This is a genomic window from Pandoraea anapnoica (assembly GCF_902459765.1).
In the GTDB taxonomy this organism is placed as follows: domain Bacteria; phylum Pseudomonadota; class Gammaproteobacteria; order Burkholderiales; family Burkholderiaceae; genus Pandoraea; species Pandoraea anapnoica.
In genome coordinates this window covers 345326-402392 of record NZ_CABPSP010000003.1, presented here as the reverse complement: position 1 = coordinate 402392, position 57067 = coordinate 345326, and the positions used below count along the sequence as shown (strand labels likewise).

General features: G+C 62.8%; 55 protein-coding genes, 4 tRNA genes and 1 pseudogene (1 of these 60 only partly in view). 20 read left to right on the top strand and 40 right to left on the bottom strand.

Annotated elements, in window-relative coordinates; genetic code table 11:
- Both PAN31117_RS07495 and PAN31117_RS07490 read right to left on the bottom strand, forming a co-directional pair.
- Positions 1-683, bottom strand: partial view of a phosphatase PAP2 family protein gene (locus PAN31117_RS07495; protein ID WP_174990861.1) — the 5' portion only. 4 nt of this gene lie to the left of the window's left edge; the window shows 683 of its 687 coding nt (coding positions 1-683); it begins with the start codon at positions 681-683; its stop codon lies beyond the left edge, outside the window.
- Between the two features lie 622 nt (positions 684-1305).
- Positions 1306-1390 (bottom strand) — tRNA-Leu (locus tag PAN31117_RS07490).
- 92 nt (positions 1391-1482) lie between these two features.
- Between PAN31117_RS07490 and PAN31117_RS07485 the strand changes: the two genes are divergently transcribed.
- The 6 genes from PAN31117_RS07485 (at position 1483) to PAN31117_RS07460 (ending at position 6604) form a co-directional block, all read left to right on the top strand.
- Positions 1483-1707 carry a hypothetical protein gene (locus PAN31117_RS07485; protein ID WP_150737615.1) on the top strand — a complete coding sequence of 75 codons (225 nt, stop codon included), beginning with the start codon at positions 1483-1485 and terminating at the stop codon, positions 1705-1707.
- Positions 1704-2360, top strand: coding sequence for a chromate transporter (locus tag PAN31117_RS07480; protein ID WP_246188952.1), 657 nt, complete (start codon positions 1704-1706; stop codon positions 2358-2360). The genes PAN31117_RS07485 and PAN31117_RS07480 overlap by 4 nt, the downstream gene beginning before the upstream one ends.
- A 5-nt stretch (positions 2361-2365) precedes the next feature.
- Complete coding sequence (locus PAN31117_RS07475) at positions 2366-2890, top strand: chromate transporter (RefSeq protein WP_246188951.1); 525 nt, start codon at positions 2366-2368, stop codon at positions 2888-2890.
- 181 nt (positions 2891-3071) lie between these two features.
- The gene (gene egtB / locus PAN31117_RS07470) at positions 3072-4436 is read left to right on the top strand and encodes an ergothioneine biosynthesis protein EgtB (protein ID WP_150737613.1); all 1365 of its coding nucleotides are present in this window, start codon (positions 3072-3074) and stop codon (positions 4434-4436) included.
- Positions 4436-5428 (top strand): L-histidine N(alpha)-methyltransferase, encoded by a 993-nt coding sequence (gene egtD, locus PAN31117_RS07465; RefSeq protein ID WP_150737612.1) that lies wholly within the window; start codon positions 4436-4438, stop codon positions 5426-5428. The genes egtB and egtD overlap by 1 nt, the downstream gene beginning before the upstream one ends.
- A gap of 348 nt (positions 5429-5776) precedes the next feature.
- The gene (locus PAN31117_RS07460; RefSeq protein WP_150737611.1) at positions 5777-6604 is read left to right on the top strand and encodes a DUF4088 family protein; all 828 of its coding nucleotides are present in this window, start codon (positions 5777-5779) and stop codon (positions 6602-6604) included.
- A gap of 35 nt (positions 6605-6639) precedes the next feature.
- Here PAN31117_RS07460 and PAN31117_RS07455 read toward each other — a convergent pair whose 3' ends face one another.
- Both PAN31117_RS07455 and PAN31117_RS07450 read right to left on the bottom strand, forming a co-directional pair.
- Positions 6640-7533, bottom strand: coding sequence for a DMT family transporter (locus tag PAN31117_RS07455; RefSeq protein WP_150737610.1), 894 nt, complete (start codon positions 7531-7533; stop codon positions 6640-6642).
- A 126-nt stretch (positions 7534-7659) separates the two neighbouring features.
- Complete coding sequence (locus PAN31117_RS07450; RefSeq protein ID WP_150737609.1) at positions 7660-8628, bottom strand: hypothetical protein; 969 nt, start codon at positions 8626-8628, stop codon at positions 7660-7662.
- Positions 8629-9365: 737 nt separating this feature from the next.
- Here PAN31117_RS07450 and PAN31117_RS07445 point away from each other — a divergent pair.
- Positions 9366-9842: a nitrate reductase associated protein gene (locus tag PAN31117_RS07445; protein ID WP_150576160.1), complete on the top strand. Its 477-nt coding sequence runs from the start codon at positions 9366-9368 to the stop codon at positions 9840-9842.
- Positions 9843-9872: 30 nt separating this feature from the next.
- Here the strand turns inward: PAN31117_RS07445 and garD are convergent, their stop codons facing one another.
- Positions 9873-11459 carry a galactarate dehydratase gene (garD, locus tag PAN31117_RS07440; protein WP_150737608.1) on the bottom strand — a complete coding sequence of 529 codons (1587 nt, stop codon included), beginning with the start codon at positions 11457-11459 and terminating at the stop codon, positions 9873-9875.
- A 379-nt stretch (positions 11460-11838) separates the two neighbouring features.
- Between garD and kdgD the strand changes: the two genes are divergently transcribed.
- Both kdgD and PAN31117_RS07430 read left to right on the top strand, forming a co-directional pair.
- Positions 11839-12750 carry a 5-dehydro-4-deoxyglucarate dehydratase gene (kdgD, locus tag PAN31117_RS07435; protein ID WP_150737607.1) on the top strand — a complete coding sequence of 304 codons (912 nt, stop codon included), beginning with the start codon at positions 11839-11841 and terminating at the stop codon, positions 12748-12750.
- Between the two features lie 10 nt (positions 12751-12760).
- Positions 12761-14335: an aldehyde dehydrogenase (NADP(+)) gene (locus tag PAN31117_RS07430; RefSeq protein ID WP_150737606.1), complete on the top strand. Its 1575-nt coding sequence runs from the start codon at positions 12761-12763 to the stop codon at positions 14333-14335.
- A gap of 86 nt (positions 14336-14421) precedes the next feature.
- Here the strand turns inward: PAN31117_RS07430 and PAN31117_RS07425 are convergent, their stop codons facing one another.
- The 3 genes from PAN31117_RS07425 to PAN31117_RS07415 form a co-directional block, all read right to left on the bottom strand.
- The gene (locus PAN31117_RS07425) at positions 14422-15432 is read right to left on the bottom strand and encodes an anti-sigma factor family protein (protein WP_150737605.1); all 1011 of its coding nucleotides are present in this window, start codon (positions 15430-15432) and stop codon (positions 14422-14424) included.
- The gene (locus PAN31117_RS07420) at positions 15432-16004 is read right to left on the bottom strand and encodes an RNA polymerase sigma factor (RefSeq protein ID WP_150737604.1); all 573 of its coding nucleotides are present in this window, start codon (positions 16002-16004) and stop codon (positions 15432-15434) included. The genes PAN31117_RS07425 and PAN31117_RS07420 overlap by 1 nt, the downstream gene beginning before the upstream one ends.
- A gap of 186 nt (positions 16005-16190) precedes the next feature.
- The gene (locus PAN31117_RS07415; RefSeq protein WP_084103996.1) at positions 16191-16583 is read right to left on the bottom strand and encodes a COG4315 family predicted lipoprotein; all 393 of its coding nucleotides are present in this window, start codon (positions 16581-16583) and stop codon (positions 16191-16193) included.
- A 241-nt stretch (positions 16584-16824) separates the two neighbouring features.
- Between PAN31117_RS07415 and PAN31117_RS07410 the strand changes: the two genes are divergently transcribed.
- Positions 16825-17067 carry a hypothetical protein gene (locus PAN31117_RS07410; protein WP_150737603.1) on the top strand — a complete coding sequence of 81 codons (243 nt, stop codon included), beginning with the start codon at positions 16825-16827 and terminating at the stop codon, positions 17065-17067.
- On the opposite strand, the gene PAN31117_RS07405 is transcribed toward PAN31117_RS07410, so the two are convergent.
- From PAN31117_RS07405 to PAN31117_RS07390, 4 genes are read right to left on the bottom strand one after another with little or no spacing between them, the layout of a single operon-like run.
- Positions 17042-17941, bottom strand: coding sequence for an ABC transporter permease (locus PAN31117_RS07405; RefSeq protein ID WP_150737749.1), 900 nt, complete (start codon positions 17939-17941; stop codon positions 17042-17044). The two genes, PAN31117_RS07410 and PAN31117_RS07405, sit on opposite strands and share 26 nt — an antisense overlap.
- Before the next feature lie 53 nt (positions 17942-17994).
- Positions 17995-18879, bottom strand: coding sequence for an ABC transporter permease (locus PAN31117_RS07400; RefSeq protein ID WP_150576152.1), 885 nt, complete (start codon positions 18877-18879; stop codon positions 17995-17997).
- A complete protein-coding gene (locus PAN31117_RS07395) occupies positions 18876-19970 on the bottom strand; it encodes an ABC transporter ATP-binding protein (RefSeq protein ID WP_150737602.1) in 1095 nt (364 codons plus the stop codon). Before PAN31117_RS07395 ends, PAN31117_RS07400 begins: the two co-directional genes overlap by 4 nt.
- A gap of 10 nt (positions 19971-19980) precedes the next feature.
- The gene (locus PAN31117_RS07390; protein WP_150737601.1) at positions 19981-21156 is read right to left on the bottom strand and encodes an extracellular solute-binding protein; all 1176 of its coding nucleotides are present in this window, start codon (positions 21154-21156) and stop codon (positions 19981-19983) included.
- A 307-nt stretch (positions 21157-21463) separates the two neighbouring features.
- Between PAN31117_RS07390 and PAN31117_RS07385 the strand changes: the two genes are divergently transcribed.
- The 3 genes from PAN31117_RS07385 to PAN31117_RS07375 all read left to right on the top strand — a co-directional run bounded on the left by PAN31117_RS07385 (position 21464) and on the right by PAN31117_RS07375 (position 25049).
- Positions 21464-22738, top strand: a complete 1275-nt coding sequence (locus tag PAN31117_RS07385; RefSeq protein WP_150737600.1) for a glucarate dehydratase family protein — start codon at positions 21464-21466, stop codon at positions 22736-22738.
- 137 nt (positions 22739-22875) lie between these two features.
- Positions 22876-24048: a porin gene (locus PAN31117_RS07380; RefSeq protein ID WP_281349149.1), complete on the top strand. Its 1173-nt coding sequence runs from the start codon at positions 22876-22878 to the stop codon at positions 24046-24048.
- A 254-nt stretch (positions 24049-24302) separates the two neighbouring features.
- The gene (locus tag PAN31117_RS07375; RefSeq protein WP_039404139.1) at positions 24303-25049 is read left to right on the top strand and encodes a FadR/GntR family transcriptional regulator; all 747 of its coding nucleotides are present in this window, start codon (positions 24303-24305) and stop codon (positions 25047-25049) included.
- Positions 25050-25080: 31 nt separating this feature from the next.
- Here PAN31117_RS07375 and PAN31117_RS07370 read toward each other — a convergent pair whose 3' ends face one another.
- Positions 25081-25773 (bottom strand): pyridoxamine 5'-phosphate oxidase family protein, encoded by a 693-nt coding sequence (locus tag PAN31117_RS07370; protein ID WP_150737599.1) that lies wholly within the window; start codon positions 25771-25773, stop codon positions 25081-25083.
- Positions 25774-25865: 92 nt separating this feature from the next.
- Here PAN31117_RS07370 and PAN31117_RS07365 point away from each other — a divergent pair, with 92 nt between their 5' ends.
- Positions 25866-26714: an AraC family transcriptional regulator gene (locus tag PAN31117_RS07365; protein ID WP_306440183.1), complete on the top strand. Its 849-nt coding sequence runs from the start codon at positions 25866-25868 to the stop codon at positions 26712-26714.
- A 119-nt stretch (positions 26715-26833) separates the two neighbouring features.
- The gene (locus tag PAN31117_RS07360) at positions 26834-27802 is read left to right on the top strand and encodes an alpha/beta hydrolase family protein (protein ID WP_150737598.1); all 969 of its coding nucleotides are present in this window, start codon (positions 26834-26836) and stop codon (positions 27800-27802) included.
- 3 nt (positions 27803-27805) lie between these two features.
- On the opposite strand, the gene PAN31117_RS27455 is transcribed toward PAN31117_RS07360, so the two are convergent.
- Positions 27806-28480, bottom strand: a complete 675-nt coding sequence (locus PAN31117_RS27455; RefSeq protein WP_246188950.1) for a hypothetical protein — start codon at positions 28478-28480, stop codon at positions 27806-27808.
- 49 nt (positions 28481-28529) lie between these two features.
- On the bottom strand, positions 28530-29405 hold the full coding sequence (locus tag PAN31117_RS07345) for a LysR substrate-binding domain-containing protein (RefSeq protein WP_150737596.1): 876 nt from the start codon (positions 29403-29405) through the stop codon (positions 28530-28532).
- A gap of 166 nt (positions 29406-29571) precedes the next feature.
- Between PAN31117_RS07345 and PAN31117_RS07340 the strand changes: the two genes are divergently transcribed.
- On the top strand, positions 29572-30090 hold the full coding sequence (locus tag PAN31117_RS07340) for a lipocalin-like domain-containing protein (RefSeq protein ID WP_150737595.1): 519 nt from the start codon (positions 29572-29574) through the stop codon (positions 30088-30090).
- Positions 30091-30155: 65 nt separating this feature from the next.
- Here the strand turns inward: PAN31117_RS07340 and PAN31117_RS07335 are convergent, their stop codons facing one another.
- The 3 genes from PAN31117_RS07335 to PAN31117_RS07325 form a co-directional block, all read right to left on the bottom strand.
- Positions 30156-30743, bottom strand: a complete 588-nt coding sequence (locus PAN31117_RS07335; protein WP_150737594.1) for a hypothetical protein — start codon at positions 30741-30743, stop codon at positions 30156-30158.
- A gap of 340 nt (positions 30744-31083) precedes the next feature.
- Complete coding sequence (locus PAN31117_RS07330; RefSeq protein ID WP_150737593.1) at positions 31084-31737, bottom strand: glutathione S-transferase family protein; 654 nt, start codon at positions 31735-31737, stop codon at positions 31084-31086.
- A gap of 111 nt (positions 31738-31848) precedes the next feature.
- Positions 31849-32307, bottom strand: a complete 459-nt coding sequence (locus PAN31117_RS07325; RefSeq protein ID WP_217429636.1) for a hypothetical protein — start codon at positions 32305-32307, stop codon at positions 31849-31851.
- Positions 32308-32477: 170 nt separating this feature from the next.
- Between PAN31117_RS07325 and PAN31117_RS07320 the strand changes: the two genes are divergently transcribed.
- Positions 32478-33263, top strand: a complete 786-nt coding sequence (locus tag PAN31117_RS07320; protein WP_150737592.1) for a helix-turn-helix domain-containing protein — start codon at positions 32478-32480, stop codon at positions 33261-33263.
- Positions 33264-33370: 107 nt separating this feature from the next.
- Here PAN31117_RS07320 and PAN31117_RS07315 read toward each other — a convergent pair.
- The 4 genes from PAN31117_RS07315 to pgsA all read right to left on the bottom strand — a co-directional run bounded on the left by PAN31117_RS07315 (position 33371) and on the right by pgsA (position 34542).
- Positions 33371-33444, bottom strand: a tRNA-Cys gene (locus tag PAN31117_RS07315).
- A 116-nt stretch (positions 33445-33560) separates the two neighbouring features.
- Positions 33561-33636 (bottom strand) — tRNA-Gly (locus PAN31117_RS07310).
- Between the two features lie 48 nt (positions 33637-33684).
- Positions 33685-33760: transfer RNA gene (locus tag PAN31117_RS07305), tRNA-Gly, on the bottom strand.
- Positions 33761-33948: 188 nt separating this feature from the next.
- Entirely contained in the window at positions 33949-34542 is a 594-nt protein-coding gene (pgsA, locus tag PAN31117_RS07300) for a CDP-diacylglycerol--glycerol-3-phosphate 3-phosphatidyltransferase (protein ID WP_046289661.1), read from the bottom strand.
- Positions 34543-34792: 250 nt separating this feature from the next.
- Here pgsA and kch point away from each other — a divergent pair, with 250 nt between their 5' ends.
- A complete protein-coding gene (kch, locus tag PAN31117_RS07295) occupies positions 34793-35965 on the top strand; it encodes a voltage-gated potassium channel protein (RefSeq protein WP_246188949.1) in 1173 nt (390 codons plus the stop codon).
- Positions 35966-36029: 64 nt separating this feature from the next.
- On the opposite strand, the gene uvrC is transcribed toward kch, so the two are convergent.
- The gene (gene uvrC, locus PAN31117_RS07290; RefSeq protein WP_150737744.1) at positions 36030-38183 is read right to left on the bottom strand and encodes an excinuclease ABC subunit UvrC; all 2154 of its coding nucleotides are present in this window, start codon (positions 38181-38183) and stop codon (positions 36030-36032) included.
- Between the two features lie 371 nt (positions 38184-38554).
- Here uvrC and earP point away from each other — a divergent pair, with 371 nt between their 5' ends.
- A complete protein-coding gene (gene earP / locus PAN31117_RS07285) occupies positions 38555-39808 on the top strand; it encodes an elongation factor P maturation arginine rhamnosyltransferase EarP (protein WP_150737591.1) in 1254 nt (417 codons plus the stop codon).
- Between the two features lie 138 nt (positions 39809-39946).
- Positions 39947-40504, top strand: a complete 558-nt coding sequence (gene efp, locus PAN31117_RS07280; protein WP_150737590.1) for an elongation factor P — start codon at positions 39947-39949, stop codon at positions 40502-40504.
- A gap of 125 nt (positions 40505-40629) precedes the next feature.
- On the opposite strand, the gene nagZ is transcribed toward efp, so the two are convergent.
- The 17 genes and pseudogenes from nagZ to fabD all read right to left on the bottom strand — a co-directional run bounded on the left by nagZ (position 40630) and on the right by fabD (position 57047).
- Positions 40630-41664 (bottom strand): beta-N-acetylhexosaminidase, encoded by a 1035-nt coding sequence (nagZ, locus tag PAN31117_RS07275; protein ID WP_150737589.1) that lies wholly within the window; start codon positions 41662-41664, stop codon positions 40630-40632.
- The gene (acpS, locus tag PAN31117_RS07270; protein ID WP_150737588.1) at positions 41661-42176 is read right to left on the bottom strand and encodes a holo-ACP synthase; all 516 of its coding nucleotides are present in this window, start codon (positions 42174-42176) and stop codon (positions 41661-41663) included. The genes nagZ and acpS overlap by 4 nt, the downstream gene beginning before the upstream one ends.
- Positions 42177-42230: 54 nt before the next feature.
- Positions 42231-42992, bottom strand: a complete 762-nt coding sequence (gene pdxJ, locus PAN31117_RS07265) for a pyridoxine 5'-phosphate synthase (protein WP_150737587.1) — start codon at positions 42990-42992, stop codon at positions 42231-42233.
- The gene (gene recO / locus PAN31117_RS07260) at positions 42989-43990 is read right to left on the bottom strand and encodes a DNA repair protein RecO (RefSeq protein ID WP_246188948.1); all 1002 of its coding nucleotides are present in this window, start codon (positions 43988-43990) and stop codon (positions 42989-42991) included. The genes pdxJ and recO overlap by 4 nt, the downstream gene beginning before the upstream one ends.
- Positions 43977-44870, bottom strand: coding sequence for a GTPase Era (gene era, locus PAN31117_RS07255; protein WP_039401209.1), 894 nt, complete (start codon positions 44868-44870; stop codon positions 43977-43979). Before era ends, recO begins: the two co-directional genes overlap by 14 nt.
- A 72-nt stretch (positions 44871-44942) precedes the next feature.
- Positions 44943-45920: pseudogene (rnc, locus tag PAN31117_RS07250) on the bottom strand (ribonuclease III); the annotation flags it as partial.
- Positions 45921-46196: 276 nt separating this feature from the next.
- Positions 46197-47111, bottom strand: coding sequence for a signal peptidase I (gene lepB / locus PAN31117_RS07245; protein ID WP_150737585.1), 915 nt, complete (start codon positions 47109-47111; stop codon positions 46197-46199).
- An 18-nt stretch (positions 47112-47129) separates the two neighbouring features.
- On the bottom strand, positions 47130-48935 hold the full coding sequence (gene lepA / locus PAN31117_RS07240; protein ID WP_150737584.1) for a translation elongation factor 4: 1806 nt from the start codon (positions 48933-48935) through the stop codon (positions 47130-47132).
- Between the two features lie 208 nt (positions 48936-49143).
- The gene (locus PAN31117_RS07235; RefSeq protein ID WP_150664488.1) at positions 49144-49389 is read right to left on the bottom strand and encodes a glutaredoxin family protein; all 246 of its coding nucleotides are present in this window, start codon (positions 49387-49389) and stop codon (positions 49144-49146) included.
- 8 nt (positions 49390-49397) lie between these two features.
- Positions 49398-50909: a DegQ family serine endoprotease gene (locus PAN31117_RS07230; protein ID WP_150737583.1), complete on the bottom strand. Its 1512-nt coding sequence runs from the start codon at positions 50907-50909 to the stop codon at positions 49398-49400.
- A gap of 128 nt (positions 50910-51037) precedes the next feature.
- Complete coding sequence (locus PAN31117_RS07225; protein WP_150737582.1) at positions 51038-52093, bottom strand: MucB/RseB C-terminal domain-containing protein; 1056 nt, start codon at positions 52091-52093, stop codon at positions 51038-51040.
- Positions 52094-52783, bottom strand: coding sequence for a sigma-E factor negative regulatory protein (locus tag PAN31117_RS07220; protein WP_150737581.1), 690 nt, complete (start codon positions 52781-52783; stop codon positions 52094-52096).
- A gap of 38 nt (positions 52784-52821) precedes the next feature.
- A complete protein-coding gene (gene rpoE, locus PAN31117_RS07215) occupies positions 52822-53421 on the bottom strand; it encodes an RNA polymerase sigma factor RpoE (protein WP_010805230.1) in 600 nt (199 codons plus the stop codon).
- Between the two features lie 166 nt (positions 53422-53587).
- Positions 53588-54826: a beta-ketoacyl-ACP synthase II gene (gene fabF, locus PAN31117_RS07210; protein ID WP_150737580.1), complete on the bottom strand. Its 1239-nt coding sequence runs from the start codon at positions 54824-54826 to the stop codon at positions 53588-53590.
- A 142-nt stretch (positions 54827-54968) separates the two neighbouring features.
- Positions 54969-55208, bottom strand: coding sequence for an acyl carrier protein (acpP, locus tag PAN31117_RS07205; protein WP_039401228.1), 240 nt, complete (start codon positions 55206-55208; stop codon positions 54969-54971).
- Between the two features lie 135 nt (positions 55209-55343).
- Entirely contained in the window at positions 55344-56093 is a 750-nt protein-coding gene (fabG, locus tag PAN31117_RS07200) for a 3-oxoacyl-ACP reductase FabG (protein ID WP_039401231.1), read from the bottom strand.
- A 24-nt stretch (positions 56094-56117) separates the two neighbouring features.
- Positions 56118-57047, bottom strand: coding sequence for an ACP S-malonyltransferase (fabD, locus tag PAN31117_RS07195; RefSeq protein WP_150737579.1), 930 nt, complete (start codon positions 57045-57047; stop codon positions 56118-56120).
- Positions 57048-57067: the final 20 nt, after the last annotated feature.

Here is a 57067-nt window from a genome sequence, read left to right as displayed (position 1 = left end):
GCCTCACGCGCGACCTGAGACCGCCCGTCAGTGGCAACCACAGCCCCAGGTTCGCTCCATGATCGATCGCCCAACAGCCGCGATGCTATCCAAATTGAAACGACGGCCACTGCAAGGCCACCAGCGACGTCGGTCAAGTAGTGGCCGCCACGCACTGGTGTAGAGGCCAGCATTAAAACGTTCAAGGGGAGAAACAAGAGAAAAAGATGCTTAACTCGTCGCATCGCATACGGAATAAGAACGGCTAAGACCGCATGGAATGAGGGAAACGAGACGAGACCTTGCATCGTGCCAAATGACAGTTCTCGCATCTTCCCCGAACGGAAATCGCTGAAATCGGAGACAGATGCGGTGGCGCTCACATCCGGGACATGGAAATGAGTAAAGGCGCTCTCGGCAGGAAACGGTGTTGCAATGACCACAACGATCAACGCGGCCGTCATGAACTGAACGACGAACTCTGCGTAATGTTCGACTTTCCCCGCGATGATTAGCGCAAACGGCATCAAAGCCATCTGCAAGAACAGCGAATCGTAAGCCGCTCCTAGCACGATATCCAGCCACTCTCTTGCATGGACAGCGGCGTAAATGCGAGGCCAGTGAATTCCGAATGTTTCGTCGACGGATACTAGTACGTCCGCAACATCCGAAGCGCCCCAGGAAACCGACAAATACTGCAGCACTGTCGCGCCGCACGTGAATACAGCCAGACTAGTGATCCAGAGAATCCCTAATGCTGCGTCACGATAAAATCGACCGCGTGCCGTCCCGCTTATTTTTAAATTCCCTGACGCGAAGAGTAGCCCCGACGCAATTAGCAGGCCGAGGCAGCCTCGAGAGACAACCCAACATACTTCAGTTAATCCGACAACCAAACCTATATGTCGCCCCCAAACAAAGTCCGCCACAACCAAAGCCCAATTTATGATCCACGTAGCCTTGAATGCTGCCCAATCTCCCCTCGGCATCGGCGCTCCATTTTTTTGGAATACGTAGGAATCTACCAGACACGAACCCGCTGAGGAATATTAGTCGAGATTTGATCCCGGGGGATAGCTTTTGAAAAGCCCCGACAAGTGCAGACTTAATATTTCGATAGAAAAATCAGGACAATGCAGACGTAAACCTCTTAGCGGGCCGGTGCCATTCGTTCATGGCGCGAATAGGTTGCAAAACCGGCACCGTGAGTCATGCAAATGGCGGCTTCCGACTACGTTTGGCAGAACGTTGGAAAGCAGGGACATCACGCAAACCCATACAAGAACAGGGTCTGCGTCAATAGTTTGAGTGGGCTCAAGGCCCTGTTGGTACCGGGGACCGGACTTGAACCGGCAAGCCCGAAGGCGGCGGATTTTAAGTCCGCTATGTTTACCAATTTCATCACCCCGGCAAGGGCACGCATTCTAACATCCCCCACCGAGATACGTCAGTTGGGTATCATGGGGGTATGCACGCAATGTGCGCGTCAACGGAGATCGCCCCATGCTGGAGAATCTCGACCGCATCGCCTTGTCGCTCGACGCCATCGAAACCGCCGCCCGCGACGTCGCCATGCATTCCCCCCAGAACGCGCAAGCCCTCTACACCGCGCTCATGGAAATCCGTAACGCCATCGCACTCGTCGCTCAGGAAGTCGTGCGCCTCGAACACGAATTCCACAGCCCGCTTCAAGGCCACAACCATCCCCCCGGCAACGGACAATCGTGACATCCCACGCCTCCCCGCCGTCCGACGCCTCACACCCGGCGCCGCCAGCCCCCGACTCCATCACCCCCAACCCCGCCGAACGCCCCACCTGCTGGGATCTTGCACTCGCCTTCGGCACCGTCGGCGCGACCGGCTTCGGCGGTGTCCTGCCGTGGGCACGTCGCATGCTCGTCGACCAGCGCCGCTGGCTCACCGACCGCGAATTCGCTGAATTGCTCCCGCTCGCGCAACTCCTGCCCGGCCCCAACGTCGCGAATATCGCCACCGTCCTCGGCCGTCGCTTTCAAGGCCCCCGAGGCGCGGCCGCTGCCGTCTCAGGTCTGTACTTCTGTCCGACCATCGTCATCATCCTGATCGGCTTCGCCTACGCCAAATGGGGACAAACGCCCCTCGTCCAGCATCTGCTCTCCGGCCTGATGCCTGCGGCGACAGGTCTGGTGATTGCGACGTCGGTGCGTCTGCTCGCCGGGTTGAAGCGCCACTGGACGACACTCGCGTTCGCCGCCGCGACCTTTCTAGGCAGTTTCGTTTTCGGACTGCCGCTGTTACTGGTCCTCGGCGTGCTCGGCCCATGCGCGATCCTGAGTGCCTATCGACTTGAGCGGCTCGACAAGCTCGACCGGCAACGTCATCAAGGCGACGCTACGCCCTGACCATCATGACCACGCTCATCGATCTGTTCCTGCATGGCTCGCTCTGGTCGCTGCTCGCCGTCGGTGGCACCAATGTCACGCTCGCCGACATCCATCGCTACGCCGTCGACACCCGGCACTGGATTACCGACGCCCAGTTCGTCACCTTCTTCTCGCTCGCGCAGGCCGCGCCCGGCCCCAACGGCATGGCCGTCACCCTGATCGGCCTGCAAGCCGCCGGGCTGCCCGGCGCATTCACCGCCACGCTCGCCAAATGTGCCCCGAGTTCGCTCCTCGCGTATCTGGTCGGCGGATGGGTGGACCGTCACGAGCACTCGCCCTGGGTCCGCGCCGTACGCGCTGGCCTCGCGCCGATCACCGTCGGTCTGCTCGCCGCCAGCAGCGCGCTGCTCGCCCGGGAAGTCGACATCAACGTGGCGCGCGCACTCGTGACACTCGTCGCGGTCGTCATCACCCTGCGTACCCGCTGGAATCCGCTGTGGCTCATCGCCGCAGGCAGCCTGCTCGGCCTCACCGGCTGGTTGATGTAGGCATCGTCTGACGCACCACCGAGGCTTATGGCACAAGGCGATGGAGGAAGTCGGCCGCCAGCGTCAACCGTCGTTACGAACCGTCACATACTGGCCCCAAACTGGGGGTACATGACGCCCCGGCAACGGGTCTACAATAGGCAGCACGTTTCACAACACGGTGTGTCCCCGGGTATTTCCTATGACCGTCCCCTGTTGTACGTCGCAAGCCGAGGCGCCCTCAGGCACCTCCCCCAACGTCGCCCCCTCGCGGACCGCACGCGATGGGCCGTCCGCCAATGCGCAGACGGCCTCGCCGAACACGTCGCCCGTCACGTCCCTGCACGCTCGCTTCGATGCCGTGCGAGCCGCGTCCGTCGCTTTCGCCCAAGGCCTCTCGGACGCCGACGCCACCGTGCAGTCGATGCCGGACGCGAGCCCCATCAAGTGGCATCTGGCCCACACCACCTGGTTTTTCGAGACGTTTCTGCTGAGCGAGGCGAGCGCCCCGTCCGGGCGACCCGGACCCCGTTACCGTCCTTACGATCCCCGCTTCGCCTACCTCTTCAACTCGTATTACGAAGCCGCAGGCCCGCGTCATCCGCGTCCGCAGCGCGGGCTGCTCACCCGCCCCACGCTCGACGAAGTGCTCGCCTATCGCCGCCATGTCGACGTTGCCATGCACACGCTATTGCAACAGCCCGATCTCGCGCCCGACACCGTCGCACTCATCACGCTCGGCCTGCATCACGAGGAGCAGCATCAGGAGTTGATGCACACCGACCTGCTGCATCTCTTCGCGCAGAATCCGTTGCGTCCCGCCCATCGTCCGCCATCGGCAGCACTTCACGCGAGTGCACCGCTGCAATGGATCGAGCACCGCGGCGGACAGCACAGCATCGGGCATCCGGGTGACGACAGCCGTTCGGGAGGCCACTTTGCTTTCGATTGCGAGACGCCCGCGCACGACGTGCTGGTGCGACCGTTCGCGATTGCGTCGCGCGTCGTGACGAACGGCGAATGGCGCGACTTCATCGAAGACGGCGGCTACCGCATGGCCGGACTCTGGCTCTCGGATGGCTGGGCGACGGTGCAGCGCGAAGGCTGGGCACATCCGCTTTACTGGGAGTTGCACGACGGCGAATGGCAGTCGATGACGCTCGCAGGCATGCAGCCCGTCGACGACGACGCGCCCGTGCAACACGTGAGCTATTTCGAAGCGGACGCCTTCGCGCGCTGGGCAGGCAAGCGTCTGCCGACAGAACAAGAATGGGAGGTGGCGGCGAGCGGCACTGGCAACATTGCGTCACCGATGCAACCCACGATGGAGCAACGCTTTGGCCCGGTATGGCAATGGACGGCCAGTCCATACGTCGCGTACCCGGGATTCCGGACGGCATCGGGAGCCGTCGGCGAGTACAACGGCAAGTTCATGTGCGGACAGTTCGTGCTGCGCGGCGGGTCGCTCGCCACGCCGCCGGGACACGCACGCGCCACGTACCGTAACTTCTTCTACCCGCATCAGCGCTGGCAGTTCTGCGGCCTGAGGCTCGCGGAGGACCGCTGATGTTGCAAGCTACGCAATCCCAACAAGCCACGGCGTTCGTTTGCCCGTCATTGCCGGAAAACGCCTTTGCCACCGACGTGCTCGCCGGTCTCGGCCACACGCCGAAAACGTTGCCCAGCGTCTGGCTGTACGACCAGCGCGGCAGCGAACTCTTCGAAGAGATCACAGGCCTCGACGAGTATTACCAGACGCGCACCGAAACCGCCCTGCTCGGCGAGTGCTCCGCCGCCATTGCCGATGTCGTCGGACCGAACGCCGTCGTCGTGGAGTTCGGCAGCGGGTCGAGCCGCAAGACACCGCTGCTGCTCGATGCCCTCGTGACCCCACGCGCGTACGTGCCCGTCGACATTGCCGACGACTTTCTGGACGACGCCGTCGCCACACTCGCGCGCCGCTGTCCCGGCATTCCGATGCTGCCGGTGCGCGCCGACTTCACCCGCCCGTTCCACCTACCGCCACAGCTGCACAACACGCAAGGGCCGCGCCTCGGCTTCTTCCCCGGCTCGACGATCGGCAACTTCGCGCCCGGACAAGCGGCCGCCTTCCTTGCCCATGTCGGCAAGATGCTCGGACCGCACCGGCGCATGGTCGTCGGCGTGGACGCGTGCAAGGATCCCGCCGTGCTGTTGCCCGCGTACGACGACGCGCGCGGGGTGACGGCGCAGTTCGATCTGAACGTGCTCGTGCGCATCAACCGCGAACTCGACGGCGATCTGCCACTGGATGCCTTCCGTCACGAAGCCCGCTTCAATGCGAAGGCCAGCCGTATCGAGATGCATCTGGTCGCACAGCGCGCATTCTCGGCCAACGTCCTCGGCCATCGCTTCGATTTCTTGGCAGGCGAGTCCATCCATACTGAGAACTCCTACAAATATGGACAGACGGAGTTCCGCGCACTGGCGAACTCCGCTGGCTGGGATATCGAGCGCGTCTGGCTCGACGCCCGCTCGCGCTTCGCCGTCTATCTGCTGCGTCCTGCCAACGGCGAGTGATCCGGGGACCGTCTCCACAAGGCGTTGAAAGAAAATGCGTCCGGAGGCTAAAGTTTTTGCGCCGTTGTGCCGTTGATGCATGCAGACTCATGCTGCCCGCCACGGACGTGACAAACGCCCGGCGGGACAGCCCATCTCACAGCGCACGGCCATGACCGCAGCGCACCGTTGATACGAATCGCTGCACATGACTTCACGCGCAATGGGGATGCACGTGGCACGGGCTCCGGCGGCACCGCCTGTGACTCGCCTCACTCACACGGGCACTCGCACCGACGCTCGGCCGGCCGACGCGACTTCGCTCGCGTGGGACGGACACGCTATCGCCTCGACCGGGAGCCGGTCACGATGAGCCGCATCGCCCTTACGCTCTCCGACAGCGCGCTGGCCGATCTGCAAAAGGATTTCGACGCCTTCGTGCGCATCTCCGCTGCCGTCGACCGTCATTTCACGCCGCCGCCCTTCGACGACTTCCTGCGCGCCCGCCTGCTCGACAGCACCGTGCCGCTCACCGAAGCCGCCGTCGCCCAACTGCTCGCGGGCGGCCACTACGCGTGGGCCAAGCGCACGTTCGACAAGCAGTTTCCGGACGTCGTCTCGATCATCCTGAATCAGGCGCGCCAGCACGGGTTCTATTTCGTCTCGCGCCCGGAATGGTCGCGCGAAGACATGGCGCGTCAGGCCAGTCGCTGGGCCGAAGGCATCGTGAGGGAAGCGAAGGGCGAGGAGCGCATCGTGGAATCGCTCGCCGGTCAGATCGTGACGTCGGCGCAGGACCTGCGAACGCTGGAGGCCACGTTGCAGACGCCCGCATGGCGCACCGCCTCGGTGCTGCGCGAACGTGTGTTCGAAGCAAAGCGCGCCGTCGAAACCGCCCGCTCGCTACAAGCCCGCGAAAAGCTCGGCGAACTGCGCGCGCTACTCGATCTCGCCGTCATTTACGGCTCGGTCGGTGCTCAGGAAGCGGATCAGATTCTGGAGTATCTGGGCGTGCTGCGTCCCGAATTGTTCAACGACGATCCGGGTGTCTTCGAGCGCATCGCCGCCTGGTTGCGACGCCTGCTCACGCCGAGCGTACCGCGCCCCGCGCCCTCTCAGGACGTTCAGGTACCGACGCTCGGCACCGAATCGTCGCATCAGAGCGCCGACGCACTACAAACGCCCGTCACACGCTAAGCCGTTTCAGGCGCTTCGGGCGCGCGCCATCAACCTCAGCGGTTAAATATCAGCGCCACCCCGGCGCTGGCGATCAGCGCGCCCCACCAGGCGCCCGCTGCCGGACGCTGCCGCGTGCGAATCCACAGCAGCGGCAACACCATCACCGGCGTGGTCGCCGAGAGCGTCGCGATGACGCCCGTGTTGCCATGCCCCATGCCATACAGCAGCAACGTCATGCCGACGGCCACGCCGACGAAGCCGGACGCCGCCGTGAGCGCCAGTGTGCCCGGCGTAAAGTCCGAGAAGATGCCTCTTCCGCGTCGTGCCGCGAGGATCGTCAGCCCGAGTGCCGACACGCCAACACGCACCGCCGACGCCCCCACGGGGTCCACGCCAGCCGCCATCACGGGCTTGGCGATAAGCGTCCCGATCGAGTGACACAGCGCCGCTGTCAACCCAATGGCGACACCCACGCGCACATCGCCTCGTACCGACTCCCAGTGATTCGCGTCTTCCCGACGGCCGCCGAAGGCGATGGCGAGTGCTACCCCGGCCGTTACCAGCGCAACGCCCACGACCGCCCGCCAGCCCAGCGCTTCGCCTAGCCAGAAGTAACCGAGCACGGCCGTCATCGGTGCATTGGTTGCGAAGACGATGGAGTTGCGTCGCGGCCCAAGACGTCCGAGCGACGTGTAGAGAATCGTGTCGCCCACGAGAATGCCGATCAGCCCCGACGCTGTGAGCCGCAACCACTGCTCAAGCGACAGCGACGGCCAGCCACGCAGCACCGCGAGTGCGAATAGCAGCATCGCGAAGACCAGCAGCATGCGAGCGTAGTTGAAGGGGAACGAACCGGCCTGACGGACAGGCGTGATGGCGATCATGCCGCTGCAAGCCCAGCAGAGGGCGGCACCGAGCGCGGCGAGGTAGGCGAGTTGGGTTGTCATGGTCAGGGGGCGGACGGCATGGAGCCGCAACCGCCCCCGCCGTTGGGACGCCATTATACGAGTGACATGCCCCAATCGGGGGCATGCGTTGCTCGCCGACCTCAGGACCGCGCAGTACTTCTCTCGTCAGAGTTCTTCGTCGAGCCGATGCAACGCATCGAACATCACCCGGTACGCCGACGCAACCCCATACGCGCCACGCAACATCCGCAGCCGCGACGGCACGTCCGGCTCACCCGCGTCTTCCACCCATTGCGCGAGCAGCGCCGTGCCGCCGCACACGCTCGCGTCATGCCGTGCATGCGCGCAGACAGCCGCAAAGCCGTCGGCCGCCGACGGATAGCGCTGCGCGAGCGCCTCGAACTGCGCTTCGATCTCGCTGGCCGCGCGCACCGTTGCGGGCGCCTGACACAGCGCACAACATCCGACGTAAGCGGGCATATCGCCCGCCGCGCCGATGATGAAGTCGATCAGTGCGTGCGTCGCGTCGAAGGCACCGCTGTCCAGAAAGGTGCGCGCCGCCGGGCCGCATCGCAACAGCCCTGCGGCCAGCATCGTCGACTGCCCGCGCTGCTCGCGGTACTGACGCAGCAGCAGCGGTCGCAGTGCCGCGTCGGTGCAGCGCTCCACCGCAATGCGATTGTGGACGTCAGCCCCTGCCGCGCGATGGTAGAGCTGCGCGAGAAACGCCAGCACCTGAATGTCGCTCGACTCGCCCGCGAGAAAACGTGTCCAGAACGGTGCCGCGAAAATGCCCCGCACCCATGCGTCGCAGATCTTCCCGAACGCGGGCACGATGTCACGACTGCCGTGAGGTGTTGCTGGCAACACGTGCACCAACGCTTCGTCGACAAGCGTTGCCAGCCACGTCCCGCGCACCGGCGCTTGCGCCAGCAACACGCCATGCTTCATGCGTTCGAGCCACAACGCCGTGTCGACGGGCGCCCCGTGCAGCGTGCACGACACTTCATAGGACGACACGGTCACGGCGTCCGGCGCACACGTCCATTGCGCGTGCGGCGAGGCGATCACCCATACCGCGCCACCCGCCGACACCGACGTCTCTCCGGCCGCATCGCCTTGCACGTGTGACACGGGGTGAGTCGCAACGGCGCTCATCGGACGATGGCTCCGAGCAATGTCAGACATTCGGGCGCGATGCCGCGCACCACCTCCACCCTCAGCGAGCAGCCTCCATCGCAGTCCATGCCCGGCGGCTGTGCGGCCTCGACCACCGCCGGGCGACGGCTTGTTCGCGGCTTGCTGCGTACCGCACTGGCACGACTCGCAGGCTCCGACACCTCGGGCGACGCCGCTGAGCCGTGCGACGTTGACGCCTTAGGCGACTCCAGGATTACGGGAAGAAACGGGAAAGGCATGGGCGACGCATTAGACGTACGGGACGGCATGTCGGCTCCTGTCGGCGGTGAATTGGGAATGGATCGGCATAACGCCTACCTTAGGAAATCCGGACGGCCTTGGGAAAGAACCGAATCTCTAGGACGCTTCACATTGCAGGGGATGTGAACTGTCCGAAATCGCCGGGCGGCCGCTCAAAGTCAGCCTTTCCGTGCTACGCGACGTCTCGCAAAACGATGGAATTTTTCAGCGTTCGCCCGAGTGATTTTGAGAGTTTTCCCAAGAACAATCGGCAATTTTGGAAAGACAACGCCCGTGAGAGGGACGCCGAAAGCGGTGCCGAACTGGCCAGATCCTCCGCGTCGGTGCGTCGCCATGCCGCATCGTCACGCGCGCAACCCGTACGCAATCGCCCTCGGGGCGCGAGTACAATCGCCCGCATGCGATACGTCGCCACACGAGGAGTGACAGCCATGCACCTTTACCAGCGTCTGCCGATGTTTGTTTTCGAAATTGAGGCCTGCGAAAACCTCAAATACATCACGATGGCGATTCGCTTCAATCTGGATCGTAACGGCCAGCATCTGTCGCTAGCGGACTGGCAGCGTCTGCCGCAAGAAGCCCGCGAGACGCTCGCGTCGTGCGTGCCGGGCGACGAGGATTTTGCTGCGCGTCTCGATGAGATCGCGCGCGATCATCTCGGGCAGGCGGTCGAGCGCAGTGTCGACGCCGCACCCACGGCCTGGCAGGACATGAATGCCCTGCCGCCCGGATTGCTCAAGCAGTGTGAGATGGCCGACCTGCTTGCGCCGGACGTCGGCGACTGGGGCACGCTCACGCCGTTTCGTCGCTATGTCCTCACGAAGCTGTCGCGGCGCGACACGCTCAATCACTGCTTCGTACCGGCCATGCTCGAATTCGGACTTGCGCAAACGCAAGCCGAACTCTGAGCCTCTCACTCGCAAATCGACGCGTCGGGCTCAGGTCACCGGCGCGGGGTTGAACAACGTCAGCGCGTTATGCAGGCCCCATCGCTCGGCCCACGTTTTTTCACCGCTGGCGACGGCCAGCATCAGGTGGAACAACTGCCAGCCCACGTCTTCGATGGTGGCCTCACCCGTGGCGATGCGTCCGGCGTCCACATCCATCAGGTCATGCCAGCGACGCGCCAGATCCGAGCGCGTCGCCACCTTGATGACGGGCACCTCGGCGAGTCCGTAAGGCGTCCCACGCCCGGTCGTGAACACATGCAAGTTGATGCCCGCCGCCAGTTGCAGCGTGCCGCAGATGAAATCGCTCGCAGGCGTCGCGGCGTAGATCAGCCCGCGCTGGCGTTCGCGATCAAGTTTCGCGCCCGGGGAAATCACGCCGTGAATTGGCCCGCTGCCCGACTTCACAATCGACCCCATCGCCTTCTCGACGATGTTGGACAACCCACCGCGCTTGTTGCCCGGCGTGGTGTTGGCACTGCGGTCGACGCGTCCGCGCTCCAGATACGCGTCGTACCACGCCATCTCGCGAATCATCGCCTCGGCCACTTCCGGCGTGGCCGCACGTGAGGTCAGTTGGTCGATGCCGTCGCGCACTTCGGTGACTTCGGAGAACATGACCGTCGCGCCCGCGCGCACAAGCAGATCGGTGGCGAAGCCCACGGCCGGGTTGGCCGTCACCCCCGAGAATGCGTCGCTGCCACCGCACTGCACGCCGACGATCAGTTCAGACGCAGGCACCGTCTCACGCTGACGCGCATTGAGCCGCTCAAGATGCGTGCGCGCCATCGTCAGGATCGAATCGATCATCGACAGAAAGCCGACATGTGCATCGTCCTGAAGACAGACGGTGTCGGGTTTCCCGTCTGCGTCGGTGCTCCCGATCGGAATGCTGCCTGCCGGGAGCAGACGCTCCGGCTGCAACTTCTCGCAGCCGAGACTCACGACCATCACTTCGCCGCCAAAGTTGGGATTGGTGGAGATGTTGCGCAGCGTGCGGATCGGGACGATGGCATCCGGTGCGTCGATGGCCACGCCGCAGCCATACGTGTGCTCCAGCGCGACGACGTCGTCGACATTCGGATACTGCGGCAGCAACGTCTCCTTAATGCGCTTGACGGCGAACTCCACCACGCCCGCAACGCACTGCACAGTGGTCGTAATGGCGAGGATGTTGCGCGTGCCGACCGAGCCGTCGGCATTGCGATAGCCCCGGAACGTGAAGCCGTCGAGCGGCGGTAATTCCGCAGGCACACGCGTGCTGATCGGCAGACGGTCAAGCGACGGCGCTTCGGGCATCGCAAGGTTTCGCTCGTTGACCCAACTGCCCGCGCTCAGATCGCGCGCCGCGTAGCCGATGACCACACCGTAGCGAACCACCGCAGCCCCTGCGGCCAGATCGATCAGCGCCACCTTGTGGCCCTGCGGCACGGCATCGATCAGCGCGAGTCCGTCCGCGAACCGGCTACCGGCGGGCAGACCGCCGTCGTTCACCACGATGGCGACGTTGTCCTCCGCCTGCATCCGAATGTAGCGCGGCGAGTCTTTCCCGCCGGCCGTCTCCTGCGTTGCTGCCATGTCCCTCCCCCCTCCCATCTCATCCCGCCAGCCCCGCGTTCCACAGCGTCCGCCATTCTCGATACCTGCGATCTGTCGTATCACACGGGCCATGACACAAATATCACGGGCGGTCGTTGATGTTCGCTCAACCACCCGTCACTTATGTGTCATCATACATCTAGATTCCCAGCAATGCGTGGCTTTACGGGCCTCTGCGCGAATCGGGAAAAACCCTTCCCACGCCTTTTGCGGGTTTATCCCACTGCCATTCGACAGGTCAGCCTCTTGTCCGACCTCATCACATGTTATACGATGACATATAACTCAGCGCCGAGCGCTGGTTGAGCGCCTTCTTTATTCATCGAATCCGGCCCATCAGCCGACAGGAACTCTTGAAATGACTGCACCTCAAGAACTCAAGCAAATCGTCTCGGACGGCTTGTTGTCTTTCCCCGTGACCGACTTCGACGCGAACGGCGACTTCAACGCGCGCGGCTACGCCGAGCGTCTGGAGTGGCTCGCGCCGTTCGGTGCGACGGCACTCTTCGCCGCCGGCGGCACGGGCGAATTCTTCTCGCTCACGCCGCAGGATTACAGTGCCGTGATCAAGACGGCCGTCGACACGTGTGCGGGCAAGGTGCCGATTCTCGCGGGCGCGGGCGGGCCGACCCGTCTGGCCATCGAGTACGCAAAGGAAGCCGAGCGCCTGGGCGCGAAGGGCGTGCTGCTCATGCCGCACTATCTGACGGAAGCGAGCCTCGACGGCATCGCAGCGCACGTCGAACAGGTCTGCAAGGCCGTGAGCATCGGCGTGATCGTCTACAACCGCGCGAACTCGAAGCTCGGTGCGGACCAGCTCGAGCGTCTGGCCGAGAACTGCCCGAACCTGATCGGCTTCAAGGACGGCGTGGGCGACATCGAGCGCATGGTGCAGATCCGCCGCCGCATGGGCGATCGCTTCTCGTATCTGGGTGGCCTGCCGACAGCTGAAGTCTATGCCGCGGCCTACCGCGCGTTGGGCGTGCCGGTGTATTCGTCGGCCGTGTTCAATTTCATTCCGAAGACGGCGATGAAGTTCTATCGCGCCGTGTGCAACAACGATCAGGAGACCATCGGCCACCTGCTCGACGTGTTCTTCCTGCCGTACCTGGAGATTCGCAACCGTCGCCCGGGGTATGCCGTGAGCATCGTCAAGGCCGGTGCCAAACTGGTCGGCCGTGACGCCGGTCCGGTGCGCGCCCCCCTGACCGACCTGCTGCCGGACGAACTCGCCGCGCTCGACGCGCTGATCAAAAAGGTCGAAGGCTAAGGGGCCCCGCATGCAGATCACCGGTGAAATGTTAATCGGCCGCGCCGACGTACGCGGCAGTGCGGGAACGCTCGAAGCGTTCGACCCGTCACGCGGCGAGCGCCTGACGCCGTCGTTCGGCGCGGGCACCGTGCAGGACGTCGAGCGTGCGTGCGAACTGGCGCGCGCGGCCTTCGATCCGTTCCGCGCGTTGCCGCTAGAGAAGCGCGCCGGGTTTCTGGAAGCCGTTGCGCAGGCCATTCTCGATCTGGGTGACGCCCTCATCGAACGCGGCCACGCCGAGACCGGCCTGCCCGTCGCCCGACTGCAAGGTGAGCGCGGACGCACCGTCGGTCAGTTGCGGATGTTCGCCCGCGTGGTGCGCGACGGACATTTCCTCGACGCCACCATCGACCCCGCGCAACCGGCACGCGAACCGTTGCCGCGCAGCGACCTGCGTCTGACGAAGATCGGACTCGGCCCCGTGGCGGTGTTCGGCGCAAGCAATTTCCCGTTGGCATTCTCCGTGGCGGGGGGCGATACGGCGTCAGCATTCGCGGCGGGTTGCCCGGTGATCGTGAAGGCGCACTCCGCGCATTTGGGGACGTCGGAACTCGTGGCACGCGCCGTACGCTCGGCTGTGCAGAAGCTCGATCTGCCGGAAGGTGTTTTCTCGCTGCTCGTCGGCGAGCGTGCCGTGGGCGAGGCGCTGGTGGCGCATCCCGCGATCGCAGCCGTCGGCTTCACCGGCTCGCGTAATGGCGGTCTCGCACTGCAACGTATCGCTCAGTCGCGCGCAGTGCCGATTCCGGTGTATGCCGAGATGAGCAGCATCAACCCGGTATACCTGTTGCCCGAAGCGCTGGCCGCACGCGGCGACGCCATCGCAAAGGGCTTCGTCGATTCGCTGACGATGGGCGTCGGTCAGTTCTGCACGAACCCCGGGCTGGTGCTGGGCCTCGCGGGCGACGCGCTCGAACGTTTCTGCCAGACGGCCTCCGATGCGCTGACGACCAAGGCGGCGGGCACCATGCTCACGCCGGGCATTCATCAGGCGTACGACAAGGGTGTCGCGCGTCTGGCCGACGAGCCGAACGTGACGCTCGTCGCGCGCGGTCAGGCGGGTGGCGCATATCAGGGTCAGGCGGCCCTCTTCCGCACGACGGCCGCCGAGTTTCTCGCCACCCCGGCGCTGCACGACGAAATGTTCGGACCTGCGTCGGTCGTGATCGCTTGCAACACCGTCGACGAGATGATCGCCATCACGGAACGCCTGGAAGGTCAGTTGACGGCCACGCTGCAACTCGACGCTGGCGACGCGGCTAACGCACGCCGTCTGCTGCCGAGTCTGGAGCGTCGCGCCGGACGCATTCTCGCCAATGGTTTCCCGACCGGCGTCGAGGTGTGTCACGCGATGGTGCACGGCGGCCCGTTCCCCGCAACGTCGAACGCGATGTTCACGTCGGTTGGCGCATCGGCGATCGATCGTTTCCTGCGTCCCGTCTGCTATCAGGATCTGCCGGATGCGTTGCTGCCCGAAGCCTTGCAGGAGAGCAACCCGCTCGGCCTGTGGCGACTTCGCGATGGCGCGCTCGCGCAAGCGTAATCGCAATCGCTGTCCCGCAATGACAAACGCCCTCGGATTCGAGGGCGTTTGCTTTGGTGCGACGTGCGAATAACGGACGACGGTCGTTATGAAGCCTTATGCGGCGACTGCGGCGAGGACAGGTCCGGCAGCATCAACATGCCGTAAAGCGGCGCGACCGGACCGTCGGCAAGTGCTTTCGCCACGGCCTTGAGATCGGTCGACCCCGGGGCGCCGATGAGCGCGTAGCCGATCTGTCCCTTGCGCCACGTCACCACGCCCATCTTGTCGATCTGCTGTTCCGCCACGCTCTGGTCGGGACGCGTATCACGCACCACACACAGCGCCACGGGATCGCCCGTCGCCGGGAGATACACCATCTGCACCAGCGCACGGTCCTGCCAGCGCAAACGCTGCACGCGCTTGAACGTCAGGCCCTGCGAGCGCAGATCGGGCACGCTGATGTCGAGCTTGTCGTTCTGATGGATCTCGCTGACGGTGCGCTCGGTGTCGCTGTCGTCGACGCGAATCGATGCCACCGTGTCACGCGCATACAACTGCTGATACTCGGCCGCTGCGCGCACCCACGTCCTGCCCTGTGCGGGCGCTGGCGCGACCGACGCGGTCATGAAGCCCCCCGCCCCTGAGCGATTCAGCACGCCCGACATCAACGGCAACGTAATCGCCGTCGCCGCGACACCAGCCGCGAAAGCCGCCGCGAGCCACCACGGGCGCACGCGTCGTCCGGCAGGCGCATCGTTGGCGGCGGGCACGTTGTGCGTCGTGTCGACACGCACGGGCTGCAACGGTAGCGGTGCCGTCGATTGAACGGCGTCGGGCGCGTGAGTGTCCGGTTGAACATCCTGAGTTGGCGGCGAGGCCTGGCGTTGCGCGTGCGTGCGCAGGAGTGCGTCGAGACCGGCGCTCAGGCTCTGCGGCACCGGCGGAATCACTTGTGCCGCGAACGTCTCACGATACGGCAGACGCGAGGCCCGCAACGACGCAACCGCGTCGGCCAGTTCGGGCGACGCGGCAATGGCCGCTTCCACTTCCGCACGCTCCACCGCAGGCAGCGCGTCGTCCACGTAAGCGAGCAGGCGGATATCGTCTTCGTTCATCACGCGTCCTCCTCACGTGCGCCAGCGGCCGCGCCACCACGAAGGGTGCGCTCTACCGTGCGGGGTTGCCCCTCGGGGTTACGAAACTGGTCGCCGATAGTGCGGCGCGCGCGCGACAGACGGCTCATCACCGTGCCGATGGGCACGTCGAGCACTTCTGCCGCTTCCTGATAACTCATACCCTCCACCGCCACGAGCAACAGCACGAGACGCTGCGCTTCGGGCAGACGATCGACCGCGCCGAAGACCTGATGACAACTGGCCAGTTCTTCGGGCGTGGACGCCTGAAAATCGGGAATCGCATCGACGTCGGCTTCGTCCCACGCCAGACTGCCGCGCGAACGAACGCGCCGCGCGCGGATCTCGTTGATCCACGTCGTATGCACGATGCTGAACATCCAGCTCAACGCCGAGGATCCCGGCTGCCACTGGTGCATGCGCTCCAGCGCGTGCACGCAAGCGCGTTGCACAAGATCCTCGGCATCGTGGCGATCGCCCGTAATGCGCAAGGCGAACGCCCAGAGGCGTGGCAGCAAGCCCGGAAGCAAGCTGGGTAAATCCTGACCGGTCATCGGCGAATTTCCTGGCGGAGGGTGCCTGACGGCCACCCAGTCCGAAGCATCGCCAGCGAGTACCGCTGGCACCTGCCGCGAAATTATACTGAGCCGCCGCGACTTTGCATGCGCGTTCCCAGCCCGCCGATATGCCAACACGCTCGCTCCCCGTCGGAATGCCGCCAGAATGCCGTCAGCGCCCGCTCAGGGCTTGACAACGTGCCACACGTCCTTGAAGCCGTCGCCCTTCTTGTCGCCTGCGGCCGCATCCTTCGCGAACAGGTACAGCGGCTTGCCCTTGTAGGCCCACTGCTTCATACCGTCGTCACGCGTGACGATGGAATAGTTACCTTCGGCCTTCGCACCGCCATCGGCCATGACCGGCGGCCAGGCCGTCGCACATCCGCCGTTGCAAGCGCTCTTGCCGCTGCCTGCCACATCGTTGTCAAACGTATAGACGGTGCGGTTCTGTGCGTCGACGAGCATGCCGTCGGCGGTCTTGAGCGGGACTTCCGCGTGGGCCGCGGCAGCAGCGAACAGACCGGCGGCAGCCACGAGGCTGGTGAGAACAGCGGACATCGATTGACGTTGGTTCATGACTTTGGCTCCTGAGTGAAATGTCGTTGTCGACACTCTCTGAACGCTTCGCGCCGACCCCTTATTCCACACCTTTCTTAAGATATTTTTTGCTGCGACGCAGCACACCGTATGGCGCACGCCGTGCCTGACGCCGTACGGGGTCCGCCCAGCGCAACGCAACGCAACGCATGCTCAAGCGCGTCGCCTCAACGGACCGTTGACCTCTATCGATGCGGATCAGACGGAATAATCGCCGTCCGTGCGATGGACGAAATCAGAACTCGAAGAAGTAAATCGCGCGATTGCGCTGATGGATCAGGTGACGTCGCACAACGCGGCGCTGGTGGAGGATGCGGGCAAGGCCGCGAAGATGTTGGAGCAACAGGCGCAGTTGCTCGCGCTGTCGGTCGGCCGCTTCCAGCTGGAAGCGGCCTATGCTAACGGTAGCGACAGTGAGAACGACGCCTACCCCGCACTCACTCGCCCTTCGGCGCTTCCTTGACGCGGCTGACCAACTGCGTCGGACTCACGAATTGCAGCGCGATGAGCACCCACAACAGCGTGATGGCCATGTAGATCATCGCCATCGCGTCGATAGACTGTGGGGCTCTCACACCGGTAGAGAACACCGCGTAGTAGAGCGCAACGACCAATGTCTGCGTGTCCGGACCGGCGGTGAAGAACGTCAGCTCGAACATGCCGATGGTGCGCACGAGCACGAGCAGACCCGCCGCCAGAATGCCCGGCACCAGCAGCGGCAGCAACACGTAACGGAAGTACTTCAGCGTGTTCGCACCGAAGATGCGCGCCGCAGCTTCGAGGTTCGGATCGATCTGCTCGATGAACGGCGTCATCACCAGAATCACGAACGGCAGCGACGGCACGAGATTCGCGAGAATCACGCCCGTGAGCGTGCCGCCCAGTCCGACCTTGTAGAGCACGGTCGCCATCGGAATGCCGTACGTCACCGGCGGCACCATCAGCGGCAACAGAAACACCAGCATCGCGAGCTTCTTGCCGGGGAACTGCGCCCGGGCCAACGCATACGCCGCAGGCACGCCCAGCGCAATCGACAACAGCACGACCGCGCCCACGACCTCCACCGTCACCCACAGCACATCGGCGAGTTGAAAGTCGCGCCAGGCCTGCGCGTACCAATGCAACGTAAAACCTTCGGGCAACGGTGTGCCGAACCAGCGCGTGGCGAACGAATTCATCGTGACGGTGGCGATCATCAGCGCCACATTCACGAGGAAGAAGATCATCGTGCCCCAGACCAGCACGCGCCACAGACGCGAGCCCGGCCCTTCACGGCGCATCTTGCGCCGGGCAATGGGTGCGGCTGCCGACTGGCTGACGGGCGCCTGCGTTGTCATGAAATCTCCGTTCTGCGCGGCCAGCGTACCGGCCGGATTCTTGTCTGCAACACTCATCCCTTGCCTCCCGTGGTCGGACCGCTATAGAACGCCCGGCGCGCGCCGAGCATGCCCGCCACGATCAGCAACTGCACGAACCCCATCACAATCGCCACGCACGAGGCGAGCGAGTAGTCATAGCTCTCGAACGCGGCTTCGTATGCGGCAATCGACACCACGCGCGTCGCCCCTGCGGGCACGCCGAGCAGCACCGCCGACGGGAACACAGAGAACGCCTGCACGAACGACAGACACGCCGCCATCGTCAGGCCCGGCACCAGCAGCGGCAGATAGATCAGACGGAATTGCTGCCACGGCCCGGCACCCAGCGTACCTGCCGCGCGAGCGAGTGTCGGGTCGATGCCGGTGACGTACGACAGAATCAGCAGGAACGCGAACGGGAAGCCCGAGATCACCAGCGAGATCAGCACACCCCAGTAGTTGTGTGTGAGACGCACTTCGTCGTGATACAGCCCCAACGCATGCAGCGCCTGCGGGAACCAGCCGTTCGGCCCGTAGTAGGTCAGCATGCCGTCGGCGATCAGTACGGTGCCGAGCGTCACGGGGACGACCAGTAGCATCGTCACGAACTTCGACGCCCGCGTGCTTTTGCGCAACGCGAACGCCGCCGGGATCGACGCCCCCACGTTGATCAGCGTGGCGGGCACGGCGAGCTTGAGCGTGATAAGCACCGTCGGCCACAGTGTCGGCTCGGTGAAGAACTTCAGATAGTTCGCGAAAACGCCGCCGCCCTCCATCGGCTGAAACGACAGGAAAAGACCGTACGCGAACGGATAGACGAACATCGCGATCAGGCACACGAGCGCGGGCGCGACGAGCCAGCCGCGCCCGTCGGCACGCGCTGCCGGTGTCATCGACACGGAAGCGGCGGCACTCATGCGCGATCCCCTGCGTAGACGAGCGTGCGGTCGGCCGGTACCCGCAGCGGCACGCGCTCGCCGACGGCGTAATCGCCCGGCAAACGCGCGTACAACTGACCGAACGGCGACGCCACGCGCAGCAGCGAATCGCGACCGCCGTACTCCACCGTTTCGACCACCACTTCGAAGGCGTTGTCGTTGGCGGCCGGTGCGCGTTCGAAATCGTCGGGACGAATCGCCACGGAAACTTTGCCCTCGACCTTGCCACCGCTGGCCGGCGGCTCCATGAGCACGCCGTCGAACGACGCGCCGCCACACGACACGCGGGCATGCTCGCCCTGTGCCGACGTGATCGACACGTCGAGCACATTGCGATAGCCCATGAAGCGCGCCACGTGCAGATTGCGCGGACGGCCATACACGTCGCGCGGTGCACCGATCTGCTGCACCACGCCCTCTTTCATCACGACGATGCGGTCGGCCATCGAGAGCGCTTCGTCCTGATCGTGCGTGACGTAAATCGTCGCGCGATCGAGCTTGCCGTGAATGCGACGGATTTCGGCGCGCATCTCGATGCGCAGCTTCGCGTCGAGGTTCGACAGCGGTTCGTCCATGAGCACAACCGGCGGCTCGATCACGATGGCACGAGCAATCGCGACACGTTGCTGCTGACCGCCCGACAACTGCCCCGGCAACTTGCGCTCGTGCCCGACGAGTTGCACGAGCTGCAAGGCTTCGCGGGCGCGCTTCTCGATCTCGGCGCGCGGCACGCCGCGCATCCGAAGACCGAAGCCCACGTTATCGAGCACGCTCATGTGCGGGAACAGCGCGTAGTTCTGGAACACCATGCCGAAGCCTCGCTTCTCGCTGGGCAGCACGTCGATGCGCTCGTCGTCGAGCCAGATCGCGCCGCCCGTGAGCGGCGTGAGTCCGGCAATGCAGTTGAGCGCCGTCGACTTGCCGCAGCCCGAAGGCCCCAGCAGCGCGATGAACTCCCCACGCTCGATGGTCAGATCGAGGCCGTTCAACGCGGCCACCGACTGCCCCTCTGCGTTGGTGAAGCTGCGCGCCACGTGGTCGAGGCGCAGTTGCTGAAAGTTGTGCTTCATGACGCAACCCTTATTTCGATTTCAGCGAACCGATTTCGGCATCCCACTTCTGGAATGCAGCCACCATCGCCGTCGCATCGAGCGGCACGGCGTGCGGGAAATCGGCGATGAGCTTCGCGTATTCCGGACGGCCGTACTTCGCGATCGTTTCCTGGCTCTTCGCCGGGGCGGCGGACAGCGGTACGTCCTTCACCGCCGGGCCCGGATAGAAGTAGCCGTCGTCATACGTGAGCGCCTGCTGGGCAGGTTCGAGCATGAAGTTGATCAGCTTGAAGATCACCTCCATCTTCTCTTTCGCCACACCCTTGGGCACGACCATGTAATGCGCGTCGTTGACCCACGTGAACTTGTCGAACGACTGAATCTTGAACGTCGCGGGCACGATACCCAACGCACGCGGATTGATGTCCCAGCCGGTGACGGTGAGCGTCATGTCGCGGCTGCCTTCGCCCAGTTCCTTCATCACCGCCGACGTGCCACCCGGGTAGTACGGAATGCACGAATCGAGTTCCTTGAGGAACGCCCACGTCTTGTCCCACCCCTTGATCGGGTCGTGCGGATCTTTGTCGCCGAGCAGATACGGCAAGCCCATCAGGAACGTGCGGCCCGGGCCGGAATTGGCCGGACGCGCGTAAATCAACTTGCCCGGATTCGCCTTGCACCAAGAGAGCAGTTCGGCGGGCGTCTTGGGCGGGTTCGTCACCTTGGCCGGGTTGTATTCGACGAGCGGGCCCGCTGGCATAAACGTGACCGCCAGGCCGTAGCCCTTCGACAACTCCTGCATCGCGCGCACGTTGGGTGCGTACTTGTCGAGCACGCCCGGCAGCTTCGCGCTGTAGTCGGGCAGCAGACGTTGCCAGAGGTTTTGCTGGATACCGGCAGCCAGCGCGTCGGTGCCCGTCAGCACGATATCGATATCCGAGCGGCCGGCGGCCTGCATGGCCTTGATCTTGCCCGGCAGTTGCGGCGCGGGCGCATTGGTGAAGGTGATCTTGGAGACGAGATCAGGGTACTTGTCGCGGAAAGCCTCGAAGCCCTTTTGCGTGAGCGCGAGATTGCCGGCCACGTCGACGATGTTCAGCGCAACCGGTGCAGCGGTTGCCGTGCTTGCGAAGCTTCCCAGTACTGCGGCACATGCCACGGCACCGAGCGTACGTTGCCAGAATCCCCTACGGCTGAAGCTCATGCTGTCTCCTTTGGTTAAATTTCTCGTAAGTCATCATATGACTGAGATTTCCAATTTGCAATTGGGAGACATGCCAAAACACCCCAGAGGTTTCCCTTATAAATCGAGAAAACCTTGTTTATACAGGCTTTAACCCCCGATTTCATCGGGATGCCGAGCATTTTGTCAGGGATTTCACCGATAGAGACACGGCCAGTACGTCACCTAAATTACGGCCAGTCATACGATGACGTAAAAGTTACACAAACCGCGAAATAGACGTCGCCACCGACACCCCGTTCCTGGTGGAGACCAAGGAAAAGTTGCCGTGAAAATTCAGCGCATCACGATCACCCCGATTGCCTTTCGCGACCCGCCGCTACTCAATGCTGCGGGAATTCACGAACCGTATGCCCTGCGCTCGATCATCCAAATCGAGACGGATAACGGGCATGTCGGACTGGGCGAAACCTATGGCGATGCGCCGGTACTCGCCCTTCTCGAAAACGCACGTCCGCTGCTGATCGGCATGGATCCGTTCGACACGAACGGGCTGCGTGAGCGGGTCGCCTCTGTCGTGCGTCAGGGCGTTCGTGGCGAGCGCGTGGAGTACGAACTCGCGCCGGGCACCGACCCGCGCAAGGACGCCGAAAAGCTTTACTCCGCGTTCGAAGTCCCGTTTCTGGATTTGCAGGCGCGGCATCTGGGGATACCGCTCGTCGAACTGCTCGGCGGTGCGGTGCGCCAGGAAGTGCAGTACAGCGCGTATCTGTTCTTCAAGTACGCGCAGCACATCGATTCGCCGTACGCGCCGGATAGCTGGGGCGAGACGTTGAACGCCGAGCAGCTCATAGCTCAAGCGCGCTTCATGATCGACACGTACGGCTTCGGCAGCATCAAGCTCAAGGCCGGGGTACTGGAACCGGCCGAAGAAGTGAAATGCCTGAAGGCCCTCAAGCGCGCATTCCCCGACAAGCCGCTGCGCATCGATCCGAACGGCAACTGGTCGCTCCCGACGGCAATCGCGATGGGACGCGAACTGGCCGGCGACCTTGAATATTACGAAGACCCCACGCCCACGCTCGAAGGCATGGCGGAGCTGCATCGTGCGACGGGCATGCCGCTCGCCACGAACATGGTCGTCACCGATCTGCGGCAGTTCCGCGAGAACGTGCGCCTGAACGGCGCGCAGATCATCCTCTCCGATCACCACTACTGGGGCGGACTGCGCGACACGCAGTTGCTCGCGCGCATGTGCGAGACGTTCGACATCGGTTTGTCGATGCACTCGAACTCGCACCTCGGCATCAGCCTGATGGCGATGACGCATCTGGCGGCGAGCGTGCCACGTCTGTCCTACGCCTGCGACACGCACTACCCCTGGCAGGAAGCCGACGAGGAAGTCGTGCACGGCGGCAAGATCGCGATTCGCAACGGCGCGGTCGCCGTCACCAAAGCCCCCGGACTCGGACTCGAAATCGATCAGGACCAACTGGCCAAGCTCCACGAACAATACCTGCGCTGCGGCCTGCGCACGCGCAACGACGCGGTGCAGATGCGCAAATACCGGCCCGACTGGAGCGGCAAGGCACCGCGTTTTTGAGCGCACTTTTGAGCGTTCGATCAGGCCCGCCCCCCCCCTCAGACAGAACACCACGGCAGCACCACAAAAGCAGCACCCGCTTCACACAAAAACGAAGTACGCGAAGTCCAAGAAAACACATCACAAGAGGAGAAGTCGTGAGACATTCGAAACTGTTTGCCGGGCTCGTATTGGCCGGTCTCGCCGCCGGTGCAATGCCGACGTATGCACAGTCGAACGTGACGCTGTACGGGATCGTCGACGATGCGCTGACCTACAGCAGCAACCAGAACGGCAAGTCGAACACCTATCTGCGCAACGGCAACCTCGCGGGCAGCCGCTGGGGCCTGCGCGGCACGGAAGATCTGGGCGGGGGCACCAGCGCACTCTTCCAGTTGGAAAACGGCTTTGACGTGAATAGCGGCGCATTCAGTTCGTCGGGCGTGATGTTCAACCGTCAGGCGTTCGTCGGCGTGAAGAACGCACAGGCGGGCACGGTCACCATCGGCCGTCAGTACTCGCCGTACTACCTGATGGTCGGCACGATCGGTCCCGTCGCGTATGTCACGGGCGCGACCGGCGCGCACCCCGGCGATATCGACGGCCTGGACACGACTATCCGCATCAACAACTCGGTGACGTACACGTCACCGGTGCTGTGGGGCGTGACGGCCAGCGTTCAGTACGGCTTCGGCGGTCAGGCCGGTGCGATGGGTAAGGGCAACACGTTCTCCGGTGCGTTGCGTTACGACGGCGGTCCGTTGTCGTTGGCGGCGGGCTACTTGCGTCTGAACAACATCGGCGGTGGCACGACCTGGAACGGCTCGTCTACCGGGGTGCCGGGGACGTCGGCCGTCAATCAGGGCTATGTCACCGCCGACTCGCTGCAACACATTGCGGTGGCCGGTATCTACACGCTCGGCAGCGTGACGCTGGGTGCGAGCTACAGCAACGTGCAGTACAAGCCGGGCGCAGCGTCGCTCTTCCACGACAGCGCGATCTTCAACACGGCGGGTGTGCACGCGTCGTGGATCGTGTCGCCGCAGTGGCGTCTGGCGGCGGCGTACAGCTACACGGCCGCGTCGAAGGCCAACGGCATCACCGACGCCGCGACTTATCATCAAGTGTCGCTCGCGCAGGTGTACTCGCTCTCGAAGCGCACATCGCTGTATGCGCTCGAAGCGTGGCAACACGCCAACGGCAAGTCGATCTCGGCGAACGGCGTGAGCATCATCAACGCCGGTCCGGTGGTCGGCGACTCGCAGAACAGCACGCCGTCGGCGACGAGTTCGCAGTTCGTCGGCATGCTCGGGATTCGCGTCGATTTCTGATGCCCGTCCCTAAGGGGTAACGCCGTCCGGACCGACGCTGTGCGCGTGCCGGTCTGGATGGCAGCAGGTGCGGAGAGTGGTCGCGAGAAGTCGCACAAAGCAGTCTTTTCGGCCGCCAGTGCCCGGTAGCGTCTGGGCTGTGGCGTTGGCGGTCGATTCTTATCGGTTGTCGTATGTATGCGACGGTCGATAAGGTAAACTGGGGGCGTTTTTGCCATTTATCGTCACCCACAATTTCAACCGACGCCATGTCCATGACCAGCCCGTTGCCCGCACGTCCTCGCCGCAAGTCTCGCAGCCTCACGGAGGAGGTGGTGAGCGCCTTGTCCGAGCAGATTCGTGCAGGCACGTTCCGTCCGGGCGACAAGCTGCCGACCGAGTCGGCCATCATGGAAAGTCTGGGCGTGAGCCGCACGGTGGTACGCGAAGCGATTTCGCGGTTGCAGGCGGCACAACTGGTGGAAACGCGTCACGGCATCGGCACCTTCGTGCTCGAAGCGCCGCGTGAAAACGCGTTGCAAGTCGACACGAACAGCATTCTGACGATGCTCGACGTGATGGCGATTCTGGAGCTGCGCATCTCGCTCGAAACGGAAGCGGCAGGTCTGGCGGCGAACCGTCGCACGGACGCGCAACTCAAGGCGATGCGTCAGGCGCTGGACGACTTCGAGATGCACGTGCGTCAGCGCACCGGCAACGCCGTGACAGCCGATGTCGCCTTCCACCTGCAAGTAGCGAGCGCGACCGGCAACCGCTATTTCCACGACATCCTCGAACAACTCGGCAACACGATCATTCCGCGTACGCGCGTGAACTCGGCAGCGCTGGCCGACGACGATCAGGTGTCGTATCTCAATCGCGTGAATCGCGAACACGAAGACATCTACAACGCGATTTCACGTCGCGACCCGGAGGCCGCACGCGCCGCCATGCGCACGCACCTCACGAATAGCCGCGAGCGTCTGCGCCGCGCGCAAGAGTCGGCCGGTACGCAAAACTGAGCGCTCCCGCGCAGGACCGGCTCGCCGGTCGTCAATAAAGGTCGCCGCGCACCGCGCGGTAGTACCCCGCATCGATCTCGCTGGCGCGGGCAGGGTCCATCCCTGTGAGCGCCGCCTTCATATCTCCCATCGACGGTACGGCCTTGCGGTCGAGTTGCGACTCGGCACGCCAGAGCTTCGCGCGATTGATCGCCTTGCCGCAGTGAAACAGCACTTCGTCGATGCTCACGACGATCGCCGTCTTCGGCGTGCGCTCACCTTCCTTCAAATGTTCCAGCAGCGCAGGGTCGACGGTAATGCGCGCATGACCGTTGATACGCATGAAGACTTCCAGCCCCGGGAACAGGAACAACATGCCGATGCGGTCGTCTTCGGTCAGATTACGCAGCGAGGCGATACGGTTGTTGCCGGGCCAGTCCGCGAACACGACCGTCTTCTCGTCGAGCACTTTGACGAAGCCCGGTGCGCCGCCGCGCGGTGAAGCGTCGAGACCTTGCGCATTGCCGGTGGCCACGCAGAAGAACGTCGCGACATCGAGGTAAGCCGTATGGAACGGCAACAGGCGCGACATCACGCCTTTGACGATCCCCTCGGATGGCGGATCGTACAGGGCATCGAGATCGACGTGAGCGGAATCGGCGGACGTAGCTGACGTAGCGGACGTTGTGGATGCCGACGACTGCGCGGCGTCACGCGAACCGGCGGGATAGATTGACAGCGACATGGCGGTGCTCCTTCAAAAACATGTGCCGAGCATATCGCGACACCAGATGGCGCTGATAGACTATCCAAGCCATTCAATAGCGAAATGACGCCATGGAATTACCCGACCACCTGAAGCCGAAGATGGCACGCGTGCAGATCATGGACGCGCAGGACCCGCCGCTGATTGCGCTCGTCGGTCGGGAAAGCGTGCCGCGCGTCTCGCAGACGCACCAACACGCATCCGGACAGTTGCTCGGGCTGTTCAGCGGCCTGATCTCGGTTCGCACCAATCTCGGCACATGGGTCGTGCCGACGTCGCGTGCTGTCTGGGTGCCTCCGCACTGCCCGCATGCTGCTTTCTCGCATGGGCCGTTCAATGGCTGGGCGGTGTATGTGCGTCCGGATCAATGCGCCGGGTTGCCGGATCAGCCGCGAGCGATCGAGGTGTCCGGACTTCTGCGCGAGGCGGTGGCGCGTGCCGCACAGTGGGCGCTGGGCGAGCCGGACCGGGCGCAATTGAGCATCATGCACGTGATTCTGGACGAGATCGCCGTCAGCCCCGCCGACGCCTTCCGTCTGCCCATGCCGAACCACCCTCGCCTGCGACGCATCGCCACCGCCCTCATCGACGATCCGGCCAACGACCGCTCGCTCGACGCGTGGGCCGACTGGGCCAGCACATCGACGCGCACGGTGAGTCGGCGCTTCGTCGAGGAAACGGGGCTGACGTTCACGGCGTGGCGTCAGCGCGCGCGTCTGTTGCGCGGGCTGGAACTGCTCGCTGCCGGACAACCGGTCGGGGCCGTCGCGCTGGACCTGGGGTACGACAACGCCAGCGCCTTCATCGCGGTGTTCAGACGCACCTTCCACACCACACCCGGGCGCTACTTTGCGACCGATTCGACGGAGATCGTCGACGTGGCGCATGCCGACGGCGACGGCATAGAAACCGACGACTGACGTTGCCGATATAGGCGGCATCCTCAGCCGTTCGAATGAGTGTCGCTGTCACACAGTGCGAAGTACGATAGCGTCGGCTTGCAAGTCCAACTGGCTCATCCCTCACGATCGTCCCTCATATGACACGCTTCGCCGCATGCGCGCTCAAGCGCGCCGGTTCGCTTTGCGCCACCGCGCTCACTGCACTCCTCGTTTCGATACCGACGTCGTTCGCGGCGACGGACGACACCTCGGCAACGCCTGCGAGCGCCGCACCGTCGCAGACGGACGTCAAGCCCGAAATCAAGCCCGAAATCGTCGGCATCGTCGTGCCCGGGGCGAGTACCTTCGGCGGTGACATCGCGATGCACACGGAAGTCTACAAACCGGCGGGCAACGGCCCGTTCCCCGTGCTGATCTTCGAGCACGGACGTGCGGGGGATCCGCTCGTTCGCGCGAAACTCGATGCCCCGATTCTCAAGGGTCACGTGCGGTTCTGGCTGGCGCGAGGGTTCGCCATCGTCGCGCCGATTCGCGTCGGGTACGGTCTGACGGGCGGGCCGGATCGGGAGAACTCCGGTTCGTCGTTCAAGAACGGGCAATGCGTGCGGCGTCCCGACTTCGAGAAGCTCGCGAAGGTCACAGCCGAAGCCAACCTCGCGGCGTTGAAGTGGGTACAGACGCAACCCTGGGCGGACAAGAATCGTGTGGTGCTGGAGGGGCGCTCGGTCGGCGGCTTCACGACCGTCTCCACGGCGGCCACGAATCCGCCGGGCGTCGTCGGTTACATCAACTTCTCCGGCGGCGCAGGCGGGTCGCCCGAGTTGTCGCCGCAACACAGCTGCGATCCCGAGCAGATGAAGACGGTCTACGGCGAATTCGGAAAGACGACGAAAATCCCGGGACTCTGGCTGTACGCGCACAATGACCAGTACTGGGGACCGGACGCACCGAAACAGTGGTTCGACGCCTTCGCTGCGTCGGGCAGTCCGGCGAAGTTCGTCCACACGGAGGATGTCGCTGGGCACGACGGTCACATGCTGCTCACCTACGGCGGCAAGATGTGGTCGGGTCCCGTGAACGAATTTCTTAAGCAGATCGGGTTCTGACCATCAGTCGCTGCGAAGCTCCTTCACGGTGCGCCCTAGTTTGCGTCTGAGCAGGCTGCGCAGGCTGGAGGCATCCGCATAGCCGACCTCCGTCGCAGCGGTGTCGAGATTGCAACCGTGCGACGCGAGCTCGGGGCTGGCCTGCCGCACGAACCACAGCGCGAGGTCGAGGTGCCCCATCGCCGCACCGGCCATCACCAGCCCGTTCGACTCCACGACCATTCGCGAATCGCTCAGTTTCACCGTCGGATATCGCTCACGAAACAGTGGCGCAAGCGACCATGGGGTCGTCGCCTCCTCCCCGTCGAGCAAGCCGCTGTCGGCCACCACGAATGTGCCGATACAGGCCTCCGCGATGCCGACGCCTTGCTCGCGCCACGTGCGCAGATACGACTTGGCCGGTGTCGAATGCGCCGTCCAGTGCAAAATTCGATGGCGGGCGAGCGCATGCGTCTGGACGGTTATGTGGAAATCAGCGCGGTCTGTGTGGATGAGCGTCATCGCGGCAAGTGGCTCGCGGGGCGCCTGACGAACGCCGCAAAGCGGCAATACGGCATCGGTATGCTTGCATCCGTAATCCAGATTGAACGCGTAATCGAAGTCAGCAGGATTATCGCCCTGCGTGGGTTGCAGCATGGTTTCGAGTTTATCCAGCGCTTTGACGACGCGTGCGGCCACGCAGAAACTGTGCTGCAGTGAGGAGCGCGAACGTCGCGACGTTGCCCTCTTAGACGGCGAGGTTCGCGCTGGCGCATTCCGTCACCACACGCTTTAGCTGCGCCAATGCGGGTGGCGTGTCCCGATGACCCGCATGCAGGCAAAGCGCCACCGACGGTAGCGGCGGCAGGCCCTCTTTTGCGCCAAGCCGCTTTAACGACGACGGCAGACCGGCTGCCGTTCTCAATGTGATGCCAAGTCCTGCGGCGACACCCGACCAGAGGCTCTGAAGACTCGCCGTCGTGTATGCCAGTCGCCACGAAATGCCTGCGGCATCGAGCGCTTCGATGCCCGCGCGACGAAAGAAACACGGCGGGTTGTACAGCGCGAGGTCCAACGCAATGCCTGGCGTCAGCGCTACGTCGACACCGACAGGTCCGATCCATGTCATCGGCAACATGGCGAGAGGCTCGGCATCGGACCGGCTTTCGTTCCCCATCACGAGAACGAGGTCGAGTTCCCCTCGGTCCAGCCGTTCAAGCAACACGCCGTTGCGTTCGACGGCAACTTCAACGCGCACCCCCGGATGCGTCTTCTTGAATTGCCCAAGCGCCGCCGGTAACCACGTTTCCGCGAAGTCGCCAGGCAGACCGAAGCGCACCACACCTTCGACCGACGCCCCGCGAACCGCGCGAACGGCTTCGTCATTGAGATCGAGAATGCGGTTCGCATAGGAGAGGATCAGTTCGCCCGCGTCGGTAAGCATCAAGCCTCGCCCTTGTCGACGAAACAGTGGCTGACCGACCTGCGCTTCGAGCTTGCGCATCTGTTGACTGACAGCCGATTGCGAACGTCCAACGCGATCGGCTGCACGATTCAGACTGCCCAATTGCTGAGTCGCGAGGAATGTCCGCAGGGCATCCATGTCGAGATTCGGGATCGTCATTATTCAGTTTCTCTGAAGCGTTGATGCCGAATTATCGCATTCACTGCATCGTTCATCTGGCTATCATCGGTGACTGTGGCGGGCTGATCCGCGTGCCTCGCACGATTTGCGCGTGTCCACCCCGGCCATCCCTCTCACCTCCTTCCGGTCTCGGAGATATCACGTTATGAATGGTCAGACGATGCTTAAGCGCGGCATGCTCGGCGCAGTCTTCTCGGTGTGCACGATATTGGCGGCGGGCTCACACGCCGCGACGCCGACGGTTGCGCCGTCACTCGCGGGCACATGGACATTGGTCGCGGCAGACGTCCAGCATCCGGACGGCTCTCTCGCACGCGACTATGGCGCGGCGCCCAAGGGCCTGCTGGTCATCGACGCGAAGGGAAACTACTCTCTGCAAATCTTCAAGGCGGAGCGGCCCAAATTCGCGTCGGGCGACAAGAGTGCGGGGACGCCCGCCGAGTACAAGGCAGCGGTCATGGGCTCCAGCACTCATACGGGCACGATCAGCATCGATCCGGCCGACGGCACGCTGACGTTCCACATCCATAACGCATCTTTCCCCAACTGGGAGGGAGAACAGCAGAAGCGCAATTACGAACTCAAGGGTGGTGAGCTGAGCTACCGCGTGACGCCGCGTCCGAACGGAGACGTGCCGATCTCTGTCTGGCAACGCGTGGACTGACGGAGGGTCTGAGCGGGGGAGACAACTGCGCTGTCAGTCGCGCAGTTCGTTTGCGGGCGTCTTCGTTACCTCTCTCGCACCATTCTGCGCACGGTGAAACCCGTCATCGCCAGAAAGAGCAACATGGGGAGCGTCTCCGACCAGTGCAACAGGCTTGGTGCTTGCGGCGCGTACTCACGAACATAGGCAGCGGCCATTACGCACTGCACCACCATGAAAATCGCGAGTGCGATCAGTGACAAACCTGCGGCTCTGCGTGCCGCACTTCTGTCGCCCCAAACGACGCCGCCAAACAGCATGATCAACAGCGCGACGACAACGACGCTGATAGCTGTCGTACTGGTCGTCGCCATCGTATTGGCTGTCGCGGATGTGCCGCTGAATAGTGCCATCAGGATCAGGAACATCAACGCGATGGAAAAACCATAGGCGCACAGTCCGAAGATGCGTCGAATCTGCTGCGTCATCGTCCTCGAACGCCATTCCCTGACGCGCTCAATCGGCACACGCAGAACGATCAATAACGGCAGGACCGCGACCAGAAGCGTCGACAGATGGGTCATCGGCCCGCTCTTCCCGATGAACCACGTCAACGCAGAACTGGAAATCACTTGAAGGATCAACAGCGTCTTCGCCCAGGCATAGCGTTGCATGAGCGCGATGGCACAGACGGCACTCCAACAGGCACCCAACGCGACGAGCGCCCACTGCCAGCTGACCGAAAGCGTCGAACCCGGGAACAGCCCGGCAGCTCGCCCCTGTTCGGATGCAAAAATCCAGTACAACGCCGGAAGCGTCGATATGGCACTGAACATGCACAGACAACCCGCCAATATGGCCCGATCGGAATGATTCATTATTTTTAGTATGACCGACGATTTTGACGACGCCAGACGACGTCGGTGATTTCAGTTGTTGGTGATTGGAATTCGCTGCGGCAACTTCCCCGACCGCAGACGATCCGGATCTTCGCATACCCCACGAAACTTTGGCTCAGACGAATGGCGCAGCCAGCCCCTCAGTTTTCAACACGCGTTGAACCGCAGGGCGTACGAGCATCCGCTGCAAATACTGACCGAGCAGCGCACGCTCGCGAGCCGGATTCTTGAAGCCTCTTGTCCACCGGCAGAGCATGAATGCGTAAGGATCGAGGATCGAGTATTGGTTGCCCAGTAGCCATGGGCCGCCGCTCGACTGAAGTTGCTGCTCCAACTGCTCAAGCAAAGTGCCGATCTTCGACTCAGCGTGCGCCCGCACTTGATCCACACCCGCCACGTTGCCAACGTCCACCCAGCGCTCCGGGTAGAAATAGACAATCAATGCCGACTGAAGCGTGTTCGTCAGCCACATGAGCCACTTGTAAAACTCGGCACGCTCCGGCGTTGCCAGCTTGGGTGCCAACTCGCTTTCAGGCGCCGTGTCCGCAAGATGCAGGCAGATAGCGGCCGTCTCATACAACACCATGCCACCATCGGCCAACACCGGAATCAATCCGTTGGGATTCAAGCGCAGATATTCGGCTGACTTGTGTTCATTGTGATTGCGATCTACCAACACCAATTCGAATGGCTGGCCGATTTCCTCCAGAACAATGTGAGGGGCCATGCTGGCGTTGCTCGGGTAATAAAACAGCCTTTTGTCGGTCATGTCTGTCGTCGATTTCCGAAGTCTGGATCAATTCTGACGATAGTAATACCGACTACCCCCGCCGTTATCGAATAACAGTGAATTCGTGACATCGCGGGGGCCCCAACCCCATCAGACAGACACCTGCCGACGGCGGCGAAGTCCGATGAACGTCAGTTCGGCGAACATCAACACGGTGGCGATCTGGATACCGATGAAGGCCATGCCTAGCCCGTTGGGTGCGATCCAGTCCGATGCCAGCAACAAGGCGCAATCGAGTGCCCAGATCACGTTGATGCCGATGACCGTCCACGCTGCCCCAGCGGGTAACGCGGTACGTCGCACCAGCCAGACGAGCGCCGCCCCGTAGACAAGCAGGACAAGGCCCGTGACGCGCAGTCCGACGGCGGGCAGGTCCAGCAGCCCCGCCAGCGGGACCGCAGCAAGTACCTGCAACAGCCCGACGGCACCGCTCACCAGCGCGTCGGCGAGCATGACGCGGGCAAGCATCGAAGCGCGGGAGGAGGAATGAAGCGAATGATGCGAGTTGTGACGCGAAGCCTCAGGCGAGGACTGACGGGATGACATCATGATGACCTCCATTGGAGTGGGTCCGATCCTGGCAACGTGCCCATGGCGGCGTTGCTCAGGATGACGAGACATCGTGTCTCGCTGGCTATAATCTTCTCGATTGCGCGACGCACCGTCGATTACCTGCGAGGTAATGGCTGCCCTTCCTCCAACCGCCCATACTGCGCGTCATGACGACACCTGCTATCGGAACCCTGTTGCGCGACTGGCGTCAGCGTCGACGCATGAGCCAGCTTGATCTCGCGCTGGAAGCCGAGATTTCCACCCGCCATTTGAGCTTTGTGGAGACGGGCCGCGCGCAACCCAGCCGCGAGATGCTCCTGCATCTCGCGCAAGCGCTGGACATTCCACTGCGTGAGCGCAACGCGCTGCTTGTCGCGGCGGGCTTTGCGCCCCGCTTCGAGGCGCGCGCGTTCGACGCCCCCGACATGAGCGTCGCCCGGGAAGCCGTCCAACGTGTGCTCGATGGTCATGAGCCGTATCCGGCACTGGCCGTCGACCGACATTGGACGCTGCTCGCGGCAAACCGCGCGGTGATGCCGCTGCTCGCGGGCGTCGACCCGTCGTTGCTGAGCGGTGCCGTGAATGTGCTGCGCCTGTCGCTGCACCCCGACGGTCTCGCGTCGCGCATCGCCAATCTGCCGGAATGGCGCGCGCATCTGCTGCATCGCCTGCGTCAGCAAATTCACGCGAGCGGCGACGCCACGCTAGGCGAGTTGTACGAGGAGTTGAAAGCGTATCCCGTGGCAGAGCGCAGGCCTGCACCGGCGGTACCGCCCACGGCGAACATTTTCGTGCCGATGCAGTTGCGCATGAACGAGGGTCTGCTGTCGTTCTTCAGCACGACCACGGTATTCGGCACCCCCGTGGATGTGACGCTCGCCGAGCTGGCGCTCGAAGCGTTCTACCCGGCCGACGAAGCGACCGGCCGGATCATGCGTGCGATGGTGTTGTGAAGTCGGACCGGGGCCTGCCGGTTGTATTGCGCCCGAGAGGATGTTTGAGGACGAGAAAACCGACGCAGAAAAAGAAAAAGCCCTGACAAGTCAGGGCTTTTGAATTTTGGAGGCGGGAGACGGAATCGAACCGACGTAAACGGCTTTGCAGGCCGCTGCATAACCATTTTGCTATCCCGCCATCGAGACATGCTGCCGCATTGTAACCACTCGCTGTTGCCATCGAGGGCGCCCGTCGGATCGATCGCCGTGGGCTTTTCGGCAAATAAAAAGGGAAGTCAGGCTTCCCTCTGGATTTGGAGCGGGAGACGAGTCTCGAACTCGCGACCTCAACCTTGGCAAGGTTGCGCTCTACCAACTGAGCTACTCCCGCATGACACCGAACACCAAGGATCACTCACTCAATGTCCAGTGTGAAAACTGGAGCGGGAGACGAGTCTCGAACTCGCGACCTCAACCTTGGCAAGGTTGCGCTCTACCAACTGAGCTACTCCCGCATTGTCATGCGTACTACCAATCCATCAACTTCTAAAAACTTCGCTGCCGGGCTAACGCCGTAGCAGCGAGAAGGAGATTATGTCTAAACGACGATTCAGTGTCAAGCACCCGCACTGAAAATTTGTGAAGTTTTTTCTCCTTCACCGCACAGATCCCGCGCACTTCCCGCATATTCAGAGACTTACGCTCACATCTGTGCGCCGCCACGCTCACGAATCTGCGGCCACGCGCGGCGCAAATAATACAGCATCGACCACAACGTGAGAACTGCTGCCACGTAAATCAGCCACGTACCCCAGAATCGCGAGTCGAAACGCAACCCATTCCACGCCACCGTGCCGTTGAACAGCAACAACGGAATCGCCACCATCTGCGCCGCCGTCTTGATCTTGCCCAACTGATGCACCGCCACGCTGCGCGACGCGCCAATCTGCGCCATCCACTCCCGCAGCGCCGAAATCGTGATTTCCCGTCCGATGATGATGAGCGCCACCAGCGCGTTGATCCGCCCCATCTGCAACAGCATCAGCAGCGCCGCCGCCACCATCAGCTTGTCCGCCACCGGGTCCAGAAACGCGCCGAATGCCGATGTCTGATTCCAGCGGCGTGCCAGAAACCCGTCAAACCAGTCGGTCAGCGCCGCCAGCACAAACACCGCGCACGCCACCCAGTTCATCTCGACGGACGACAACCACGTCGTCGGCAAATAGTAGACGCCGACGACCAGCGGGATCAGCACGATCCGAAGCCAGGTCAGGAATATGGGGACATTGAAAGGCATGGCAGCATGAGTTCGGCAAACGTCGACACACGGCGCACTCGGCAGCCGTACCAGACCCGCATTGTGCCGTGTCTGCCCCGTAGCGACAAGGCCGCGGCACCGCACGCCTGTTGACATGTGCGCCAGTGTGACACTATCTTGCTCGCAACATCCCGCCAATAGCGCCGATCTCGTGAAACTGCACTCGCCCCTGTCTGCCCTGCGTAGTGCCCTGCACCGGCCGCCTCTCGGGTCACTCGTTCCCCGGCACGTGCTGATTGCCGGACTCGTCGGCATCGACGGCCTGCTGCTCGTCGCCTCCGTATTGCTGCGCGTGCCCGGCTCGCTGCTCATCGACCTCTTCGTTCGCGGCGACCTCTCCGCCCTCGAACATATCGAAGCCACACACCTGCCCCGACTGCTGTTCGGACTGAACGCCATTGAGCGCATTGACTTCTCACATCTTCCCCGTGCGCTCGTCGGCACGGCGCTCGTCGCGCTGTCCTGCGGACTCGTGATTCGCGCACGCACCGCGTGGGCTTTCACGCTGGTCATGCTCGCGCTTGCCGCCGCCATCAACTTCCACCTCAACATCCGCTTCGACGTGACGTTCGTTCTCTCGCTCGTCTGCTTCGGATTGTTGCTCTGGTATTGGCGCGAATTCGACCGGGCCAGCTTCGCCGCCGCCACGCTCTACACGCTGGTGGCCGTGTTCGCCCTGGTGATCTACGCGACGTTCGGCACGATGTATCTGGGGCGCGAGTTCAAGCCGAATGTCGGCGATCTCGCCACGGCGTTCTACTTCGCCATCGTCACGATGACGACGGTCGGCTACGGCGATATCGTGCCGGTATCGACCGACGCGCGCCTGTTCACCGCGTCGGTCATCATCTTCGGGATCAGCGTGTTCGCGACGTCGCTCTCCGTCGTCATCGGCCCACTCGTCGGGGGCAACCTCAAGAAAATTCTCGCCGGGAGATTCACGCACGTGATACGAAAGAACCACTTCATCGTGGCCGGTGCCTCGCCGCTGGCCGTCAACGTCCACCATGAACTCACCAAGCGCGGCTGGCCGGTGACGGTCATCATCGCGAGCGGCGTGGACAATCCCTATCCTGAGGAAGCAGACGTCATGCACGGCGACGCCAGCGACAACACCGTGCTGACCCACGCCGGCATCGAACACGCCAAAGCCGTGCTCGCACTGCGGGCGGACGATTCCGAAAATGCGTTCATCGTGCTTGCCGCAAAGGAGATCGCGCCGACCGTGCGCACGATCGCCTCAGTGAACGACAGCAAGCACCTGAGCAAACTGAAGCGCGTGCAGCCGGACATGATTTTTGCGCCACCGGTCGTCGGCGGCGAGTTGCTCGCCCGCACGCTTTCCGGGGAAACCGTCGATAACGACACCGTCATGCGATTGCTGTTTCACGGCGATACGTGAGGCCGAGGTGACGAAGACCGCCGAGAAAAACCAAGCCTCGGCGGCCCGTATGAACCGGCCGGACTTAGTGAAGCTGGCGATAGATCTGCTCGGCGAGCGTTGTCGAAATGCCCTCGACGCTCGCCAGTTCGTCGACGCTCGCGGACGCCACGCCTTGCAAGCCCCCAAAGCGCATCAGCAGACGCTGACGACGCTTCGCGCCAATGCCCTCGATCTCCTCCAGCCGCGATGTCTGACGCGCCTTCGCACGCTTTGCCCGCATGCCGGTGATCGCGAAACGGTGCGCCTCGTCGCGGATCTGCGCGATCAGCATCAGCACCGCGCTTTCGCGACCGAGCTCGAGCGGCGCACGTCCATCCGCGAAGATCAGCGTCTCGAGACCCACCTTGCGGCCCTCGCCCTTCGCCACGCCGACCAAACGGCCAATATCGATCCCCAGCTCGACGAACACCTGACGCGCCACTTCCACCTGCCCCTTGCCGCCGTCGATCAGCACCAGTTGCGGGAGATTGGCTTCGACGTCGGCGATATCGGGGGCGGCCGATGCGCTCGATGCAGTTGATTCGGTCGCGTCACCTTCTGCCACGACGCAGGTGTCGGCCTCGGCACGTGCGACGTCTGCGGCCACGGACGATGGGTCCGCTGCGTCGCTCAACGTCGCAGCGGCAGCCTCCATCAAACGGCCGTACCGGCGCGTGAGCACCTGGCGCATGGCCGCATAATCGTCGCCCGGCGTAATACCCGTGATGTTGTAGCGCCGGTACTCGCTCGTCTGCATCTTGTGATGATGGAACACCACACACGACGCCTGCGTGGCTTCGCCCTGCGTATGGCTGATGTCGAAGCACTCCACGCGCAGCAGCGCGGGATCGTCGATGTCGAGTCCGATGGTCTGGATCAGCTCGCCGGTGCGCGCCTGCTGGCTGCCCTGCTCCGTCAGCAAACGCGTGAGCGCAAGCTGCGCGCCTTGCAACGCCATGTCGAGCCACGCGCGTCGCTGACCCTGCGGTTGGCGCACCATCGCGATACGGCGGCCCGCTTGCTCCGAGAGCGCCGTGAGCAACTCGTCGTTCGGCAACGCATGGCTCACCACCAGCACCGGCGGCACCGACTGGCCGAGATAGTGCTGAGCGACGAACGCTTCGAGCAGACGCGATTCGAGCGACGCTGACGGCGGTTGTGCAACTTGTGTGGACGGATCGTTGCCGCTCACTTCCGGCTTTGCCACAGCATCGTCCGAATCGCCCGAATCATCATCGGACGGCAACGCGGCCAGCACCTCGTCTTCCTCGAATTCGTCCGCGATCCCGCCTTCCACACCCCGCTCGACGTGCGCCGGGAAATAAGCCTTGTCTCCCAGGTGACGTCCGCCGCGCACCATCGCAAGGTTGACGCAAGCGCGACCGCCTGCGTAGGCCACGGCAAGAATGTCGGCATCGACATCGCCCGCCGTTTCGACGGACTGCTGCTGCAACACACCGGAGAGCGCCTGCATCTGATTACGCACGACCGCCGCCTGCTCGAACTTAAGCGCTTCAGCGTAGGCCATCATCTTGTCTTCGAGCGCGCCGAGCACTTCCTTTTGACGTCCGGAGAGAAACGCGGCGGCGTTGTTCACGTCGCGCGCGTAGTCCTCCTCCTGAATCGCGCCCACGCACGGCGCGCTGCATCGCTCGATCTGATTGAGCAGACACGGACGCGTGCGATTCGAAAAGACGGAGTCTTCGCAGGTGCGCAACTGGAAAACCTTTTGCAGAATCTGGATGCTCTCGCGCACCGCCCATGCACTCGGGAACGGTCCGAAATACTGACCACGACGATCCACCGAGCCACGGTAATACGCCATGCGCGGGTACTTGTGTTGCGTGAGCTTGAGGAACGGATACGACTTGTCGTCCCGAAACAGGATGTTGTAGCGCGGATGTAGCGCCTTGATCAGATTGTTTTCAAGGAGTAGCGCTTCCGTCTCGGAGCGCGTGACCGTCGTTTCCAGCTTCGCAATGCGCGCAACCATCAACGCAATACGCGGCGACAACTGTGTCTTGTTGAAGTAACTCGATACGCGCTTCTTCAAATTGCGCGCCTTGCCCACGTAAAGAACGTTGCCCGCCGCATCGTAGTAGCGATAGACGCCGGGCAGGTTCGGCAACTGCGAGAGCGCTTTGCGCGCGTCGAACAACGGCGCGTCGTTGGCGTCGCTGGCGTCATCCGCAGGCATCTGCGGCCCGTCGTTGCCGTTGCGGCGCTCGCGCTTCGGTGTTCCGGCTTTGGCGAGTCTGGCGGCTTTGCCGGATTTGGCCGTCTTGTCTGGCTTGGCGGACGGTGAAGCCGTTGTCTCGGCCGACGCCTCGCCAGACACGTCATCCGGTGCTGACGGAGCCGACGGCTGCGCGGCGTCACCCGCCGTTGCCGATGGCGTGGGCTCGGCAGCGTCGGTGGCTTTGGCTTTGCGGGACTTACGCGGCGGCGTGACGTCGTGGGCGTCTTCGGTCATGAACTCTGGCGATCTGAGCGTCCCTTGAGTGCCTCGATAGATACAAGGAGGGACTAAAATCAGAAGTTTAGACCAATCCGCGTTTCGGCTTCTCAATGCCCCTGTCTACCGATTCCCCACCGGTGCCCTCGCCGACCACTACGAACGTCGGCCACCTGCCTCTTGTGCCGCGCTGCGACCTTTTCTGCACCGTCGTCGACAATTTCGGCGACATCGGCGTGTGCTGGCGACTCGCCCGCCAACTCGTGCGCGAACATGGATGGTCCGTGCGGCTCTGGGTCGACGATCTCGCGAGCTTCCGCTATCTGCGCCCGGACATCGATCCGACGCAGGCACGGCAGCGCTGCGACGGCGTCGACGTGCGACGCTGGGACGCCGACTTCGGCCCGATTACGGACGACAACGCGCCGGGCGACATCGTTATCGAGGGGTTCGCCTGCCACATTCCGGACGCCTATCTCCATGCGATGCACGCCCGGAAACAGGCCGGCAACGCGCCGATGTGGGTCAATCTGGAGTATCTGAGCGCCGAGGGGTGGGTCGATGAATTCCATGCACAGAAGTCGGTTCACCCACAACTGGGCCTCGTCAAAACGATTTTCATGCCCGGATTCACCGAGCGCTCCGGTGGGCTAATCCGGGAGCGCGAGCTGTTTTCCCGGCGTGACGCCTTCCTCTCGTCCGCCGACCTGCGCGACGCCTGGTGGCAACGCACGCTCGGCCTGTCTGCGGCACCGCAAGATGCGCTGATTGTCTCGCTGTTCGCGTACGAGAACACCGCGTTACCAGCGTTGCTCACTCAATGGTCGGAAAGCGAGACGCCCATCGTCTGCCTCGTTCCCCAAGGCCGGATCGCCCCGGCCGTCGGCGAGTGGCTGGGACGTGAGGCACTCGCCCCGCGCGAATCGGCGGCGCGCGGCGCGCTCACCGTCTACGGTTTGCCGTTTGTCCCGCAACATGAGTTCGATCATCTGCTCTGGGCGTGCGATCTGAATTTTGTGCGGGGGGAAGACTCGTTCGTGCGCGCGCAATGGGCGGCGAAGCCGTTCGTCTGGCACATCTATCCGCAAGCGGAAAATGCCCATCATGTGAAGCTCGACGCCTTTCTCGAACGCTATCTGGCGGACTTGCCTACCGGCGACGCCTCGTTGGGACACGGGGGACGTGAAGCGCTGCGTACCTTCTGGCACCTTTGGAACGGGTACGCCAGCACCGCGCCGGACTGGGCGGCTCTGGCAGCGGCGCTGCCCGCCCTGACACGCCATGCGCAGGCGTGGGCAAACGCTCAGGCGCAGCTTCCGGACCTCGCGCGACAGTTGGCAAGCTTCGCGCAAAATCAGGTAAAATAGCTGGTTTTTCAACGCTTTGCTGCTGAACCTGCTGCTCCGAGTCGCCCTTGGCGGACACGGGAATCAAGCGGCGAATCGGCGTATGGAAGCGCTCAACAAGCGGCAAATCGCTTATTTCGTCACAGGATCTCGTTTTTTATGAAAATCGCTCAAGAACTCCGCGTCGGTAACGTCTTCATCCTGGAGGGTGAGCCGAACGTCGTGCTCCGCACCGAATTCGTCAAGTCGGGCCGTAACTCCAGCATGGTTAAGCTGAAGTACAAGAAGCTGCTGAAGGAAGGCCGCGGCGAATTCACCTATCGCGCCGACGACAAGTTCGAGACAGTCAACCTCGACAAGAAGGAAGTGAAGTACTCGTACTTCGCTGACCCGATGTATGTGTTCATGGACGATGAGTACAACCAGTACGAAGTCGAAGCCGAGAACATGGACAACGCCATCAAGTACCTCGAAGCCGACATGCCGTGCGAAGTCGTGTTCTACGAAGAGAAGGCTATCTCGGTGGAACTGCCGACGACGCTCGTGCGCGTGGTCGAGTACACGGAACCGGCTGTGAAGGGTGACACCTCGTCGGGCAAGGTCCTGAAGAACGCCAAGATCAACGACCTGCTGGAAGTTCAGGTTCCGCTGTTCGTGAACACTGGCGACAAGATCGAAATCGACACGCGTACCGACGAATACAAGAGCCGCGCCTAAGCGATGGCTTGCGACCGCAGCGCTCTCGGGCGGTGTGGTTCGTCAGGTAACAAAAAAGCGCTCGTCCCTTCGGGGTCGAGCGCTTTTTGTTTGGGGCGACCGGTTTGCACCGGCCTTGTGCAGCCTTAGCCGCCGAACGTCTGCGCGATCAGACGCTTCGCCGCCTGATACTCCGGCTGCGCGAGCATCTTCTCCCAGCCGTGCACCTTGCCACGTCCCAGCAAGTGCTTGATGCGGCGCTGCGAGACGGTGTCGGCCACCGGCTTCATTTCGTGCAGCAGCCGGTCCGCCTTCTCCGGACTGTTGCAGATGAGCACCATGTCGCAGCCAGCGTCCAGCGCTGCGTGAGCGGCCGTCACGACGTCGCCCGCCGCACTCGCGCCCTGCATCGACAGGTCGTCGCTGAAGATCACGCCGTCAAAACCATACTGGCCGCGCAGAATCTCCTTGAGCCACTTGGTCGAGAAGCCTGCCGGGTTCGGGTCGACCTGCGGATAGATCACGTGCGCCGGCATGACCGCCGCGAGCGACATGCCGAGCCAGTCATACGGTTGCGCATCGACGGACAGAATTTCGTCGAGCGAGCGCTCGTCCACGGGAATCTCGTGATGCGAGTCGGCCGCCACAAAACCGTGCCCCGGGAAGTGCTTGCCGCAGTTCGCCATGCCTGCGAGCAACAGCCCGTGGTTGAGGCTCTTGGCGAGCATCGCCACCACGCGCGGATCCGCATCGAACGCACGGTCGCCGATCACAGCAGACGTTCCATAGTCCAGATCCAGCACCGGCGTGAAGCTCAGGTCGATGTCGCAGGCACGCAGTTCCGACGCAAGCACGTAGCCAACGGCCGTCGTGACGCGCGTTGCCTTAAATACATCCTCATGCCAGAGCTTGCCCAGCTTGCCCATCGCGGGCAGATGCGTGAAGCCGTCGGTGCGAAAGCGTTGTACACGTCCGCCTTCATGATCGACAGCAATCAGAATGTCGTCGCGCACGTCGCGAATCTGCTTCGTGAGCGAGCACAATTGCGCGCGATCGTCGAAGTTGCGGGCGAACAGAATGACACCCCCGGTCAACGGGTGATCGATGCGACGGATGTCGTCTTCGCTGAGGGTCAGCCCGACGACGTCCAGCATCACCGGGCCCGGCCTGCGCTTCGTCATTGCGATTTCTCCGATGCAATATTGCCAATGTTGCCTAAATTACGTGACGCGATCGCAAAGGCGACCGCGTATTCCTTTTCGTCTGTGATCGAAATCTCGATCGACAATTGCCGCTCGGCGAGCCACTGTGCTAACTCACCCGACGCGACCACCACCGGCTTCCCGGAAGGCGCGTTCAGCGTCTGCACGGCACGCCATGTCATTGGCCAGCGCATCCCGAGACCGATGGCCTTCGAGACGGCTTCCTTCGCGGCAAATCGTGTGCATAGATAAGCCAGCCCGCGCACCTCGGAGCGTTTCTGACGAGCGTAATAAACCTTGAGTTCCTCAGGCCCGAGCACGCGCTCTGCGAATCGGCCTTTCGTACGCGCCATCACACCCACGACGCGACTGATTTGCAGGATGTCGGTGCCCACGCCGTAGATCGTCGTCGGCCCCTGCGGCGGGACGCCGGAGGCTGCCGTCGGGCTAATCGCCGAAGACGGCGACGACGGGGGATTCGGATCGCTCATGAGAAGAATCGTGTCACGGCTTGATGCAGCGATAAACGGACGGGACGCCGCCGCTCAGCCGCGCGCCGCGATGCGGCTGGCGACCATGATGGCCTTCATCTCACGAACCGCGTTCTCCCAGCCTGCGAAGAGAGCGTGAGCAACGATGGCGTGTCCGATGTTCAGCTCGGAAATGCCCTCGATGGCCGCGATGGGTTGCACGTTTTCATAGTGCAGGCCATGACCGGCGTTGACGCGCAGTCCCAGCGACACACCGAGCGCCACTGCACGCTCGATGCGGGCGAACTCGGCCTCGCGCGTGGCTTCGTCATGTGCCTCGGCGTAACGCCCCGTGTGCAACTCGACGACCGGTGCGCCCATGCGGGCGGCAGCGCGAATCGGTGCCTCGTCCGGGTCGATGAAGAGCGACACACGGCTGCCGGCTTCGCCAAGCTGTTGCGTCGCGGCGGCGATACGGTCGTACAGCCCGACAACGTCCAGCCCGCCTTCGGTGGTCAGCTCCTGACGGCTCTCCGGCACAAGACAGACATCGTGCGGCTTCACGCGACAGGCAATCGCCAGCATCTCTTCCGTCACCGCACACTCGAGGTTCATGCGCGTGATCAGCTTGTCGCGCAGAGTCGTGACGTCGTCGTCGCGAATATGGCGACGGTCTTCACGCAAGTGCAGCGTAATCACATCCGCGCCCGCTTCTTCGGCCAGCAGGGCTGCCCTGATCGGATCCGGATATTTCGTGCCGCGCGCGTTGCGCACCGTAGCGACGTGATCGATGTTGACCCCGAGGTCGATGGCGTTTCCTTGGAAGAAGAGGCTCATAGTTTTTGCAGGTCGAGCAAGATCTGCCGGGTATTGAGCGGCACACCGCCCAAATGGTGGTTGAGAAGAAAGCGCATGAGCAACTTGCTTTGCTGCACGGTCTGCGCCCGCGAGTAATCGTCTTGCTCCATATCGAGCAGCGTCTGCCCGGCGACAACCGGCCAGTCCGACGGTTCGTCGCCGCGCACCGGGCGCACACCCCAGTCGGGGTGGAACACGTAGCGGCGATCCGGCGCGACCTTGCCACGCGATTGCGTGCAACGGTCGAACGCCACGGCATATCCCGTCTCGCGCAACAACACGCGCTCGAACGCGCGCAGGATCACGCCCGCAGGTTCGCCGTGCGCGAGGTGATGCAGCGTCGTCAAATAGTGCTGGAACAGCTTGTCGTGCGGGTCGTCTCGCGCGCAGAACTTCACCAGCAATTCGTTGAGGTAAAAGCCCGAGAGCAACGCGTCGCCCTCCAGGGGACGCAAGCCACCTACCCACTCAGCCTTAGTCAACGTGCGCAACTCGCCTTTGCCGAGCCACGCGAGCGAGAGCGGTTGAAACGTCTGAAGCACGCCGCGCAGTGCGGAATGCGGACGCTTCGCCCCCTTGGCGACGAGCGCAATACGCCCGTGGTCGCGCGTGAGCACATCGATGATCAGACTGGTTTCGCGGTAGGGATAGCTGTGAAGCACAAAGCCGGGTTGTTCCGTCACCCGGCTTTGTTCGCGCTCGACCACCCGGGCGGGGGACGGCGCGCGTCGCGAGCGCTTGGCTTCGCGCTTGACGGTATCGGTGTTGGCCTGGGCTTGCTGGAAGGCTTCCGAGGCATCGTCGTCCACGGCACGCGTGCGCGTGCTCTTCGTACGCGCGGACCGTGCCCCCACCGCCTCCGAGGCGGCTCGCGGGGATCGTGCCGATCGCGTGGCTTGCGACGCACCGCCCGCCGACGTTACGGCATCCGGCGCGTCGACATCGTCACGTGACGTATCCAGCTCACTCGTAGCCATATGCCCGCAGGCCGGCTTCGTTATCGGCCCACCCGCCCTTCACCTTGATCCACACTTCCAGATACACGGGACCGTCGAAGAGTTTCGCCATATCGAGGCGTGCATCGGTGGAGATCTGCTTGAGCTTCGCGCCCTTGTTGCCGATGATCATCGCCTTGTGATTATCGCGATCGACCAGAATCGTCGCAAAAATGCGGCGTAGGTTCCCTTCGACTTCGAACTTGTCGATGATGACCGTGCTCGTGTACGGCAATTCGTCGCCCGTCCAGCGGAACACCTTTTCGCGCAGGATTTCGGCCGCCATGAAGCGCTCGCTGCGATCGGTCAGATCGTCCTCGCCGTAAATCGGGTCACCTTCGAGCAGGTACGGACGCAACACACCGAGCAAACGCTTGATGTCGTCCTCGCGCTTCGCCGACATTGGCACGATTTCGCGGAAATCACGCACTTCGCCCAGCTTGCGCAGGAACGGCAGCATCTCGGCTTTATCGTTGATACGGTCCAGCTTGTTGACGATCAGCAGCACCGGCGTGTTCTCCGGCAGGAGCTTGAGCACCTTCTCGTCGTCCGGGCCGAAATTACCTGCTTCGATCACGAACATCACAACATCCACGCTCGACAGCGTGGACGTCACCGCGCGATTGAGCGAGCGGTTGAGTGCGGTCGCATGACGTGTCTGAAAACCCGGGGTGTCGACGAAGATGTACTGCGCGTCTTCCGTGGTATTGATGCCGGTGATGCGATGTCGCGTGGTCTGCGCCTTGCGCGACGTAATGCTGATCTTCTGACCGACGAGGGCGTTGAGCAGCGTCGACTTGCCGACGTTCGGACGCCCGACGATCGCCACGGTACCGCAGCGAAAATCCGTCTTATCGTTCATGATTGGAAACTCTCTTGAAAGGGGGACAGCAGCGATTGCTCTCCCCCTGAATGGGACTCAGGCAGCTGCCGGAGGTTGCTTGGCGGCGTCGGCCTTGTCGGTCGGCTTTTCGGCGGACTTCTCGGTCGATGCGGCCGCATTGCGAGGCGCATTGTGGCTCGACGCGGTCATGGCTGGCGCCGTGGTCGCGCCGGCCGCGGCATCGCGCGCATCCTTCGGCTCGCGGGACTCCTTCACGTCCTTCGACTCGGTCTGCGACGCCACCGTCAGTTGCCCGCCCTGTCCAGCCTTCTTCGCTTCCGAGGCCGCAGCCTTGGCAGCACGCTTCTTCGCCGCCTTCGCGCTCTTCTCGGCCTTCGGCTTCGCCAGCGCGGGCATCTTCTGCACTTCCTCCAGCGCCTTCTTGGCCGCAGCCTGCTCGGCCGCGCGACGGCTGGCACCCGAACCACCTACCTTGATGTCGAGCTTCGGCACGGTGCACTCGACCTCGAACTGCTGATTGTGCGCCGCCCCGTGGGTGGCGATCACCGTGTACTGTGGCAGCGCGATTTTATGGCCTTGCAGGTATTCCTGAAGCAGCGTCTTGGCGTCTTTGCCGAGTGTCTTCGGATCGACATGTTCGAGCACGGGCGTGTACAGACGCTCGATCACCGCATAGGCCTTCTCGAATCCACCATCGAGGTACATCGCCCCGAACAGCGCTTCGAGGGTGTCGGCCAGAATCGAAGGACGACGGAAACCACCGCTCTTGAGCTCGCCTTCGCCCAGGCGAAGAAAATCGGAAACGCCAAGCGTCTGCGCGATCTCGTACAACGATTGTTGCTTCACGAGATTGGCGCGCACACGTGAGAGGTCGCCTTCGTCGAGCTTGCCGTAGCGACGGAACAGAATCGCTGCGACCGAACAGTTCAGAATGGAATCGCCGAGAAACTCCAGCCGCTCATTGTTGGCGGCACTGTGGCTACGGTGCGTCAGTGCTTGGCAAAGCAATTCCGCATCGTGGAAGCGATACTGGAGACGTTCTTCCAGTTGATTCAGTGATTGAGACATGGCGCAAGTATAGCGCGACGCTCCCGCCCCGGCGCGGGTCGTCGCCAAGAAACGACGGGCTTTACCGCCGTCCGACGGGCTTTTCGGACTGGCGCGAGATCGGTGGATCGGACAATTCCGAGGTCAGGACCGATCTGTCCCGCCGGCGGCCGCCTCCCGTCGCACCTTTTATTTCTTATTTACAAACAATAATGCGGAAATTGACGAAATAACGTCAATTTCCGCATTAATTCAGCCCTTAGCGGGGAAGCCAGATCTCCCCGTGAAGCAGCCGACTTACTGGAAACCGCCCAGACGCTTCAGGTTCGAGAAGTTCATCCAGATGAAGAACGCCCGACCCACGATGTTCTGCTCGGGCACAAAGCCCCAGTAGCGGCTGTCAGCGCTGTTATCGCGGTTATCGCCCATCATGAAGTAGTTGCCCGGCGGCACCTTGCAGATCACGCCCTGGCTGTTGTACTGGCAGTTCTGCTTGTTCGGGAAGTCGTCCGCGCCCATGATGTACGGCGGCACGTTCGGGTCGTTCAGAATCCGGTTCTTCACGCCGCCAACCGTCTCCTCGAACTGCTTGAAGTACGCGATGTGCTCGTCGTCGAAGTAATCCGGCAGCGCGGTTTCCGGCACCGGTTCGCCGTTGATCGTGAGCTTCTTGTTCTGGTAAGCGACCACGTCGCCCGGCACGCCGATCACTCGCTTGATGTAGTCCATCGACTCATCCTTCGGGTAACGGAACACCACGACGTCGCCACGCTTCGGCTCGCCCAGTTCGATGATCTTCTTGTTGACCACCGGCAGACGAATGCCGTAATCGAACTTGTTCACCAGAATGAAATCGCCGACGAGCAGCGTCGGGATCATCGAACCCGACGGAATCTTGAACGGCTCGACCACGAACGAGCGCAGCACGAACACCGCCAGAATCACCGGGAAGAAGCTCGCCGAGTACTCCAGCCACCACGGCTGGCGCAGCTTGTCGTCACGCAACTTCGCGCGCGCACTCGCCAGCGCATTGCCTTCCTGCGAACCAGAGCCCTGAATACCGGAGCCCTGCAACGCCAGTTGCTGCTGATCGAATTGCGCCACTGCGGTCTGTGCTGCCCGGCGGCGCGCCGGTTGAAACACCAACTTGTCGGCCACCCAGGCCACCCCGGTCACCAGCACCAGGATCAAAAGAATCAGGGCGAAATTCATGCGGGACCTGTCGCTACGTTATTTGTCTTCGACTTGCAAAATGGCAAGGAACGCTTCCTGGGGAATTTCAACGCTCCCCACCTGCTTCATGCGCTTCTTACCTTCCTTCTGTTTCTCGAGCAGCTTCTTCTTACGCGAGATGTCGCCACCATAGCACTTCGCCAGCACGTTCTTACGCAGTGCCTTGATGTTCTCACGCGCGATGATGTTCGCACCGATGGCTGCCTGAATCGCCACATCGTACATCTGACGCGGAATGATTTCCCGCATCTTCGACGCGACTTGCGCACCGCGACGACGGCTCTCCGAGCGGTGGACGATGATCGACAACGCGTCGACCTTGTCGTTGTTGATCAGCATGTCGACCTTGACCACGTCCGACGCGCGATATTCCTTGAACTCGTAATCCATCGACGCGTAACCGCGCGACACCGACTTCAGACGGTCGAAGAAGTCGAGCACGATTTCAGCCATCGGAATTTCATAAATCAGACGCACCTGACGGCCGTGATACTGCATATCGATCTGCACGCCGCGCTTTTGCTGGCACAGCGTGACGACCGAACCGACGTACTCCTGCGGCATGTACAGATTCACGGTGACGATCGGCTCGCGAACTTCCTCGATGCGGCCCGGATCCGGCATCTTCGCCGGGTTTTCCACCGAGACGACCGTGCCATCGCGCTCCGTCACCTCATAAATCACGGTCGGTGCCGTGGTGATGAGGTCCATGTCGAATTCGCGCTCCAGACGCTCCTGCACGATTTCCATGTGCAGCAGACCCAGGAAGCCGCAACGGAAACCGAAGCCCAGTGCTTGGGAAACTTCCGGTTCGTATTGCAACGAGGCGTCGTTGAGCTTGAGCTTTTCGAGCGAGTCGCGCAGGGCGTCGTACTGGTTGGCTTCGACCGGATAGAGGCCGGCGAACACCTGCGGCTTCACTTCCTTGAAGCCCGGCAGCGGTGCCTCGGCGGGCTTGGTCGTGGTCGTCACGGCGTGAGTGACGGTATCGCCCACTTTCGCCGCGTTCAGTTCCTTGATGCCCGAGATGATGAAGCCCACCTGACCGGCAGACAGCGACGCGAGTTGCTTGGACTTCGGCGTGAACACGCCGACTTGTTCGACCAGATAGCTGGAGCCCGTGGCCATCAGGTGAATCTTTTCCTTCGGCTTGAGCGTGCCATTGACCACGCGCACCAGCATGACCACACCGACGTAGCTATCGAACCACGAGTCGATGATCAGGGCTTGCAACGGCGCGTTGGCGTCGCCCTTGGGCGGCGGCACTTTGGCGATCAGCGCTTCGAGCACGTCTTCCACACCCAGACCGGTCTTGGCCGAACAGCGTACGGCGTCGGTCGCTTCGATGCCGATCACGTCTTCGATCTCCTGGATCGCGTTTTCCGGCTCGGCCGACGGCAGATCGATCTTGTTGAGCACCGGCACGACTTCCACGCCCAGCTCGATGGCGGTGTAGCAATTCGCGACGGTCTGCGCTTCCACGCCCTGCGAGGCGTCGACGACGAGCAGCGCGCCTTCGCAAGCGGACAGCGAACGGCTCACTTCGTACGAAAAGTCGACGTGTCCCGGCGTATCGATCAGGTTGAGGTTGTAGACCTTGCCGTCGCGTGCCTTGTATTGCAGCGCGGCGGTCTGCGCCTTGATAGTGATGCCCCGCTCGCGCTCGAGATCCATCGAGTCGAGGACGCGAGATTCCATTTCACGATCGGACAAACCGCCGCTCAACTGGATGATGCGATCGGCCAGGGTCGATTTCCCGTGGTCGATGTGGGCGATGATCGAAAAATTGCGAATATGGTCCATGAGGCGGGGCTATAGAAAAGTCGGTGCCATCGGATTCGGCTCGGCAGCGACTTTCGAGAGAATCGGCAAACATGACATTTTAGCCGAAAGCGCACCGATTCCGTCCGGAATCGAAGGCATCGCAGCCGCATAGCCGAAATAAGCGGGATTCAGTGGAAATGATGGGCAGGTGCTGGTTTCGTTCTGGGCATCCGGACCGAACGAAGCGTCAGCCCCGGGGAAAAACGGTTGCGACAGCGTCGACGTCGAAACGATACCGGCACAGCTCACGCTCACCCAGGGCAAGCACCGGCACGATCTCGTCGTACTTCGCTTCGAGCACCGGATCGCTGTCGACGTCGATCACCGTGACCGAGAAATCCCACGCCGGACGCATCGCTTCGAGCGCCGCAAGCATGTCATCGCACAGATGACACCACTTGCGGCCATAGAGCGTGAGCGCCGGCGCGGTCATGGGCTGGCTTACTTGCTGCCCGGCGCACGCGGGCGCAGCGGCACGAACTGCGTCGCATCGCCACGGCGCACCAGGATCGGCACCAGACGCTTCGGATCGAGCGCCTTCACCACATCTTCGAACTGCTTGGCGTTGACGATGTCGGCGTCGCCCACTCGCAGAATGATGTCACCCTGCTGGAGCCCCGCACGGCCCGCCGGACCTTCCGCCAGTTCGACCTGCACACCGCCACGCAGCTTCAAGTCCTTCTTCTGCGCGTCGGTCAGATCGGAGACGACCAGACCCAATGCGTTCGGATGCGGCGCTTCGGCGCTACCACCCTGGGCTTTCGACGCCTTGGGCGTATCGGTATCGGCCTCGGCAATCGTGATCTTCAGATCCTGATTCTTGCCCTTGCGCAGAACTTGCAGCGTTGCGCTCGAGCCCGGCTTGGTCTCGCCGACCATGCGCGGCAGGTCCGTGGCGTGATCGACAGGACGGCCTTCGAACCTCATGATGATGTCGCCCGGCTGCACGCCCGCCTTCTCGGCAGGGCTGCCCGGCTCGATGCTGCGCACCAGAGCGCCCTGAGCACGCGGCAAGCCCAGCGAATCGGCCACTTCCTTGCTCACTTCGCTGATCGCCACGCCGATACGGCCGCGAACGACCTTGCCCGTCTTTTTGAGCTGATCGACCACGCGCATCACTTCGTCGATCGGAATCGCGAACGAAATGCCCATGAAACCGCCGGTCTGGCTGTAGATCATCGAGTTGATACCCACGACCTCGCCACGCATATTGATAAGCGGGCCGCCGGAGTTGCCCGGGTTCACGGCCACGTCCGTCTGGATGAAGGGCAGATAATCGCCCGTGTCACGGCCCTTAGCCGACACGATGCCCGCCGTTACCGTATTTTCGAGACCGAACGGCGATCCGATCGCCACCACCCACTCGCCCACACGCAGCTTGTTCGAGTCTCCGACAGGCACCGTCGGCAGGTCCTTGGCTTCCACCTTGACCACCGCGACGTCGGTACGCTTGTCCGCGCCGACCAGCTTCGCCTTGAACTCGCGCTTGTCGGTCAGGGTGACATAGATGCTGTCCGCGCCGTCGACCACGTGCGCGTTCGTCAGAATGTAGCCGTCGTTCGAGACGATGAAGCCTGAACCCACGCCACTGTTCTGCTCTTCGTCAGGCTGGGGCTGGCCACGTCGCGGGGTGCCGCCCTTCGGGCCCGGCTGCTGAGGCATGGGCACGCCGAAGAAGCGGCGGAACAGCTCGGCCATGTCATCGTCCATACCGGGCGGCAAACCACGCTGATTGCGGCTAACGCGCTCGGTCGTCCGAATGTTCACGACGGCCGGGCCGACGCGATCGACGAGCTGAGTGAAATCGGGAAGATTGCTGACAAGCGGTGCGTTCGACGTCGTCGATCCGCCGCTCGTTGCCGAGGCCGGCGCAGCAAAGGCGGCGGGGACTCCCGCCAATTGGGCGGCAATGGCGCCGCCGAGGATGACACGAAGCAAGAGAGTCTTCTTCATTGGAAGATCGTGGTGCGCGAAAGTCTCGGAATCCCTGAGGGCAGTCCGGCACCCGACGCACTGTCGCGTCACGTCTGCCTCGCTGCCCGGACCGCACCGTTACCGGTTGCGGCCCACCCGACAGCCGGTCACTTCGCCGGCTGTTTGTACTCGATACTGGATGCGAACTGTTGCAGGGTGGCCTGCGGCACTTCGCCGAGCAAGGTCAGCCAGAAGTCGCCATAGCGCTTGATGAGGATGTTCGTCGCTCCGGCGCTACCGTGGCCTTCCTTGCGCTCACGCGTGGCCGGTTCGATAAACACCGAAAGTCCGGCCATGCCGTCGGAATATACCACCTGCTGGACTTCCAGCGGTTTGCCGTCCGCCGTCGAGCGCATCGTACGACGCACTTCCCGCACGGCCTTGAATCCCGGCACCTTCTTGTCGACGTCGATACTCCAGCCCGCGTCCGACAGACGCGTCGTCACAATCTGCGGCTTCACGACATGCCAGCCGTGCGTGGCCTGAATCGCATGGACGATTCGCGCCTTCTCGCTCGGCACACCGATAGAGATTTGCGAGAACGCCGCCTGCTCCAGCAGATGCCCCTCGGCATCGAGCGTCTGTGCACGCAGCAACAAGCCGGTATTGCGATCGGCCCACAAGCGATAACCGAAACGGTAATCGTCCTTCGGCGTGAGCTCGATCACCATGCAGTCGAAGCCCGCCATCCGTTCGTTCGGCAGCAGCTTCGGCGCGTAGTAGTCGAGCACGTCGCGATTGGGCGTCGCGAGCAAAGCGGGGAACGAATCCTTGCTCTCGCGCTTTTCCTGGAAGACGGTCTTTTGCTCGGGAATCAGCGTGTAGACGTCTTCGTTCTGACGAAGAATGCGGCGCTGACGTCCGTCGAGCGTCTCCAGTTCTTCGTACTCATTACCCTTCTCGGCGAAGTGACTGATCTTCGACGAACGCATGGTCGAGCCACGCTGATACACGAAGGTACCGATGTAGTTTTGCGTTTGCGCCGCACGGTGGATCTTGTTGAGCCACGCACTGACTTCGCGCTTCTCGACCAGCGGGTCGGTGGACGCGGAGGCCTGCGCCCACGCCTGCGTTTGCAGGGTGCTCGCCAGCAGGAATGCAAACAAGAAGAAAGTGCGCCCGAAGGGCGCACGCGGCAAGGATTCGATACTCAGGCGCTGCATTTATTCGTCCGCTTGCGCCGAGGCTCGCATGTAAGGGGAAACGCTCTGGCCGATCGGGGCCGGCGCATATTGCTGGTGAGCCGCAAGATACTGGTCGAGACGCGCATCGCGCAGCACGATCACATCGTTCGGCGCACCCGCACCATTGGCGGCCACAGCGGCTTGCGGCTGCTGCGAGAGCGCCACACGCGTGAGGCTGGAGCCGCTGGCGGCCGGCGCGGCGCTCTGAGCGAGCACCTGCGGTTGCGCGCCACCTGCCGGATGATCCTGCAGACGCGGCACCACGACCCACGACAGCGCAGCGACTGCGGCGGCGGCAGCAGCCGTCGGCAGGACGCGGCGAACGCGCAGGAAAGGGTTGATTCGCGTGACACGCGAGCCGGCGGCTTTTGCGCTCGCAGCTGTCGCTGCCTGAGCGTCGGCCAGTGCGGCCGGCGCGAGCAGGTGCGGCTCGGCTTCGAGGCGTGCAGCGAAGGAGGCCATAAAGGCAGACTCCGAACGCGGCAGCGTCAGTTCATCGGAACGCAATGCGTCCCCGATCAGATGGTAGTCGTCCCACAGAGGCCGGCCCGAGGTGTCAGCCTCGTCCAGCAGGGCGGCCAGTTCGTCCGGATCGAATTCCCCGTCCATCAACGCGGAAATCCGCTCGGCTTGCAGCCCCCGCTGCGTTTGCACCGTCGCTGATCCCATGATATCCCCCAACGAAAATAACTTCCCCGGCGGCGCGCTCACCAGCGCTTACCGTCAGGCGTGTCCAGCAGCGGCCTGAGCCGGCTGGCAATCGCTTCACGCGCCCGGAAAATTCGCGAACGGACCGTTCCGATCGGGCACCCCATGGCTTCGGCGATCTCTTCGTAGCTCAACCCTTCGATTTCTCGCAGGGTAATTGCCGTTCGAAGTTCATCGGGCAAAGCCTCCATCGCTGTGTTGACCGTTTGAGCAATCTGCTTGCTCATCAGCATCGACTCAGGCGTGTTGATATCCCTTAGTTGATCGGCCTCGGCAAAAGTTTCAGCTTCTTCAGCGTTCGCTTCAGTCGAAGTCGGTGCACGACGTCCCTGGGTCGCCAGGTGGTTTTTCGCCGTGTTGACAGCAATACGATACAACCAGGTATAGAACGCCGACTCGCCGCGAAACTGCGGCAAGGCGCGGTAGGCCTTGATAAAGGCCTCCTGCGTCACATCCTCGACCTCGGCGGCGTCGCGCACGAGCCGCGATACGAGGCGGATGATCTTGCGGTGATATTTCGCGACCAACAGCTCGAAGGCGGCTTTGTCGCCTTTCTGCACGCGCTCGACAAGCGCCTGGTCGATTTCTCGTTCACTCACCTGATATGGATCCGTATTTTCTCTGGCTGCCGGGCCCGAACGGGCCCAATTGCACCGTGGCAGCACTGACCACCACGGCTGGAAGTGTCTTTGACGCCGCACGCCCGGGCACACTCACCGGAGCGTGGGTCAGCGGGATGGGACGCCTGCGGGGCGTCCCGCGAACTTAAACTCGCTGGAAGACCAGCGTGCCGTTAGTCCCGCCAAATCCGAAAGAGTTCTTCAACGCGACATCAATTTTCATATCACGGGCCGTATTTGCGCAGTAGTCGAGGTCGCAAGCCGGATCCTGATTGAAGATGTTGATCGTCGGCGGCGACTTCTGATGGTGAACGGCCAACACGGTGAACACCGACTCCAGGCCGCCCGCGCCGCCCAGCAAGTGGCCGGTCATCGACTTGGTCGAATTCATCACGACGTTTTTGGCCGCATCGCCCATCAGGCGCTTGACCGCGACCGTCTCGGCGATATCGCCCAACGGCGTCGACGTGCCGTGCGCATTCACATAGTTCACCGTGTCGGCGTTCAGGCCGGCGTCGCGCAGCGCGTTCGTCATAGCGCGCAGTGCGCCGTCGCCGTCTTCGCACGGTGCGGTCATGTGATATGCATCAGCGCTCATGCCGAAGCCCGTGAGTTCGGCGTAGATCTTGGCGCCGCGCGCCTTGGCGTGCTCGTACTCTTCGACCATCATCACGCCAGCGCCTTCGCCCAGCACGAAGCCGTCACGATCCTTGTCCCACGGACGGCTGGCCGTCGCCGGGTCGTCGTTACGCGTGGACAGTGCGGTCATCGCGGCGAAACCGCCGATACCCAACGGCGACACCGTCGATTCGGCTCCGCCCGCGAGCACGGCATCCGCGTCGCCGTACTGAATCATGCGTGCGGCCTGACCGATACAGTGCAGACCGGTCGTGCAAGCCGTGACGATGGCAAGGTTCGGGCCCTTCAGGCCGTACTTGATCGACAGGTGACCGGAGATCATATTGATGATCGAGCCCGGCACAAAGAAGGGGGAGATCTTGCGCGGACCGCCCTTGATCAGATCGTCGTGCGTATCCTCGATCATCGGCAGACCACCGATCCCGGAGCCAACAAGGACACCGATGCGTTCTGCGTTCTCTGCAGTGATTTGCAGGCCGCTATCCTCAAACGCCTGAATGCCGGCTGCCAGACCGTAGTGGATAAACGTATCCATACGGCGAGCTTCCTTGGCCGACAGATACTTCTCTGTCTCGAAGTTTTTGACTTCGCCTGCGAAGCGAACTTTGAACTCGCTCGCATCGAACTTCGTGATGTTGGCGATGCCCGAACGGCCCGCGACCAGATTTTCCCAACCTTCGGCAACGGTGTTGCCGACCGGCGAGATCAGGCCCAGACCGGTAATGACGACGCGACGACGACTCACGATACTCCCCTTCTTCTGCTGGGTCATACAAAACAAAAGCCACAGAGGCGACAAGGTCCGACCCTGCGCTCCCTGCGGCTGACAGGCATGCCCGACGCCAGGAGCCGGTCGGCATCCCGGCCAGTCAGGCTATCCGTACGAATTACGCCTTCTTCTGCGACGAGGCGAAATCGATAGCTTGTTGCACGGTGGTGATCTTTTCTGCTTCTTCGTCCGGGATCTCGATCTCGAACTCTTCTTCCAGGGCCATCACCAGCTCAACCGTATCGAGCGAGTCAGCGCCGAGATCGTTCACGAAGCTGGATTCGTTCTTAATGTCGGCTTCCGCGACGCCAAGTTGTTCGGCGACGATCTTCTTGACGCGTTGCTCAATGTTATCCATTCAAACCCTCCGGGGTAGTTAGTTCAGACAAGTGCGCGCATTTTAACAGGTTTGCAAAGCAAAGTTAGCATGCGCCAAATAATGTTCAATGTCGCGCAAATCATGCAATTTCACCACAATCTGCACGCATCTTCCTTAATTCATGAACATGCCGCCGTTCACGTGAAGCGTAGTGCCGGTGATGTAACCGGCCTGCGGAGACGCGAGGAACGCCACCGCATTAGCGATATCTTCCGGCGCGCCCAGACGGCCCAGCGGAATGCGTGCCTTGAGCGCTTCGTGTTGTGCTTCGCCCAGTGCCTTGGTCATATCGGTGTCGATAAAACCGGGGGCCACGCAGTTGACCGTGATATTTCGGCTACCGATCTCGGCGGCCAGCGAACGCGACATGCCCGACACGCCCGCCTTTGCGGCGGCGTAATTGGCCTGCCCCGGGTTGCCAGCGGAGCCGACGACCGACGTCACATTGATGATCCGGCCGCTACGTGCCTTCATCATCGGCTTAATGACAGCACGCGACAGACGGAAGATCGCCTTGAGGTTCGTGTCGATCACATCGTCCCACTCGTCGTCCTTCATACGCATCGCGAGGTTATCGCGAGTAATACCGGCGTTATTGACGAGGATGTCGAGCTTGCCATGTTGCTTGAGGATGTCGTCCAGCGCTGCGGCCACGCCCTCGGCGTCGGTCACATTCAGGACAATGCCCTTGCCCGCGACGCCGGCTTCGGCGAAATACGCATCGATGCCTTGTGCACCGGCTTCGCTGGTGGCAGTGCCCACGACCGTCGCACCCTGGCGAGCCAGTTCGAGGGCGATGGCACGACCGATGCCGCGCGAGGCACCGGTCACCAGCGCCACGAGGTTTTCGAGTTGCTTGCTCATGAAAGAATTACCCTTGCCTATGGCTTACGAGAGTTGGGCACGAACGTCGGCCAGCGAGGCCGGATCGGTGATCGCCAAACCCGTGAGATTGCCGTCGATGCGCTTGGTCAGGCCGGTCAGCACCTTGCCCGGACCGCACTCGACCACTTGCGTCACGCCTTGCGCGGCGAGCCACTTCACCGACTCGACCCAGCGCACCGGGGCAGCCGCCTGACGCACCAGCGCGTCCTTGATGCGCGCCACGTCGTTTTCGACGAGCACATCCACGTTATTGACGAGCGGGACCTGCGGCGCGTTAAACGTCACGCTCGCCAGATACTCGCGCAGACGATCCGACGCCGGTTTGAGCAGCGACGAATGGAACGGCGCGGACACCGGCAGCACGAGCGCGCGCTTGGCCCCTGCGGCCTTGGCCAGTTCGCAGGCCTTTTCCACACCTGCCTTGGCACCGGCGATCACAACTTGTGCCGGCGCATTGAAGTTGACCGCTTCGACCACGCCCGCCGCCGACGCTTCGGCGCAGACGGAGCGAACGGCGTCGTCGTCCAGACCGAGAATCGCCGCCATACCGCCCTGACCGACCGGCACGGCTTCCTGCATGGCCTGCGCACGAAAACGCACGAGCGGCACGGCGTCCTTGAATGCGATGACGCCAGCGGCGACCAACGCCGTGTACTCACCCAGGCTGTGGCCAGCAACGAAAGCCGGCGTTGCGCCACCGTCAGCCAGCCACGCGCGGTACATCGCGTAGGCGGCGGTGAGCATCACCGGTTGCGTGTTGGTCGTGAGGTTGAGTTCTTCGGCGGGGCCAGCGGCGATCAGCTTGGCGATATCCTGCCCAAGGGCGTCCGAAGCTTCGGCAAGCGTTTCGCGCACGACGGCGTTGTCCGCGAATGCGTCGAGCATGCCCACCGATTGGGATCCTTGTCCCGGGAAAACGAAAGCGAATGTCATAGCGGCTGGTTTTACAGTCA

Coding starts and splice junctions, on each gene's coding strand:
- PAN31117_RS07320 (WP_150737592.1), top strand. CDS start 32,478: ATGACGACACCTGCTATCGGAACCCTGTTGCGCGACTGGCGTCAGCGT.
- PAN31117_RS07225 (WP_150737582.1), bottom strand. CDS start 52,093: ATGCAGCGCCTGAGTATCGAATCCTTGCCGCGTGCGCCCTTCGGGCGC.
- uvrC (WP_150737744.1), bottom strand. CDS start 38,183: ATGCCTGCGGATGACGCCAGCGACGCCAACGACGCGCCGTTGTTCGAC.
- lepB (WP_150737585.1), bottom strand. CDS start 47,111: ATGAATTTCGCCCTGATTCTTTTGATCCTGGTGCTGGTGACCGGGGTG.
- PAN31117_RS07405 (WP_150737749.1), bottom strand. CDS start 17,941: ATGACAACGCAGGCGCCCGTCAGCCAGTCGGCAGCCGCACCCATTGCC.
- egtB (WP_150737613.1), top strand. CDS start 3,072: ATGACCGTCCCCTGTTGTACGTCGCAAGCCGAGGCGCCCTCAGGCACC.
- PAN31117_RS07345 (WP_150737596.1), bottom strand. CDS start 29,405: ATGACGATCCCGAATCTCGACATGGATGCCCTGCGGACATTCCTCGCG.
- PAN31117_RS07335 (WP_150737594.1), bottom strand. CDS start 30,743: ATGCAACGCTATGCCTGGGCGAAGACGCTGTTGATCCTTCAAGTGATT.
- egtD (WP_150737612.1), top strand. CDS start 4,436: ATGTTGCAAGCTACGCAATCCCAACAAGCCACGGCGTTCGTTTGCCCG.
- PAN31117_RS07430 (WP_150737606.1), top strand. CDS start 12,761: ATGCAGATCACCGGTGAAATGTTAATCGGCCGCGCCGACGTACGCGGC.
- PAN31117_RS07230 (WP_150737583.1), bottom strand. CDS start 50,909: ATGAAGAAGACTCTCTTGCTTCGTGTCATCCTCGGCGGCGCCATTGCC.
- PAN31117_RS07455 (WP_150737610.1), bottom strand. CDS start 7,533: ATGACAACCCAACTCGCCTACCTCGCCGCGCTCGGTGCCGCCCTCTGC.
- acpP (WP_039401228.1), bottom strand. CDS start 55,208: ATGGATAACATTGAGCAACGCGTCAAGAAGATCGTCGCCGAACAACTT.
- PAN31117_RS07445 (WP_150576160.1), top strand. CDS start 9,366: ATGCACCTTTACCAGCGTCTGCCGATGTTTGTTTTCGAAATTGAGGCC.
- PAN31117_RS07415 (WP_084103996.1), bottom strand. CDS start 16,583: ATGAACCAACGTCAATCGATGTCCGCTGTTCTCACCAGCCTCGTGGCT.
- garD (WP_150737608.1), bottom strand. CDS start 11,459: ATGGCAGCAACGCAGGAGACGGCCGGCGGGAAAGACTCGCCGCGCTAC.
- PAN31117_RS07235 (WP_150664488.1), bottom strand. CDS start 49,389: ATGACCGCGCCGGCGCTCACGCTCTATGGCCGCAAGTGGTGTCATCTG.
- efp (WP_150737590.1), top strand. CDS start 39,947: ATGAAAATCGCTCAAGAACTCCGCGTCGGTAACGTCTTCATCCTGGAG.
- lepA (WP_150737584.1), bottom strand. CDS start 48,935: ATGGACCATATTCGCAATTTTTCGATCATCGCCCACATCGACCACGGG.
- fabG (WP_039401231.1), bottom strand. CDS start 56,093: ATGAGCAAGCAACTCGAAAACCTCGTGGCGCTGGTGACCGGTGCCTCG.
- recO (WP_246188948.1), bottom strand. CDS start 43,990: ATGGCTACGAGTGAGCTGGATACGTCACGTGACGATGTCGACGCGCCG.
- PAN31117_RS07420 (WP_150737604.1), bottom strand. CDS start 16,004: ATGACCGGTCAGGATTTACCCAGCTTGCTTCCGGGCTTGCTGCCACGC.
- PAN31117_RS07485 (WP_150737615.1), top strand. CDS start 1,483: ATGCTGGAGAATCTCGACCGCATCGCCTTGTCGCTCGACGCCATCGAA.
- PAN31117_RS07425 (WP_150737605.1), bottom strand. CDS start 15,432: ATGAACGAAGACGATATCCGCCTGCTCGCTTACGTGGACGACGCGCTG.
- PAN31117_RS07360 (WP_150737598.1), top strand. CDS start 26,834: ATGACACGCTTCGCCGCATGCGCGCTCAAGCGCGCCGGTTCGCTTTGC.
- pdxJ (WP_150737587.1), bottom strand. CDS start 42,992: ATGAGCCTCTTCTTCCAAGGAAACGCCATCGACCTCGGGGTCAACATC.
- PAN31117_RS07395 (WP_150737602.1), bottom strand. CDS start 19,970: ATGAAGCACAACTTTCAGCAACTGCGCCTCGACCACGTGGCGCGCAGC.
- PAN31117_RS07475 (WP_246188951.1), top strand. CDS start 2,366: ATGACCACGCTCATCGATCTGTTCCTGCATGGCTCGCTCTGGTCGCTG.
- era (WP_039401209.1), bottom strand. CDS start 44,870: ATGAACGATAAGACGGATTTTCGCTGCGGTACCGTGGCGATCGTCGGG.
- PAN31117_RS07330 (WP_150737593.1), bottom strand. CDS start 31,737: ATGACCGACAAAAGGCTGTTTTATTACCCGAGCAACGCCAGCATGGCC.
- acpS (WP_150737588.1), bottom strand. CDS start 42,176: ATGAGCGATCCGAATCCCCCGTCGTCGCCGTCTTCGGCGATTAGCCCG.
- PAN31117_RS07400 (WP_150576152.1), bottom strand. CDS start 18,879: ATGAGTGCCGCCGCTTCCGTGTCGATGACACCGGCAGCGCGTGCCGAC.
- PAN31117_RS07340 (WP_150737595.1), top strand. CDS start 29,572: ATGAATGGTCAGACGATGCTTAAGCGCGGCATGCTCGGCGCAGTCTTC.
- PAN31117_RS07220 (WP_150737581.1), bottom strand. CDS start 52,783: ATGGGATCAGCGACGGTGCAAACGCAGCGGGGGCTGCAAGCCGAGCGG.
- PAN31117_RS07460 (WP_150737611.1), top strand. CDS start 5,777: ATGAGCCGCATCGCCCTTACGCTCTCCGACAGCGCGCTGGCCGATCTG.
- pgsA (WP_046289661.1), bottom strand. CDS start 34,542: ATGCCTTTCAATGTCCCCATATTCCTGACCTGGCTTCGGATCGTGCTG.
- PAN31117_RS07390 (WP_150737601.1), bottom strand. CDS start 21,156: ATGAGCTTCAGCCGTAGGGGATTCTGGCAACGTACGCTCGGTGCCGTG.
- kdgD (WP_150737607.1), top strand. CDS start 11,839: ATGACTGCACCTCAAGAACTCAAGCAAATCGTCTCGGACGGCTTGTTG.
- earP (WP_150737591.1), top strand. CDS start 38,555: ATGCCCCTGTCTACCGATTCCCCACCGGTGCCCTCGCCGACCACTACG.
- PAN31117_RS07375 (WP_039404139.1), top strand. CDS start 24,303: ATGACCAGCCCGTTGCCCGCACGTCCTCGCCGCAAGTCTCGCAGCCTC.
- fabD (WP_150737579.1), bottom strand. CDS start 57,047: ATGACATTCGCTTTCGTTTTCCCGGGACAAGGATCCCAATCGGTGGGC.
- PAN31117_RS07365 (WP_306440183.1), top strand. CDS start 25,866: ATGGAATTACCCGACCACCTGAAGCCGAAGATGGCACGCGTGCAGATC.
- PAN31117_RS07370 (WP_150737599.1), bottom strand. CDS start 25,773: ATGTCGCTGTCAATCTATCCCGCCGGTTCGCGTGACGCCGCGCAGTCG.
- PAN31117_RS07325 (WP_217429636.1), bottom strand. CDS start 32,307: ATGATGTCATCCCGTCAGTCCTCGCCTGAGGCTTCGCGTCACAACTCG.
- nagZ (WP_150737589.1), bottom strand. CDS start 41,664: ATGACGAAGCGCAGGCCGGGCCCGGTGATGCTGGACGTCGTCGGGCTG.